The following is a 44115-nucleotide window of genomic DNA, read 5'->3' as shown; positions in this document are numbered from 1 at the left end:
CCGCCACGCCAGCGCCGCCTGGATCAAGGCCGGCCAGCAGGCCGCCCGTCCCGGCGAGATGCCACGCGGGCGCAAGCTGGTGGTGCAGATGGTGGAAACCTTCCGCGAACACATGGCACCGGCCTTCGTCGATCGCCTGGATGCCTGGGACCTGGCCGAGCGCGCCGGCATGCCGCTGCCGCCGGTGATGATCTACGGCGACGATGTCAGCCACGTGCTGACCGAGGAAGGCATCGCCAACCTGCTGCTGTGCCGCACGCCGGAAGAACGCGAACAGGCGATCCGCGGCGTGTCCGGCTATACGGCGGTCGGCCTGGGCCGCGATCGCGCGATGGTCGAGAACCTGCGCGACCGTGGCGTCATCCGCCGCCCGGAAGACCTGGGCATCTCCGTGCGTGATGCCAGCCGCGACCTGCTGGCGGCACGTTCGGTGAAGGATCTGGTGCGCTGGTCCGGCGGTCTGTACGACCCGCCCAAGCGCTTCCGCAACTGGTAAGGGGCTGAGCATGGAAACCCTCGACTATCGATTCGAAGGACGCACCCCGGTGCAGTTCCCGCGCGATGCGGTGCTGGTCGGCGTGTTGGCCTCGGGCAACCTGGAAATCCTGCTGGAGCCGGCAGCACTGGAGGGCGCGATGACGGTGCGCATCGTCACCGCCGCGCAGGGCTTCGGCCGCGTATGGGAGGCGGTGATCGGCGATTTCGCACAGCGCCATCCGCTGCGCGATGTGCGCATCTCGATCAACGATGCCGGCGCCACCCCGGCGGTGGTCAGCCTGCGCCTGGACCAGGCGGTGGAAACCCTGCTGGCCGGAGGCACGCCATGAGCCACGTCCAGCGCCACAGCTACTACGAAGCCGATGCGCGCGAACGCATTGCCGGGCTGGTCGATGCGGGTTCGTTCCGCGAGTTCCTGGGCCCGGCGCGACGGATGATGAGCCCCCATCTGGCACAGCTCGACCAGCCAGCCGCATTCGACGATGGCATCGTCGTCGGCGAAGCCATGCTTCGCGGCAAGCGCGTGCTGCTGGCCGCGCAGCAGGGGGAATTCATGGGGGGCGGCGTGGGCGAAGTGCACGGCGCCAAGCTGACCGGCCTGCTGCGCCGCGCAGCAGCGACCCGTCCCGATGGGGTGTTGCTGCTGCTTGATACCGGCGGCGTACGCCTGCACGAAGCCAATGCCGGCCTGATTGCCATCTCCGAGATCATGCGCGCCACCCTGGATGCACGCGCTGCGGGCGTCCCGGTGGTCGCGCTGATCGGCAGTGGCAACGGCGCGTTCGGTGGCATGGGCATCGTTGCCCGTTGCTGCAGCACGGTGATCATGTCCGAGGAAGGCCGGCTGTCGCTGTCCGGGCCGGAGGTGATCGAAACCGTTCGCGGCGTGGAAGAGTTCGATTCCCGCGACCGCGCGCTGGTCTGGCGGGTGACTGGCGGCAAGCACCGCTACCTGATCGACCAGGCCCAGGTGCTGGTGCCCGATGCCATCGGGGCGTTCGCGCAGGCGGCATTCGATGCGCTGCTGGCGGACACCGCCAGCACCGATGCCGATGCCGCACTGAATGCCCTGCAGGCACGTCATGCCGCATTGAAAGCACGCGTGCAGGCCTGGGGCGGATGCCGCGATGGTCTTGAGATCTGGTCGCTGCTGGGCATCACCGAACCCGAGCGGCTGCCGCTGCTGGACACCGACGACTTCCTCGTCGCCACCGCCGATCGGAGCCTGCCATGAGCCTGCCCCTGCACGCGCTGCTCGATGCCCTGTTTCCGCGTGGCCACGCCGTTGCCGTGGAGGACTCGGTGCTGACCGGAACCGCCAGCACCGACGACGGCGACGTGACCGTGATCGGCACCGCCGACAAGCTCGAGGTGGGCGTGGACCACGCACTGGCACTGGCCGGAACCGTGCTGGCCAGCACCGCCGCGCATCCCCACCGACCGATCGTGATGCTGGTCGACACCGCCGGCCAGCGCCTGGCGCGCCGCGACGAACTGCTCGGCATCAACGGCTGTTTCGCGCACCTGGCGCAGACGTTGGATCTGGCCCGCCGCCGTGGCGCCCGCCTGGTCACCCTGGTCTACGGTGAATCGGTGAGCGGTGGGTTCCTGTCCTTCGGGCTGATGGCCGACCACATCCATGCCCTGCCCGATGCGCAGGTGCGGGTGATGGACCTGCGCGCGATGGCGCGGGTGACCAAGCAGCCGCTGGAGAAACTGCAGGCACTCAGCCAGAGCTCGCCGGTATTCGCGCCGGGCGTGGAGAACTACGTGGCGATGGGCGCGGTGGATTCGATCTGGCGCGGCGACCTGGCCGCACACCTGCTGCAGGCGCTGCGCACGCCCACCGATGGCGACCGCCGCGCCGTGCGGGGGGCCGAACGTGGCGGGCGTCGCCTGGCCGCAGCGGTGGCCACTGCGGTGAGCCAGGGCGATGCCTGAGCGCTTGCCCCGGCATACGCTGGTCTGGCTGTCGGCACACGCAGCCTGGCAGGCGGACATCGCCGCGCATGAGGCGCGCTTGGCCGACTGGCTCGCGCAGGGCCTGCCGGCCATCGTCGCGCGACGTGCCGCCGACGATGCCGATCGCCGGCTGCGCCTGGGCGTGCCGCTGCCGCCGGCCGAGGGCAAACTGCGCCTCGCCCTGCGCGTGCCGGCACGCGATGTACTGCGCACCGCACCGCCACCATCACTTCATACGGTGCTGGAAGGCAGCGTTGCGCGGGACTGGCAACGCCCCCTGCAGGCACTGCACGGCATCGCTGCCGCGCATGTATTCGGTGCCTTCGCGTGGCAGCACCTGACCGGCCTGCACTATGTGCACGCGCGTTCGGACATCGATCTGCTGTGGCGGATCGACACCATCGCACAGGCCGATGCCCTGGTTGCACGGCTGCTGGCCTGGGAAACCCAACACGGCCGCCGGGTCGATGGCGAACTGTGCCTGTCCGGCGATGCCGCCGTGAACTGGCGGGAGTACGCGGGACGCAGCCGCGAAGTACTGGTCAAGCGCCACGACGGCGCCGCCCTGGAATTGCGCGAGTCCGTGTTCGCCCCCGCCGGGGTGACCGCATGAGCGCCGTCGCGCAGCCGAATATCCGAGCGGCAGCTGCCGCGGACAGCGCGCGCCTGGGGCGCCTGGCCGTCACCAGCCTGCACGCGGAGCTGGCGCTGGCGCCCAAGCCCGGGCTGGTCACGCCATTCGACACCGGCAGCCATCACGACATGGACGCCGGCACATTCCTGCGCAGCCTGTTCGCGCTGCGCCACTATTTCGCTGCCGTGGCCCACCTCGGTGCAGCCGGGGCGGACTTCGATGCCCTGCGCCGGTGTGGCATCGCCGCCGAAGCGGCGATGCTGCGCGCGACCGCCGGCATCAATACCCATCGTGGCGCGATCTTCAGCCTCGGCCTGCTGGTCGCGGCCGCCGCTGCCTGCCGTTCCCGCCTGGGCCATGCCACCAGCGGTGAGCGGGTCTGCCTGGAGGTACGTCGCTGGGCGGGGCACTTCGCACATGCCCCGCTGGATGCAGGCAGCCCAGGCCAACGTGCGCGCGCCCGGCACAGCGTGCCCGGTGTGCGCGAACACGCCGCCGCAGGCTATCCGCTGCTGCGCGAGGTGGCGTTGCCCACCCTGCGCCACGCGCTGGCCAATGGCCTGGCACGCGAAGCCGCGATGTGCCACACGCTGATGCAGCTGGTCGCACACACCGAAGACCTCAACCTGCTGCATCGCGGAGGCGCTGAAGGCCTGCGCTGGGCACGGCAGCAGGCCCACCGTTTCCTGGCCGACGGCGGGGCCTTCGCGCACGATTGGCGGCCGCGCCTGCAACAGATCGCCGATGCCTTCGTCGTGCGCCGCCTGAGTCCCGGCGGCAGCGCCGACCTGCTCGCCTGCAGCGTGTTCCTGTTGCAGCAGGAGGCCGCATGAGCCTGGCGCTGCTCTGTCCCGGACAAGGCGCACAGCATCCGGCGATGTTCGATCGCGTGCGCGGCCTGGCCGCCGCGCGACCGCTGCTCGATGCCACCGGCGAACTGCTGGGCCGCGATGTGTTCGCTGCTGCGGCGGCCGACGACCGTTTCGACAATATGCAGGCGCAGCCCCTGCTGTGCGCAGCCAGCCTGGCGCACTGGCAGGGCCTGCGCGAGGTGTTGCCGACGCCGACGTTGATCGCCGGCTACAGCATCGGCGAGCTCGCCGCGCACGCCATCGCCGGCAGCTTCGACACCACCACCTGCCTGGCACTGTCCGCGCAGCGCGCGCGCCTGATGGACGCCGCCAGCCCTCGCGATGCTGGGCTGCAGGCAGTGCTGGGGCTGGACCGCGATGCCACGCAGCGGTTGTGCGACACGCATGGCGCCTTCATCGCCATCGCCAATGGCCATGACCACTTCATCGTGGGCGGTGCACAGCGCTCGCTGCACGCGCTGGCCGCAGACGCGCAGGCACATGGCGCGGAGATCCGTCCGCTGCCGGTCCATGTGCCCGCACACACCCCGCTGTTGGCCGGTGCGCAGGTACCGTTTGCCGCAGCGCTGCGGGCCGCGCAGGTGCGTGCGCCGCGGCTGCCCCTGCTGGCCGGCGTCGATGCCCGCCCGGTGCGTGATGGCGCCGCCGTGGTGCACACGCTGTCGGCGCAGCTGGCACAGACCATCGAGTGGGCGCAGGTGATGCGCCAGGCCTTCGAGCGCGGCGCACGGGTGTTCCTGCAGCTGGGCCCGGGCAACGCGCTGGCACGCATGGTCGCGCCGTCCTATCCGTGCTGCCAGGTACGCGCGGTGGAAGAGTTCCAGAGCCTTGAAGGCGCCGCGGCGTGGGTCCGCAGTGCGCTGGAGCGGCTGCAGTAACGGGTTCGAGCAGTACGTATCACGCAACACGCCGTACGTCGCCTTACCCCGGGATGGCGGGTCTCCATCCGCGCTGTACGTGAGTCACGTGTCTGGGAGGGCGCATGAGTCCACAAATCGCAACGATCATCGGCCTGGTGATCATGTTCATCGTCGCCACGGCAATGCCGATCAACATGGGCGCCGTCGCTTTCGCGCTGGCTTTCATCATCGGCGGGCTGTGGGTCGACATGGGAGGCAAGGAAGTCCTGGCCGGCTTTCCAGGCGATCTGTTCCTGACCCTGGTCGGCATCACCTATCTGTTCGCCATCGCGCAGAAGAACGGCACCATCGACCTGCTGGTGCACTGGGCAGTGAAAGCGGTGCGCGGCCATATCGTGGCCATTCCGTGGGTGATGTTCGTGATCACCGCGGTGCTCACCGCGTTCGGTGCGCTGGGCCCCGCCGCGGTCGCCATCATCGGCCCGGTCGCCCTGCGCTTTGCCAAGCAGTACAACATCAATCCGCTGATGATGGGCCTGCTGGTCATTCATGGTGCGCAGGCGGGCGGCTTCTCGCCGATCAGCGTGTACGGCAGCATCACCAATGGCGTGGTGCAGAAGGCCGGGCTGGAAGTAACCGAGATGGCGGTGTTCCTGACCAGCCTGGGCTTCAACCTGATGATGGCGACGATCTGCTTCTTCGCCTTCGGTGGCATCGCCCTGCTGCGACGCGGCTCGATCACCGCAGCGGGAACGGTCGGCAATGCCGAGCTGGCGATGGCAGGTGGCCCGCAGGCATCGTCGCGCCAGTTCGCGATCGAAGGCCATGGCGCGCTGGTTGCCGCCGGCGGTGGCACCCTGTCCAATGATCCGGTGGCACTGGATGCGGTGAACCTGACCCGCGAGCGGCTGTTCACCCTGATCGGCCTGCTGGGCCTGGGCGTGGCCGCGCTGATCTACAACCTCAACGTCGGCCTGGTCTCGATCACCGTGGCGGTGGCGTTGGCGCTGCTGTCGCCGCAGAGCCAGAAAGGGGCGGTCGATGGCATCAGCTGGTCCACCGTGCTGCTGATCTGTGGCGTGGTGACCTATATCGGCGTACTGGAACATGCGGGTGCAGTGGACTTCATCGGCAATGGTGTATCCGATATCGGCATCCCGCTGCTCGGAGCACTGCTGGTCTGCTACGTCGGTGGCATCGTCTCCGCATTTGCCTCGTCGGCCGCCGTGCTGGGCGCCACCATTCCGCTGGCGGTGCCGTTCCTGATGCAGGGCCACCTCAGCGCGGCCGGCGTGATCTGTGCGCTGGCGGTGTCATCGACCATCGTCGATGTCAGCCCGTTCTCGACCAACGGCGCACTGGTGGTGGCGTCGGCCGCCAAGGAAGAACGCGAGACCCTGTTCCGCCGCTTCCTGGTCTACAGCGGCCTGGTGGTGGCACTGGGGCCGCTGCTGGCCTGGCTGGTGTTCGTGGTGCCGGGCTGGATGTAACCACCCAACGGTAGTGCCGGCCGCTGGCCGGCAATCTCATGAAGCCATCCCGCAATCATGGGTTGCCGGCCAGCGGCCGGCACTACCTGGCGGTACACTTCCACCATGGCCATTGCCCCTGCTCCACGGTCCCCGAAGAAGCGCGCCCCTCTGTATGAAGAGGTGGCCGAGCATGTGCGCGAGCGTATCTACGATTACCGGCTGCCGCCGGGTGAGTGGATCGACGAGCCCGCGCTGTGCGAGGAACTGGGCATCAGCCGCACGCCGCTGCGCGAAGCGCTGAAGCTGCTGGCCGCCGAAGGCCTGGTGCAGATCGATGCCGGGCGTGGCGCGCGGGTCACCCGGCTCACCCTGGAAGACCTCAACCAGCTGTTCCCGGTGATGGCGATGCTGGAAGGCCGCTGCGCGCATGAGGCGGTCAGGCATATCGACGATGCCGGCGTGCAGCAGCTGGAGGACCTGCATGCAGCGATGGAAGCGGCGGCGGCCGAAGGCAACATCGCCGAGTACTACCGCAACAACTACCTGATCCACGAAACCGTACAGCACTACGCCGGCAACCCGTGGCTGATCCGCATCACCCATGACCTGCACCGCATCCTGAAGATGCATCGCGGCCGCCAGCTGCTGACCCCGGGCCGTACCGCGCAGTCGCTGGCCGAACACCGCGAACTGATGGAGTGCTTCCGCCGCCGCGACGCGCAGGCCGCCGAACGCACCATGGAGCGCCATCTGCTGAGCCAGGGCCAGGCATTGGCCGCCTATGTGGCAGCGGGTGGGCTGCTGAACGTGCCGGCGCCGTTGCCGACCGCAGGCGGCGGCTGAGCTGCTGAGGTTGCCGGCCAGCGGCCGGCACTACCAGGGCTGGGTAGTGCCGGCCGCTGGCCGGCCCCCCTTGACGTCTCATCAATCGCCGCCACCGCAGCTGCCGCCGTCACTGCCACCACCATCACCGCTGCAGTCGGAGCTGCTGTGGCCGTGATGGCTGTGGCTGTCACTGGAATGGCCTCCCGAGTAGTCGTAGGCGCCGCCGAGGCCGTTATCGCCCCGGCTGCCCGAGCCATCGGTGGTGGCCACCGCCATGCACAGGATCGCGCCGACCAGCGGCAGCAGCCAGACCAGCAGCAGCTGCACCGTGCGACCGCCTGCCGACAGGCCGTCGCGCCGGACAATGAGCACCGTGGCGACCAGATTCAGGCCCAGCACCAGCAGGACCAGCAGAAGGGCGAGGATCAGCATGCGGCGGTTCCGTGCCTGGACTGGCCGCATTATGCCGCCCCGCCCCGGCATTGGCCCTGCCTGTCATGAAGATGGGACAATGTAGGGCGCGCCGGCCTGCCCCGTGGCCGCCGGCGCCCCCCGCACCACACGGAAGAAGAAGAACAACAACATGCTGAAAGTCATTTTCGATACCGACCCGGGCGTCGACGACGCCCTGGCCCTGCTGTACCTGCACAAGCACCCGCAGATCGACCTGATCGGCGTCACCACCACCTTCGGCAACGCCTCGGTTGAATCGACCACGCACAATGCGCTGTACCTGAAGCAGGCCTGGGGCTTTGCCGCCCCGGTCGCGCGCGGCGCGGCAGGCCCGCTGCAGCCGGAAGCCACTCCGGAAGCGTGGCCGGTGCACATCCACGGCCACAACGGCCTGGGCAACCACCCGGTGCCGGCGCAACTGGACGTAGCCGCCGACGCGCGCCCGGCCGCGCAGCTGATCATCGACCTGGTCCGCGCCCACCCGGGCGAAGTGACCCTGGTTGCCGTGGGCCGCATGACCAACCTGGCGCTGGCCCTGCAGCAGGCCCCGGACATCGCCGGCCTGGTGCGCGGCGTGGTGATCATGGGCGGCGCCTTCCACGTCAACGGCAACATCACCCCGGCCGCCGAGGCCAACATCTGGGGCGATGCCGAAGCGGCCGACGTGGTGTTCACCACCAATTGGCCGGTCACCGCGATCGGCCTGGACGTGACCACCCGCGTGGAGATGGACCGTGACGGCCTGGACACGCTGGCCGGGATCGGCGGTGCCGACGCCGAGCTGGTGCGCGCGCTGTCGCAGGACTACGTGGACTTCTACCTGCAGGCCGGCCACAAGGGCATGGTCGTGCACGACTGCTGCGCCTGCATCGCGCTGACCCGCCCGGAACTGTTCCAGTTCGAGCGCGCCAGCGTGCGCGTGGCCACCGACGGCGTCGCCCGCGGCATGACCATTCCCAAGCCGGAAGGCATGGGTTTCGGCCCCAGCGTGTGGGATGGGCATGTGCTGCAGTCTGTCGCCATCGGCGTGGATGCGGCCGCCGTACTGGCCGACATCGAGCAGACCCTGAAGGTCTGATCGGCTAGCGCCTGGACCTGCCCGGGACCGTCTCGGGCAGGGTCCACAGCACCGGCAGCACCAGCACCGCCACCAGCGCGATCATCGCACCTGGCGCTGCCGCCCAGCCGCTGTGTTGCACCCACCATTGCGCCAGCCATGGCGTTGCGCCACCGAACACCGCCGTCGCCATGGTCACCCCCAGTGCCAGCCCGCTGACCCGGCCTTCGCCGGGGAACTGCTCGGCCGTGGCCGGTGCCGCCACCGCACTGACCCCACCGGCCACGCAGGCCAGCAGGACCGCCGCCAGCGCGATGCCCCATGCCGTTGCCTGCGCCATCCACGCGAACAGCGACAGCGGCAGCAGCGCCGCCAGCACGGTCAGGCCCAACAGCATCGGCCGCCGTCCAATGCGATCGGACAACGCCCCACACAATGGCGTGATCGCGATCACCGCCACCGCCGCAATCGTCGACAACCACAGCGCATCGCCTTCGTCGTGGCCCTGCGCATGCAGGAACGCCGGCACATAGGTGATGCCCACGTAGTAGGTGATCGAGCCCAGTGCTGAGATCGCGAAGGTGCGCGCCACCGCCCGCGGATGATGGCGCAGCACGTGCCTCAGCGGCGTGGCCGGAATGCTGCCCTCGCGGCGCTGGCGCTCGAACTCGGGCGACTCGTGCATTCCCGAGCGTGCGACGAGGATCACCAGCGCCAGCGCCGCGCCGACGAAGAACGGAATGCGCCAACCCCAGCTGTCCAGTTGCACGGTGGGCAGCAACGCCACCGTCGCTGCCGAGATCGCCACCGCCAGCAGCGCACCGACTTCACTGGCGGCAGAGGCCAGCGAGGTCACCAGGCCGCGTCGCCGTTCCGGCGCGCTTTCCAGCAGATACGCGACCACGCCGGTGTATTCACCGCCCACCGAGAACGCCATCACGCAGCGCAGCACCAGCAGCAGCACGCCGGCGGTGGTGCCCGCCGTTGCAGCAGTCGGCAGCAGGGCGGTGGCCAGCATCGCCGCCGCCATCAACGCCATCGAGGCCAGCAGCATCCAGCGCCGGCCCAGCCGGTCACCCAGGTGGCCAAAGCACAGCGCGCCGAGCGGGCGCATCAGGTAGGACACCGCGAAGCCGGCCAGGGTGACCAGCATCGCCTGCTCGCCACCGCCAAAGAACACCCGCGACAGTACCGTGGCGAAGTACAGGTACAGGGTGAAGTCGTACCACTCCACCACCGTGGACAGGCCGGCCACCCACATCGAGCGCTGCCGCGCCACGGTCATTGCGTATTCGCCTTCAACAGCCTCGATCCCGGTTGCACAGGTTCGAAGCAGGATGTCATGGCCGGGGTGAAATACCGGTCATCGGCTGTCCGTCGCCTGCATGTACTGGGTTTCATGGCCGGTGAAACGCTCGCCGTCAAAGCCGAAGCAGAAGCGCCCCTCCTCGAACACGCGGTAGACCAGCAATGCGCCATCGAGGCAGAACTGCTGCTGGTCCACGCCCGTCTCCAGAGTCCCGTAGCCGGTAGCCTCTCCGCCCTTCCCCGCTGCTCCGGTGAAGGCGTCGATCGGCAGCGGTGTCGCCTCGCCGGTGCGGGTATCGACCAGCACCACCGTGCGCTGGAAGTACTCAGGGCGATCATCGGTCTGCACCAGCAGATAGTGCTGGTTGAAATTGGGCTTCTGGTTCTGCAGCGCATCCTCGATGCGCGCGCGATGCCGCGCATCGCAGAAGTCGACCGGGCTGTAGCGGTAGCTGCAACCGTCGTGGTCGTAGGGCAGGTTCATGCCGGCATAGCGGACGCTTCCCTCACTGTCCACGTCGTGCCCCAGTTCCGGGGTGCTGCACAGCAGCCACGAACGCTGCGCATCCTCGGGGTCGGCCATCAGTTTCGGCTCGCGCCCCTCTTCGTAGGCGGCACCGCCCGGAAAATCCTGCCCGAAGTGCTTGCGGATGATCGGGCGCGCTTTCTCCAGCGGCAGGCCGATCTTCGCCCCACGGAACGACACGAACGTCATCGTCGGCAGAATCACTTCGTCCACGGGCAGCCCCTTCCACTGGCCCTGTACGCAGAACGTGGCGATCTCGTTCTCCGCGTCCTCCCGGCAGGGCGTTGGTGCATTCGCGGCCAACCAGGGGTGGGCCGGGCGATCGGTTTGTTGATCGATGTACCAGCCCTCCAGCGCACACGTCGGCATGGCATCGAGCAGCGGGGAGAGGTCGGTGCTGGCCACTGGCGCGGCAACCGGCGTGTCTGCCGCGGGTGCCTCGCCAGGCACCTCCGGTGTGCGCTGGCAACCGGCCAGCAGCAGTGCACCGACCAGCAGTGCGACGAAGCGCGAACGCCCGCGTGAGTGATGTGCTTCCTGCATGGTGTCTTTCCCTATTTGAGAACCCCGTGCAGATGATCTCTGATCCGGAGCCCGTTTGAATGCTGGATGCAGGGCGATCTTGCTGGATGGCCTGGAGCTAACGGGAGTGCAGGCGTGCCACCCGGTAAGCGCCGTAGGCATCGAAGATTCTCTGCATCCGCGCCTGCTGCTTCACGCCCATCGGCACCCGCTGCACGCGCTTCAACAATGTCTTCCACATGTAGCCGGACCGGAAGTAGTAGGGCCGCACTTCGAGGAAGGTAAGCACTACATCCAGCGCGCCCGGGTCATGCTCGGCCAGCAGTTTCAACGCCTGGTCATAGCCGCCCGGAAAGGCAAGCTGATCGTAGCGCAGTTGATACTCGGCGCAGGCCGCAGCGTGCAGCGCCCGCTGCTCCGGCCCACGCCAACGCGTACCTGCGGTATCGCGGATCACCTGGCGAAGCCGGTTGATCTCATCGGCATTGGCGCGGATCAGGCGTTCCATCGGAGCGCGGGAATGCGCCATCGCCTCTTCCTCCATGAAGGCGTGTGCAGCATCACGGCGCGCGGCGCAAGGTCAGCAGGGTGATCTCGGACGGAACACCGATGCGCGCAGGGAACCCGGCCCACAGGCCTGCACCGTTGCTCACGTACAGGGTCATGCCATCCACCTCGTAGCGGCCGGAGACATAGCCGCCGTTGGCGCGTTTCACCAGCTGGTCCATACCGATGATCTGGCCGCCGTGGGTATGCCCTGACAGCTGCAGCTTGACGCCGCGCGCGGCGGCCTCGCGCGCATTGCGCGGACGATGATCGAGCAGGATCACCGGAGCGGACGGATCGGCACCGGCCAGCGCCGCGTCCAGATCCGGCAGCGGCAGTCCATAGCGTGCCGCCACCGGATCGGTGACACCGGCGATGGTCAACGCCGCCTCACCACGACGCACCTGCAGATGGCTGTTCTCCAGCACCTGCATGTGCAGCGCGCGGAACGCCTGCATCCAGTCCTGGTACTGCGCGTAGTACTCGTGGTTGCCGGTGATCGCGATGACGCCATCCGGCGCATGCAGGTCGGCCAGCGGGCGCGCGTCATCGCGACGGGCCTCGACGCTGCCATCGATCAGGTCGCCGGTGATCACGATCAGGTCCGGCTTCAGCGTATTGCTCTGCTCCACCACCCTGCGCACCCAGTCACCGGTCAGCAGGCGGCTGGCATGGATGTCGGTCAGCTGCAGCACGCGGTAGCCGTCGAAGGCGGCCGGCAGATCCTTGATCGCCACGTCGATCTGCCGGGGCTTGGGCACCGCCATGCCCTGGCTGACACCATAACCGCTGACCAGCAGCGCCAGCACAGCGGCCACGGGACGCAGCCAGGGGGCGCGCAATGCCGATACCGCGCGCGGCCGGCGGAGCAGGCGCGACAGCAGCAGTCCTGCGTCCAGCACCAGCATCACCAGCGCAAGCAGCAGCACCGCCGTCGAGCCGGTGGCCAGCGTGGCGATCGCCAGCTTCGGTATCTCCGGCGAGGCCATCGTGCCCCAGAAGGTGGCGACGATGCGCAGCTGCACGGCCACAGCCACCAGCAGCAGCGACAGCACGACCTTCAATGCGGTGGGCAGGCGCAGCGGCCAGAACAGGCGCCAGGCCACGTACAGGCCCATCAACAAACCGATCGTACTCAGCACTGCAACCATCCAGGAAGAAAAGCGGGCCCGCCATGGTGACGGGCCCGCGTGTCATTGGGTAGAGGCAGCATCACGCCCCGGGCAGGCGCTCCACCCGCAGGCGGGCGATGCGGCGCTTCTCCATCGCCAGCACGGTGATGCGCACGTCGGCGATCTCCACCGCGTCGCCGATGTCCGGCAGGCGGCCCAACCGCTCCAGCACCAGCCCGGAGATGGTCATGTAGTCCGCGCTGCGCGGCAGCGAGACACCGGCCAGGCGCTGCAGGTCATCCAGGGTCAGCGCACCGTCGGCCTCCCACTGGCCTTCGCCCTGCGCGACCACGCCATAGCGTTCGTCCTGGGTATCCACCAGGTCACCGGCAATCGCGGCCAGCAGGTCGTTGGCCGTCACCAGGCCTTCCACGCTGCCGTACTCGTCCACTGCCACCGCCAGCGGCACCGGGTGCTGGCGGATCAGCTCCAGCGCCTGCAGTGCACTGGCACTGGACAGCACGTACTGCGGCTCGCGCAGGTTGCCTTCCAGCTGCAGCGGCCTGCCCTGCAGCAGGTCGGCCAGCAGGTCGCGGCTCTGCACCACGCCGCGCAGGCTGTCCAGATCGCCGTCGCCGACCAGCAGGCGGGTGTGCGGCGATGCCACCAGGCGCGCCACCACATCATCCTGCCCGCGTGCCAGGTCGATCCACTGCACGTCGGCACGCACGGTCATCACGCTCGACACCGGTCGATCGGCCAGCCCCAGCACGCTGCGGATCATCTCGTGCTCGGCCGGCTGCAGCCGCTCTTCGGCATCGGCGTGTGCGTCCTCGCTTTCGTCGTCGTGTCCGTTGGCCGGACGCGCCCCCAGCATGCGCAGCACGGCGTCGGCGGTGCGCTGTCGGAACGGCTGGCGCCGCTCGTTGCGCTCGCGGTTGAAACGCACCCACTGGTTGAACGCTTCGACCAGGATCGAGAAGGCAATGGCCGCGTACAGGTAGCCCTTCGGGATCTTGTAGCCCAGGCCCTCGGCCACCAGGCTGAAGCCGATCATCAGCAGGAAGCCCAGGCACAGCACCACCACCGTGGGATGCTTGTTGACGAAACGGGTCAGCGGCTTGCTGGCCACCAGCATCAGCGCCATCGCGATGGTCACCGCGGCATACATCACGCCGAGGTTGTCGACCATGCCGACCGCGGTGATCACCGAGTCCAGCGAGAACACTGCGTCGAGCACCACGATCTGCGCCACCACCATCGCGAAGCTGGCATAGACCTTCTTGCCATCCTCATGGTGCTCGCGGCCTTCCAGCCGTTCGTGCAGTTCCATCGTGCCCTTGAACAGCAGGAACAGGCCACCGCCCAGCAGGATCAGGTCACGCCCGGAGAAGCTGTGATCGAACAGCGTAAGCAGCGGCTCGGTCAGCTTCATGATCCAGGCCAGCGCCGCCAGCAGCACCAGCCGCATCAACAGGGCCAGGGTGAGGCCGATCACCCGTGCGCGGTCGCGCTGGTGCGGCGGCAGCTTGTCAGCCAGGATCGCGATGAACACCAGGTTGTCGATGCCGAGAACGATCTCCAGCACGACCAGGGTTGCAAGGCCCATCCATATCGAGGGGTCAGCCAACCATTCCATTTCAGGTCCGTTTCGTCAGTAGGTAAGGGAGAAAAGCAGTCATTCAATCGGCATCCTGCGCCTGCGCCGGGTCATGACCGAGCAGGTCGCCGGGCGTGCACTGCAGCTCGCGGCAGATCGCATCGAGGGTGGAAAAGCGGATTGCGCGTGCCTTGCCGGTCTTCAGGATCGACAGGTTCGCCAGGGTGATGTCGATGCGCCCGGCCAGCTCGGACAGGGTCATGCCCCGTTCCTGCAGCATGCGGTCGAGGGTGATGACGATCGCCATCAGCGCGTGCCCATCAGACCAGACCGTCCAGGTCATCGCGCATCGCCGCGCCTACGGCAAACACGCGTGCCAGTACGAACAGCATCAGCACCGCGACCAGGCCGGTGATCGACATGCCACCGCCGACTTCCATCCAGGTGAAGTCCGGGCCCATCCAGGCCGCGTAGGCACCGATCAGGATCGACAGCAGCTCCATCGCCAGCATCAACCACGCCATGCGCTGCAGGCGCTGTGCATTGGTGTGGGTGAACGGCTGCTCGCGCGCCGCCGAGTCCAGCAGCCGCAGCAGATGACGCAGGAACACCAGGCACAGCACCAGCAGCACGACGATGGCGCCCAGCCCCAGGCAGAAATGCAGGAACAGATCGTTGCCATGCGCGGCCGCAGCAGCGGCATCGTGGACGCTGTCCAACAGCCAGCGGCGGTCGTGGCCAACCAGGGGAATGGCCAGCAGTGCGGCCAGGATGCCCAGCCAGCACATCGCGCGCACGGCCTGCACGGCGGCCTGGGCCAGGGTGAACAAGCCTCGCGCGGGTCTGGCGCGGGCGGGTCGAGCGGTCAAGCGGCCTCCGGCATTGGGGTGGCATGCCACCCCGGGATGAATTTATCGATAAACGATATATCACAACCCGCGTGAAAGGGTGAATCGCGAGCGAAGCAGTCAACGCGGCGCTTGACAGCCGCCCTGCACAGGAAGACCATTAATTAACGAATTAGTTAATTAGCTCGCCATGGACCGTATCTTCGAAGCGCTCGCCTCCACCGCCCGCCGGCAGATCCTGGCCTACCTCAGCGCTGGTGAGCTCAGTGCGGGCGAGCTGGCCGGGCGCTTCGATTTCAGCAAGCCGGCGCTGTCCAGCCACCTGCGCATCCTCGAGGAGGCAGGGCTGATAGAACGCGAGAAGCGCGGTCAGTTCGTGTACTTCCGGCAGGTGCCCGACCGCCTGGCCAATACGCTGTTTTCCTGGGCGGCTGAAGTCTGCCCGGTGGGCGGTCCGCTCAAGCGCGAGGCCCGTGCCCGCCGCAAGTCCCCTGCCCGCTGAGCATCCCTGCCAAGGAGCGCGACCATGCCTGGCTCGACCCGCGACCGCCGTTCGTTTCCAGCCGTCCAGCTTCCCGGCCAGGAAGGAGCCAGTCCCACCGAAGTCACGCTGATCGCACAATTGGGGATCGGTGCCGGTGATGCCCTGATCACCGACGCCAGCCAGCGCCAACGCCACCACCCGGCCTTCATCGATGCGCTGGATGAGCCCTCCGCACGGCTGGGCAGCATGCATCTGCAGCAAGGCGACCCATCCTCGCTGTACAGCTTCGCTGTCGGAGCTGGCGGCCATCCATTCCATCGCCATGCCGGTCCGCGCATGTTCACGGCCATCGCCGGAAGCGGTGGCACCGAGCTGCGCTTTGCCAGCGCTTCCGACGCGCAGCTGGCGCGGGACCCCGGCTGCATCCCACGCACGCTGCGGCGCATCCGCATCCCACCGGACTGCCTGTTCACGGTGCGCTTCGGTGGCGGGACCTGGCACCAGTTCGCGTCGACCCACCCCCAGCACCCGGCGCTGTTTGCGCTGTCGTGCCACAGCAATGAACTGGCCGGTGCGATGAGCGAGCACACCCGTGCGCAGGTACTGCTCAATGCCGCCGACATTCCCAGCCTGACCGATGTGCTGCCGGAAGCATGCTGGCCCACCGCCGCCGCGCTGGCGGCCACACCACTGGTACAGCTGTCACTGCAGGCCGCGCCACCCAGCCTCCGCGCACGGCTGTGCACGCGCACCCGAGCGGTGTTCGGCCCGCTGCGGCGGATCGCATTGCAGCGACATCGCGGGTTCGTCGAACGCGCTACGCCCGCCTATCCCCTCCATTCGCAGGTGCCACCCAGCGATGGCCTGCTGGCCGCAGCATTGCCGCTCAGCCATTACCAGGACCTGGCCACAGTGCGGCTGGACAGCATGCAGGCAGTCCACCGTTCCGCGTCGGCACTGCTGGCCGACGTACTGGAAGGCTTCCTCCGCAATCGCCCCAGCGGCGTGGGCCGGTTGATGGCGCTGCGCAACCGCCTGGTTGCACCGATGCGGCTGCGCACCTCCCCGCTGGGCTGCCCGGTATCGTCGCTGCTGTCCAATGACCGCAGCCGGCTCTTCGCCGGCCGCTATCCGGTGCTGGATTCACGGGTCGATGCAGATGACCAGTGCGCGGAAGTACTGCTCGGTGCCGATGATCGCCACCTGCGTTTCCGCAGCAGCGTGCGCGTGCAGCTGCGTGCCGGCGGCCACATCGAGATCAGCCTTGGTTCGCGCGTGCAGACCCACAATGCGTTCGGCCGCGTCTACATGGCGTTGATCGATAGCACGCACCGCCACTATGTCGCGCCGGCGCTGCTGCGCCGTGCGGTCGAGCATGCGCTGGCGCCGGAACTGGCCGACCTCGATGAGTGCGCGGCGGGCGCAGTGCATTGAGGAAACCCGCCCGCGGCCGGCACTACCCGGCGTTGTAGCGGTACACCAGATCCTCCGCATCGCTGCGCACGGCATGCTCATCCAGCACACCGCCGAGGCGCTGCGCAACGGCCTGTGATGCGAGGTTGTCCGGCGCCATGTAGCTGACCAGGGTCGGCAGCTGTGCCACCACGAAGGCCCAGTCGCGCAGTGCCCCGGCCGCTTCAGTGGCGAAGCCCTGCCCTTCGTGGCCGTCATACAGCAGCCAACCCAGTTCCTTCTCCGGAAACAGCGGGCCATGGTTGATACCCACCTGGCCGATGCAGGCACCGGTGTCGGCCCGTTCGATCATCAACGCACCATGGCCGAACAGATGCCAGCTCGCCAGGTCATGGCAGAACTGGCCCCACGCGGCAACCTCATCGAATGGACCGCCCATGCCGCGCGCGCGTGGCGACGCCAGGAACGCGGCATAGATGCCGAAGTCATCCAGCTGTTGAGGACGCAGCCGCAGGCGCGCGGTGTGCAGGGTGGGAATATCGAGCATGCTGCCGGTCGGCTCAGTACACCGCGAGGTGGCCGCAACCGCGTCGCTGCGGTTGCCCTTCCATCGTCACCTGCACGCTGGCCAGGGTGTCGACACCATCGGCATTGCGGCACGACTCGCGCTTGATCTCGACAATGGCGGGCTGCCTGTCCAGCTCACCATTGAGCACGATCAGCGAACTGGGCGCATCGGCCGGCTGCCCGAGATAGCGCAACGTACCCTTGTGGGTACGGCCATCGGCGCTGAGGCTGGCATCGTGGTTGCCGTTGCCGGTGGACGCGATCTCGATGCTCCACCCTGCCCCGCCACCGGTGAACGCAGGCACCGGGCTCATGCCGGCCGCGATCGAGGGAGGGCGCGGCTCATCGGCCGTGGTCTTCGATGCGGGGCTGGCGCAGCCGGCCAGCAGGCCCGCAAGCAGTGCGGCGAAGGCAAGGGGATGCACGGTCATGGTGGGCTCCTGCAGCGATCGGGCCGCCAGTGTAGGGCGCGCCACGTGCGCCGGCGATGAACATGACCGGTCAACGTGAGGTGCGTCCCCCACCGGCAACCCGCACGCGGTCGCGGCCTTGTGCCTTGGCCTGGTACATCGCCGCATCGGCCGCGCGCAGCAGGGTGCGCCAGCCCAGTGCGTCGGTACCGCCCTCGGCCACGCCGAAGCTGGCGGTCACGCGCAGCGTGCTATCGCCGCCCACCACGATATCCAGCTGCTGCAGCGCCAACCGCAGCGATTCGGCCAGCCGGCGACCGGCATCCAGATCGCCATCGGCCAGCAGCACCAGGAACTCTTCGCCACCGTAGCGGGCGATGCTGTCGCTGCGGCGCAGGTGGCGCTGCAGCAGCTGCGCGACCTGCACCAGCACCTCGTCGCCGGCATCATGCCCATGGCCGTCATTGATCGACTTGAAGCGGTCCACGTCCAGCAGGATCACCACCGCCGCCGCAGCGCCCTCGGCATGGCGCTGCTGCACCCGCTGGTCCAGCGCGCGGCGGTTCAACAGCCCGGTCAGTTCATCGGTACCCGCCAGCTGCCGCAGCTCACTGGTCAGCGCCGAGCGTTCGCGCGAGGTTTCGCGCAGGACTTCGATCGCATCGAACAGGCGCTGCATTTCCGCCAGCGGATGGGTGACGTGCTGCTCCGGCCCCGGTGCGTCGGAGGCGATCTGGATCACCTGCCGCTGTGCCTGCAACAGCGGGCGCAGGATCTGCACATGGGCAATGCGCAGGGCCACGCCCAGCACCAGCAGCGTACCCACGACCGTCGCTACCAGCACTGCCAGGCGCATGGCCGCGCGGTTGCGGGTATGTTCGAAGCGGGCAATGGACACACTCAGGTAGCCATCGCGCAGCGCCTCCAGCGACTGCAGCGTCGGCACATAGCGCCGGGTGAACTCGGCAGCGGTCCACGGCGGAGGTACACCACGACGACCGCCTTCGATCAACTGCTCGACCATCGGCAGCGATTCACCGAAAAACTGCCGCCGCGCCATGTCCCAGTGCCAGGACAACGCCGGGTCACTGCGGAACACTGCCTCGTGGCTGCCGGCCAGCCGCCACAGCTCCAGCAGGCGGCCCTCGGTCTGCAGCGCCGCGCGCACCTGCTCGTTGCGCCACGCACCCGGCACCGCCACCGGCGCCATCACGTTGGACGCCAAACGCCCGCCGTGCTCGCGCAGGTCGATCAGCACCTGGCCCTGCATCGCCGGAATCGCTGCCTCGCGGTCGGCGCGGACCAGTACGTTGATCTGTGCGGACGTCAGCAGGTGCAGGCGGTCGACCACCGCGAACATGCTGCTGATCGCGCGCTCCACGTCTTCGACCCGGCGTGCGTCCTGCGGCTGCGCCGCCACCCGGTCCACGCTGGCACGTGCCGACTTCAGGCGGCGTTGCGCATCGGCCAGCATCGCATGCGCATCAACCTCGCCCGGATCGGCCTTGAACGCGGTGTCCAGCTGCAGCATGGCGGCGTCGACCCGCCGCCGCACCACGGCCAGCTGCATGGCCAGCCGCGCCTGCTCGGCGCCTTCGTCCGCGCGCGCGCCCAGCAGGCTGTTGGCCGGGCCGCGTTCGGAGGAAACCAGGTTGGCCAGATCAAACGTCTGCCGCAGCTGGCGCAGGCTGACCAGATTGTCCTCGGCGGCGGCATAGCGCATCGTGCCCTGGACCAGGGCGATGACCATCAGCGGCAGGGTGCAGACCACGAACAGTCCCGCCAGGATCCAGACCCAGGTCCGCAACCCGATGGGCGATACCTTGCCGGCCATTCAACTTTCCCCTGACGTGCGGATCACTGTACTGAGCGGCCCCGGCAGTGCCAAGCCAGCACTACGCGGCCCCTGCCACTGCGTATACCCCAGTCATCGCGAACGTGCCGCCAAGAGGCGGCACCCGGCTCACCGAAACAGATCCGTCACGTCAGCGGGGTCAGATCCAGCGTTGATCCACCAGTTCCCGCTTCACATAGGCATAGAACACCGGCGCGGCCACCAGCCCCGGCAGGCCGAACGCCGCCTCCATCACCAGCATGGCCAGCAGCAGTTCCCAGGCGCGTGCCTGGATCTCGCCACCGACGATGCGCGCGTTGAGGAAATATTCCAGCTTGTGGATGACGATCAGGTACAGCAGCGCCGCCACCGCCACGTAGAACGACACCGACAACGCGACGATGGTGATGATGGTGTTGGAGATGATGTTGCCCACCACCGGCAGCAGCCCGGCGACGAAGGTGATCAGCACCAGCGTCTTCGACAACGGCAGGTGCACCCCGAACAAGGGCAGCACACCCAGCAGGAAAATGGCGGTGAACACGGTGTTGAGCAGCGAGATCTTCACCTGCGCGAACACCACCTGGCGGAACGCAGTGGCCAGGCGGCTGGTGCGGCCGATCAGTTCCTGCGCCAGCGGCCCCATTTTCGGCAGCGGCAACTCGTCATACAGCGCGATCATCGCGCCCAGCACCATGCCGATCAGTACGCGCACGCCTACCTGCACCACCGAGGTACCGGCCACGCCCAGCTGGCGCTGGTGCTCGGCGGCCCAGTCGTTCAGCGCTGCGCGCAGCGCCGGCATGTCTTCGGGAATGTAGGGCTGCAACAGCGCCGGCACCTGGTGCCGCGACGAATTGAGGATCTCCATCAGCCGCGCCAGCAGCGCGTCCGGCCCGCCGGTCTCGTTGCGGAAGAACGAGGCCACGCCGATCCCGGCCAGTACCAGCGCGCTGATGATGACCGCCGACAGCACGATCACCGCGATCGCCCGCGCCCGACCCGGTGGCAGCCGGCCTTCCACGGTGGAAGCCAGCAGGTGGGTCAGCTGGAACACCAGCAGGCCCGACAGCAGCGTCACCACCAGGCCCAGCTTCAGCGCCAGCCACATGCCCAGCAGCATCATCAGCCAGGCCGCGATCCTCGGAACGGGGGGCTTGGGCTGCACAACAGGGGCGTCTTGCATGGGGGCACGTCCGGGCGGGGTGGCCCATGGTAGAGGATTGGCCGTGCGATTCCGTGTGCAGGATGAACGGCCGTTACGCCGTCATTGGGCGGCGCCGTGTTCGCCGTAGCTGGCGTTGTTCTTGCCCTGCCGCTTGGCGTGGTACAGCGCCCGGTCGGCCTGCGCCAGCCAGTCCTCCACGCTACCGCCGCGTGGCGTGGCAGCAATGCCGATGCTGACGCTGAACTCCACGCCCGGGGTGGCCTGGCGGGCGGCCTCGAGCAGGTGCAGGCGCACCCGCTCGGCCACATGCATCGCATCCACCGGCGCGCAGTCGTGCAGCAGCACGACGAACTCGTCGCCACCGAGGCGCGCCGGGGTGTCACCGGGCCGGGCAAACGCGCGCAGGGTCGAAGCGATGTGCCGCAGGACTTCATCACCGGCACGATGGCCATGCGAGTCATTGATGCGCTTGAAATCATCCACGTCCAGCATCAGCAGGCAGGCAAAACCGCCCTGGCGCTGCGCCTTGTCCAGCGCCTGTTGCGCGCGCAGGATCAGGAAGCCGCGGTTGGCCAGCTCGACCAGCGGGTCCATCCGGCTCAAGCGCTGCAGCTGCCGGTTCTGCGATTTCACCCGACGCGCCAGCTGCCAGCTGAGGATGCTCAGACCGATGCCGTAGACGAACAGGAACGGCACGCTGAGCACGATCGTGCGCTGCGAGGTCACCGGTTGGTAGGGAAACCCGAGGGCCCACCAGGTGATCGCAAAACCCAGCACCAGTGCCAGCGTGGCGCGCATTGCCAGGCGCACGCCGCCGGCCGCGATCTTGTCCGCAACCAGCAGCGCCGCGAACAGTGCACTGGGCACCGCGCTCAACCCCATGAAGGCGATCCAGCCACCGCCGAACAACGAATCGGCCACCATGCAGCGGAACTGGACCACGGCAGGCTGCCGGGAACGGTGGGTCAGCAGCAGCGCGAGCGCGGGCCAGGCCAGTGCATTGAGCAGCAGCAGGACCCAGGCCAGCGCACCGTCATGGCGTTCCAGGATGATCGAGGCGATCGGGATCGCGCCCAGGCCATTGCCCACGAAGCGCATCCAGCCGATGCGCCGCGCCGCGCCGATACCTTCGACCGCGACCTCGGTCGAGTCAGTCAAGAACGGCATTGCCGACCCCCTTGCGCGATCGCACGTTCCATCTCAGCACTCCAGCCCGGCACTCCACCTCGACGCGTGCCGGGCTGCCTGGCGTGAGTCTGACAGCTTCGCGTCAATTCGGGATCAAGGGATCAAGGTCGCGACCTGGCCCGGGCGCCGCCGTCGAGCCCCGCAGCATCAGGCTGAAATCCAGCGTCTGCTGAAGCGGCACATCGGCATGCTCGATGATCGCCAGCAGCAGTTTGACTGCGCGCTCGCCGATCTCGCGCATCGGCTGCCGGATGGTCGTCAACGGCGGCGTGAGGTAACGCGAGGACGCCAGGTCGTCGAACCCGACGATGGACAGGTCATCCGGCACGCGGACACCCCGCTCACGGCAGGCCGCCAGGGCGCCCAGCGCCATCTGGTCGCTGAAGCAGAAGATCGCGGTCGGTGCCGGTGCCACGTCCAGCAACGCCATCGCCGCCGCATGGCCGGATTCCACGGAAAAGTCGCCTGGCACGATCCGCTGCTGGCGCAGGCGTCCGCGCGCCTTGCCCGCGGCCCGGACGCCCTGCAGCCGCTGCTGGTGCAGGGGGTTGTCGGGCGGCCCGCCGACCACGGCGATCTGCTCGTGACCCAGTCCGTAAAGGTGTTCCATCACCGCGCGTGCAGCCGCCGCGTTGTCGATGTGGACGCTGGGAATGCCGAGCGCAGGGTCGAACTCGCATCCGTTGACCACCGGCGCGGCGACGCCGCGTTGCTGCACGATCTCACGCGCCGTTGGCGGCAATCGATGCCCCAGCACGATCATGCCGTCGGCCTCGTTGCGCCGGAGCATCTGCGCATAGCGCTCCTCGCGGTCGGGTTGATGCTGGGTATCGCCCAGCAGCACCGCGTAGCCGACCGCCTGTGCAGCCTCCTCTGCGCCTTGCAGGATCTGGGCGAAAAATGGATTGGCGATATCCGGCACGGTGACCAGGATCTTGCCGCTGCGCTGGGTCTTGAGTGTCCTGGCCACCGTATTGGGCACGTAGCCGAGCGCGGCAGCCGCCTGCTCGATGCGCGCGCGCGTGGCGGGCAGCACCTTGTCCGGCCGGGAAAGTGCCCGCGACACCGTACCGGCAGAGACGCCCACGTGCTTGGCGATGTCGTAGATGGTTGCCATGGTTTCAGCTCTTGTTTCCGCTGTGCACTGCACAACGGGTCTGCGGAAGGCCCATGCTAGGGTAATGCAATCGATTGCATCGAGGGCGAATCATCTTGAAGACGCTCAAGGGTCCGGCGCTGTTCCTGGCGCAGTTCATCGGCGACAAAGCTCCTTTTGATCGGCTGGACACGTTGGCCGGATGGGCCGCGGGGCTGGGCTATTCTGGCGTACAAGTACCCACCACGGCGCCCCACCTGTTCGATCTGGCCCAAGCGGCGCGCAGTCAGAGCTACTGCGACGATGTGTCCGGCATGCTGGCCGGGCACGGTGTGCAGATCACCGAACTGTCGACCCATCTGCAGGGACAGCTGGTCGCCGTCCACCCCGCCTATGACAGCCTGTTTGACGGCTTCGCACCGCCTGCGGTGCACGGCAACCCCGCCACCCGCCAGGCCTGGGCAGTCGATCAGCTGATGCTGGCGGCCAAGGCCAGCCAGCATCTGGGACTGACCGCGCACGCCACCTTCTCCGGCGCGCTGGCCTGGCCGTACTTCTATCCCTGGCCGCAGCGCCCGCCCGGTCTGGTGGACGAAGCCTTCGCCGAACTGGGCCGCCGCTGGCGCCCGATCCTGGATGCGTTCGACGCCTGCGGCGTGGACCTGTGCTTCGAGATCCACCCCGGCGAGGACCTGCACGACGGCGCCACCTTCGAGCGCTTCCTCGACGTGGTGGATCATCACCCGCGGGCGAAGATCCTGTACGACCCCAGCCACCTGCTGCTGCAGCAGATGGACTACCTGGGCTTCATCGACCGCTACCACGACCGCATCGGCATCTTCCACGTCAAGGACGCCGAGTACCGTGCGAGCGCCAGCAGCGGCGTGTATGGCGGCTACCAGGACTGGATCGATCGTCCGGGCCGGTTCCGCTCGCTCGGCGACGGCCAGATCGACTTCAAGGCGATCTTCTCGAAGATGGCGCAGTACGACTTTCCGGGCTGGGCGGTGCTGGAGTGGGAGTGCTGCCTGAAACACCCGGAGGACGGCGCGCGCGAAGGCGCTGCCTTCATCCGCGACCACATCATCCACGTGACCGAACGCGCCTTCGATGATTTCGCCGACAGCGGCACCGACGCCGCTTCACTGCACCGCATGCTGGGAATCTGAGTCATTACCGCCCCGGGAGGGCAAGCCATGACGCACGCCATGTCGCGCTTGGGCGCGATGATGTTTCTGCAGTTCTTCATCTGGGGAGCGTGGTTCGTCACCCTGGGCACGTACCTGGTGCAGGGCCCGCTGCAGGCCAGTGCAAGCCAGGTCGCGACCGCCTTCCTCAGCCAGTCGATCGGTGCCATCGTCGCGCCCTTCCTGGTCGGCCTGATCGCCGATCGCTACTTCGCGGCGCAGCGCATCCTCGCGGTCCTGCACCTGGCCGGTGCGGTGCTGCTGTGGCTGGCGTCCACCGCGACGGACTTCACCACATTCTCCGCCTGCGTGATGGGCTACATGCTGCTGTTCATGCCGACCCTGGCACTGGCCAACAGCGTGGCGATGCGGCACATGCAATCGCCTGAAAAACAGTTCCCGCTGGTGCGCGTAGCCGGCAGCATCGGCTGGATCATCGCCGGCGTGCTGATCGGCTTGATGGGCTGGGAGCAGGCACACCGGCTCGAGCTGACCTTCCAGATGGCCGCGCTGGCGTCGCTGCTGCTCGGCCTGTATGCCTTCACCCTGCCGCACACGCCGCCGCTGGCCCGGCAGCGCGACGCCGGGCTGGGGCAGATCCTCGGGCTGGATTCACTGCGGCTGCTGAAGTCGCGCTCCTATCTGGTGTTCTTCCTGGCCTCCATCGCCATCTGCATCCCGCTCTCGTTCTACTACAACTTCACCAACCCCTATCTCAACGATCTGGGCGTGCGCGGCGCCGCGGGCCTGCAGTCGCTGGGCCAGGTTTCGGAAGTGCTGCTGATGCTGGCCATGCCGTTCCTGTTCGTGCGGCTGGGGGTCAAGACGATGCTGGCGGTGGGCATGGCGGCGTGGGTCGTGCGCTACGGCATGTTCGCCTTTGGCGATGCCGGCAGTGGCTTCTCGCTGCTGGTGATCGGCATCGTGCTGCATGGCATCTGCTACGACTTCTTCTTCGTCACCGGCCAGATCTACACCGATGCCCATGCCGGCCCCGACGCGCGCAGCAGTGCGCAGGGCTTCATCACCCTGGCCACCTATGGCGTGGGCATGCTGATCGGCACCTTCCTGTCCGGCGCGGTGGTGGAGCACTACACCACCGCCGCAGGGCCCGACTGGCAGCAGATCTGGCTGTTCCCGGCCGGCGTCGCGCTCATCGTGCTGATCGCCTTCCTGCTGCTGTTCCGCGACCGGCCGGTGGTTGCGGCCGCAGCGTCCACGCCCTGAGGACCGCAGCCGATGCCCAAGCCTGGAATCGCCATCATCGGTACCGGCATGATCGCAGCCGTGCATCGTCGCGCGGCCTTGCTGGCCGGTGCCGATATCCGTGGCGTGGCCGCCTCTTCCGCGCAACGCGCCGCCGATGTGGCGCAGGCGTGGGGTGTCCCGCGCGGCTACCGGGATATCGAGGAGGTGGTGGCCGACCCGCAGGTGCAGGTCGTGCACGTCTGCACGCCCAACCACCTGCACCGGTCCATGGCCGAAGCTGCACTGCGGGCCGGCAAGCACGTGGTCTGCGAGAAGCCGCTGGCAACCACGCTGGAAGACGCGCGGGCGCTGGCCGCGCTGGCCAGCTCGAGCGGGCTGGTCGCCACGGTTCCCTTCGTCTACCGCTACCACCCGGTGGTGCGGGAAGCCCGCGCGCGCATCGCCACAGGCGACATCGGGCCACTGCACCTCATCCATGGCAGTTACCTGCAGGACTGGCTGCTGGACCCGGCCAGCAACAACTGGCGCGTGGATCCGGCGCTGGGCGGCGCTTCGCGTGTGTTCGCCGACATCGGCTCGCACTGGTGTGACCTGGTGGAATGGGTCAGCGGCGAGCGTTTCACCGAGGTCAGCGCGGCGTTTGACACGGTGATCGCCGAGCGCGGCACCGCGGGTGGGCAGAGTTTCAGCACCCCGGCAGCCGGCGGCGCGATGCAGCCGGTCGCCAGCGAAGACGTGGCGGCGGCGATGTTCCGCACCGGCAACGGCACGCTGGCATCACTGACGGTCAGCCAGGTCTCTGCCGGACGCCGCAATCGTCTCTGGTTCGAGATCGATGGTGCCAGGGCCAGCGTGGCGTTCAACCAGGAAGACGCCGAGCGGCTGTGGATCGGGCGGCCCGACCAGCGCGAAGAGACCTTCGTGCGCGGGCCGGGCGCCGGCAGTGCCGAACAGCGCCGGTTGTCGGTGTTGCCGGCCGGGCACGCACAGGGTTATGCCCAATGCTTCGAGGCCTTTGTCGCCGACACCTATCACGCCATCGACGGCGAGCGGCCCGAGGGCCTGCCTACCTTCGATGATGGCGTGCGCTCGGCGCTGATCGTCGACCGCGTCATCACATCGGCCAGGACACGCGCCTGGACCGCCATCGGTTGAAACCCGGGAGGATCTCTTGATGAAAGCCCCTGTCCGCAGGACCGCAAGCCTCGTTCTGCTGCTGCTCGCCGCCCTGCCGGCCTTCGCAGGCGAAGCCGCAAGTACGCAGAAGCCGATCGCGGTGCAGATGTATACCCTGCGCAATGCCGGATCGCTCGAGCAGCAGTTGAAGATCGTCCACGACGCGGGCGTGCATGCGGTGGAAACGGTCGGCACGCAGAACGCCAGTGCGGCGGACCTCAAGCAGCTGCTGGACCGCTATTCGATCAGGGCCATTTCGTCGCACGTGCCATTGGCCGAGCTGCGCAACAATCTGGATGGCGTGGTGACCTTCAACCGCGCGATCGGCAACAGCACGCTGGTGGTGCCCTACCTGGACCAGAAGGACCGGCCGGCCGATGCCGCAGGCTGGACCGCATTGGGCCAGGAACTGGGCCGCATCGCCAAACAGGTGCGGGCCAAGGGCATGCGCCTGGCCTACCACAACCACGACTTCGAGCTGGCCGACTTCAACGGCAGGACGGGGCTGGAACTGCTGTTCGCCGCCGCCGGTCCCGACCTGCAGACCGAGCTGGACCTGGCCTGGGTCGCGCGTGCCGGCCTGGACCCTGCGGCGATGCTGGGCAAGTTCCGCGGCCATGTCTTCGCCGTTCACGCCAAGGACAATGCCCCCAAGGGCCAGGCCGAAGACGAGGGCGGATTCGCCGCGGTCGGCCAGGGCGTGCTGGACTGGAACGCGATCCTGCCGGCCGCAGCGGCCGCTGGCGTGCACTGGTACATCGTCGAACATGACCAACCGCGCGATCCGGCCAAGGTCATCCAGACCGGCGCGGACTACCTGCGTGAACACCTGACCGTCGATGCGCCCACCCGTGCGCAGCCCTGACGCATGAAGGAGCCCCACATGAAAATGATCCTGGCAATGGCCGTGGCCCTGGGCGGCCTGGGCTCCGCAACGGCCGCCTGGTGCAAGGACGACCCGGCTGCGGGTGCAAAGCTCTACACCGCGAACTGCGTGGCCTGCCACGGCGCCGATCGTGCGGGCATGCCGGGCGCCTTCCCGGCGCTCACCGACATCGGCAAGCGCATGGCACCGGCGCAGATCAAGGAAAAGATCAGCAAGGGCGGTGGGCTGATGCCGCCCTTCTCCCAGCTCTCGCAGCAGGAAATCAACGACATCGCCAGCTACCTGGCGAAGTAAGCGGCCGGCGACCACGCCGGCCGTATGCCACTACAGTTCGCGCACCCAGATGTTGCGGTAGCTGACCCTGGAATCATGTTCCTGCAGATAGAGCGGTGCGCACGCGTGTGGCGCATAGGAAGGTGCACCGATGTATTCGGTTCTGCCCGCCAGCACGGTGTCGTCCTGCACCAGCACGCCGTTGTGCAGCACCGTGATGCGCGCGGGCGACACCAGCCCTCCGCCCGCCGAGAAGCGCGGTGCCTTCCAGAGGATGTCGTAGGCCTGCCACTGGCCCGGCGCGCGCGAGGCATTCACCAGCGGCATGGCCTGCTTGTAGATCGAGCCCGCCTGGCCGTTGGCATAAGTCGGATTGTTGTAGCTGTCCAGCACCTGCAGCTCATACAGCTCCTGCAGGAAGATGCCGCTGTTGCCGCGGTTCTGTCCATCGAAGCCCTTCGTATCGGTTGGGGTGCGCCACTCGACATGCAGCTGCACGTCGCAGAAGCGTTGCTTCGTGCGAATGCCCTTGCTGCCGGGCACGACAGTCATGGCGCCATCAGCAACCTTCCAGGGCACGCGCCCACCCTGCTCGGACTCCCAGGCCGAGACATCCTTGCCATCGAACAATACGATGGCGTCGGACGGCGCCTTGCCTGGCGGCGTGGCCACGGTTGCAGGCACCGGCGTCCACACCTCGGTCTTCTTCGGATCGCGCGCAGGGTCGGCGCCCTCCTGTGCGAACACGGAACCGGCGGCCAGTACACCGGCCGCAATCAGCAGCGGCTTGATCATCATGCAGCGCTCCATCAGCTGGTCCCCCATGCAGGCGTGCCGGCAACATAGGCCAGGTCGCCATCGTAGCGACCCGGTACCGCAACGTAGTGCAGCACTTCGGTCGCACCGACCTTCGACGTGAAGAAGCCGAAGATGGCCAGCTGCTTGAGCATCGTGAAGTAATGCGGCATCGCCTCCCCCTCTTCCGGAGTGCCCGTCTCGGTCACCTCGGCCGTGCGTGCCTTTGCCTCCGCATCCAGCGTGCGCAGCAGCGTGGTACGGGCGTCTGGCGTGAGCGATGCGAAGCGGCTACCGGAGCGCGCGTCGATATCGGCGAGGCCGGCGCGGAACGTCGCCTGCTGCCGGGCGGTGTAGCAGTCGGTGACGAAGGTCGCCATGAACCGGCCGGCACCGGCATCCTTCGCTCCCGGTGTTTTCGTCCGTGGCAGGATCGTCTCGGCAATCTCGTCCAGCAAGGCGATGTCGGCGTCGGAGAACGCAGGCATCACCCCGGCAGCCGGTGCCTTGCCCTGCACCAGCGCAGGCAGACCGACCATGGCCGCACCCGTGGCAGCGACGATCATCTTCAGCAGTTCGCGGCGATCCATCAGAGGTTCCCCGCTTTCAGTTCGCGCACGGCATGGTCGGCGGCGCGGGCGGTCAGCGCCATGTAGGTCAGCGACGGATTCACGCAGGCGCTGGAGGTCATGCAGGCACCGTCGGTGACATAGACGTTGGGTGCATCCCAGACCTGGTTGTGCTGGTTCAATACCGAGCTCTTCCGATCACGGCCCATGCGCGCGGTTCCCATTTCATGGATTCCCTTGCCCGGCGCGTAGTCGTTGTCGTGCATCTTCACGTCCTTGACCCCGGCTGCCTCCAGCATCTCGGCGGCATCGGCGGCCATGTCCTTGCGCATGGCCAGTTCGTTGGCGCGCATGGCGACGTCCATCGCCAGCACCGGCAGCCCCCACTTGTCCTTGCGCTCGCGGTCCAGGCGGATCGTATTGTCGTGGTGCGGCAGCATTTCACCGAACCCGGTCATGCCGATGCGCCAGTCACCGGGCACGGTCAGCGCGTCCTTCAAATCGGCACCGATGTTCAACTCGGCGATCTCGCGCGACCAGCCTGTGCGGCTGGCGCCGCCCTGGTAGCCGAACCCGCGCAGGTAACCGCGCGTGTCGGCGGCAACGTTGCGGAACCGCGGAATATAGAAACCGCACGGACGACGGCCGAAGTAGTACTTATCTTCGTAACCCTCGACGCGGCCCGAGGCGCCTGCTCCGAAATGATGGTCCATCACGTTGTGGCCCAGTTCGCCGGACGAGGAACCCAGGCCACCCTCCCAGACATCGGTGGCCGAGTTCATCAGCAGCCAGGTGGAGTTGAAGGAGGAGGCGTTGAGGAAGATGACCTTGGCGGTGTACTGGTAGGTCTGGCCGGTCTCGGCATCGATGACCTCCACGCCGCGCGCACGCTTGCGATCCTTGTCGTAGAGCACTTCCTTGACGATCGAGAACGGCCGCAACGTCAGGTTGCCGGTTTTCATCGCCGCCGGCAGCGTCGCCGCCTGGGTCGAGAAATAGGCGCCGAACGGACAACCCAGGATGCACTTGTTGCGGTACTGGCAGTTGACGCGACCCTGCTCGGGCATCGGCTGGGTGATGTTGGCGGTGCGCGAGTGGATCATGTGGCGGGTGCCACCAAACGCCTTCTTGATCCGCGCGGCCACGTCCTTCTCGACGATGTTCAACGGGATCGGCGGCAGGAATTCGCCGTCCGGCAACACGTCCAGGCCTTCGCGCGTGCCGGCGATGCCGGCGAACTTCTCCACATGGTCGTACCACGGCGCGATGTCGGCGTAGCGGATCGGCCAGTCGGTGGCGATGCCGTCCTTCAGGTTCGCCTCGAAATCCAGATCGGAGAAGCGATAGCTCTGCCGCCCCCACAGCAATGAGCGGCCACCGACGTGATAGCCACGAAACCAGTCGAAGCGCTGGGTCTCGATGTAGGGCGAGTCCTGTTCGTTGGCCCACATCCCTTCCAGGTTTTCGGCCAGGCCGTAGTCGCGCATCAGCACAGGAAAGTCGGCCTTCATCGCCTGGGTGGGCCGGTTGCGATGCGGGAAGTCCCACGCTTCCTTCATCGCGTTCACATAGTCCTTGACGTGCTCGATGTTGCGGCCACGTTCCAGCATCAGGACCTTCAGCCCCTTCTCGGTCAGCTCCTTCGCCGCCCAACCGCCACTGATTCCCGAGCCAACAACGATGGCGTCGTAGTGATTATCTGCCATGGGTTTCTCACCTGGGTGGATATCGTTTCAGACGTCGCAGAGGCGGATCGCCTCGCGCAGAGAGTTGATGGGGTCTGGCGCCACAGGGGTGAATTCTTGTGCCAGATAGCCCTTGAAGCCGGTATCGCGGATCGCGCGACAGATGGCCGGATACTGGAGTTCCTGCTGGTCTCCGATCTCGTGCCGGCCGGGCACGCCTGCGGTGTGGTAATGCTTGAAGCAGGCGTGATGCCTGCCGATGGTGGCGATGATGTCGCCCTCCATGATCTGCATGTGATAGATGTCGTACAGCAGGCCGAAGTTGTCCGAGCCCAGCCGCTGGCACAGCTCCACGCCCCAGGCGGAGTGGTCGCACAGGTAGTCGTGATGGTCGACCCTGGAATTCAGCAGCTCCATCACCAGCACCACGCCGCGCTTCTCGGCATGGCCGAGGATGCGCTTGAGGCCGGCCTCGGCATTGGCCATGCCGTCCTGCGGGTCCATGCCGTTGCGGTTGCCGGAGAAGCAGATGAGATTGCGATAGCCGGCATCGGCGACCAGGTCAATGTGCCGCGTGTAGCGCTCCACCAGTTCATCGTGGAACTGGCGGCCGGCAAAACCCTGGGTCAGGCCCAGCTCTGCGCCGTTGCACATCGAGCTGTACACGTCATGGGCCTTCAGCGTGGGCCAGTCCTCCGGACCGACCAGATCGATGGCGGCGAAGCCGATGCCCTTCACCGTGCTGCAGAGCTGGGCCACCGACAGCTGCGGGAAGGTCCAGCGCGCGACGGAATGCTTCAGGTGACCCTTGAGCGGCGCATCGGCTGCGAAGGCAGGGAGCACGCCTGCCGCCCCCAGGCCGATGCCGCCGGCAACCGCAAGGCGCAGCGCGTCGCGCCGCGTGAGCCCCGTCGCCGGGGCCGGTCTGATCGAATGGATGGACATCCACCTTCCGGCCTCCCAACCGGTATCAAACGCAACGATTCACAGCAATGCAATCGATTGCACCATAGGGGAGGAAATTGCCGGTTTGCAAGTTGCGCTGCAAGAAATGCAATGCTGCGAGGCACAACTCCGTAGGAGTCGCGGAAAAAGAAAAGCCCCGCATGAGCGGGGCTTTCGTTCTGCCGGGAAACGAGCGTGGCACCATTCATTGGCTGGATCTAAGGCGCTGGCCGCTTCGCCATTTTCCTCATGGTGGCGTGCAGCTGTGACACCAGCTTCGGATTGCCAGCAGGTGATCTCGCTTCGTAGTCAGCCATCAACGTCTCGGCCCGCCGATCCCCCAGTTCTGCAGCCATCGCCATGGCAGCGGGTATGGGCTCCGGGCTTCCTGTCGCAGCGGAGAAGGCAACTCCGTACTGATAGGCGGTGAAGGGCGTTGGCCCCTCCGAGAAAACATCTGCAGAGCGATTGAGTACCTCCAACCGATCCTTGTCCACGGAGGGTCGCTCTGCCTCTGGCAGAGCTTTCACCACCTCCAGGTAGTTTTCCGCGCCGGCTTGCGCGGTAACTGCGGCCATTTTTGCCAGCAGCCGATCAACAAGAAATATCTCGGCTTTATGGTCTCCGCGATCGCTCATTGCTCTCAGCTCGGCTTCACTCATACCTTTTGCTGCCAGCCACTCCTCAGGAAGTGGGAAGCCCAGCCGGAGCAACGCTTCGCGATCTTCCGCGCCCGAAAAATGCACCGTTCCAAAGTAACGATCTGATATGTCCTCCAAGTACCTTCGGTCATCCTGATGCAAGCTCCGCAGGTACAGGTCCCAACTTGCTGTGCCTGAGTCCTTAGCACCGTCGAACAGCGCGTAGGCTCCGGGTTTCGCGCTCGCCTGTACGTCCATGGGACGTTCGGAGGTCAAAGCGACTGCAGGCGCGGATTCAATTCCCGCTCCATCGTTCTGGCAACCGATCACGGTCACAGGGGTCATTGCGAACAACGCTATGGAGAGAAGCGCATTCTTCATCACTTGGGGGCACCCGTTGATAGTCATGTCATACGTCCAAGCAGCGCATATTTCTCGCGGTTTCACTGCATCCAGATACTGAGAATCCGTTGTCACAGCCTGGATCGTCGCCACATCAGCAGTCGCGATGGTACTCCCAGCCCGTAGGGGTGCAATGAGAAAGCGTGCAGGCGCTATGTTCTTCCGCATATTCCATTCCTTGGATCCGTAGGTAATCTCTGCTTTGCATTTATTTCGCAGCCTATGGAACGCAGCGAGCAATGCGGCCTTTACCGTCTGCCCAAGTGGCTATCGCGTCTTGACCTTCCTGCCGATCCTTGAAGAAGGCCTTGATCGGACTCTTTTTCTCCCCCGGGAAGATACTGCCCGGTCCTGAAGGAAGAGGTACACGCCGGGTGTCCACCTGGCTCCGCCGTTGCCATCGCCGAATCCCCTGTGCATAAAAGAAAGGGCCCGCAACCAGATGGTTACGAGCCCCTTTTACACACGCTTCAATGCGTTGTCTGTCAGAACGGTAGTAAGCTATCGTGAAGAATGTACATAAACGAAACTAAGCTATAGAAACAGCAAATTTCGCGCAAGAATACGGGGGCCTGAGCAAAAATTCAGTGTACATAAATGGCGGGGAGTAGAACCTCCCCCCAGTCTCCATGACAGGTCATCTCCCCGGGAAATGGACCAAGAGGCAGTAGGAGGAGCTCAATCGTTCGACCCACGGACGCATGCTCTCTTTGGACTGGCCCCGAGCCGCCATGAAGCAGCTTGGAAGTGATCGCGCAAGGCGTCGAGCGAGTCGATCAGCAGGACGGCTATCGCTTGACCCAAGGCCAAATATCGGAAGCGGCACGTCGCGCACCTCGGAAAAGCCGGCGCCAGTCATCGGGCCTAGCGCGACGGCTGCGATCGTTCGCTAATGCCTGTCCTTGATCTGATTGCCGCGCACGCTCTGTAGCATCTTCAAGACCTGATCAGAGACCTCGGCGGGAGAGAATCCCAAGGCAGCGGCGATGAGGCAGAACTCCAACACGTCCAGGCGCCGCGCTCCAGACTCAACGGAAGAGATTCTCTGCTGAGGCCACCCCAAGTGTGAGGCTAGCCTAGTTTGACTGATACCCAACGACTCGCGTCGCTCGCGGAGAAGGCCGACCAACCGAAGGTATGCACTTTGGTAGATCGTTTTGGTAGCCATCGGGTCCGCCTAGAGGAGCGGAACGAAATCTATGGCCGAGCCGGGATCTACACGAAAATTGTGTAGACGACCTTCCGGTGGCTTGCTAGCATCAGAGCCGGTTGAACTGCCGGGGATCGAGTGATCTATGGTCGTGACCAACAGACCCTCATCCCTCCGTGGCCAGACCTCGATGCGCTGCTCGCATCGCTTGGGCCGTTCTACGCGTGCGCGTGGTGCGCGCTCGAGCGCTCCACTTCGATTTCCGCACCCGTAGCCGCTGACACAGCGATTGTGCAGCACTTGCTGCTGTTCCTTCAGACCGCAGGGGTTCTAGCTAAGACGGGCTCGTCAAATGGCTCTACAAAGCGATCTCTTTACGACCCCATTAGCTGGAGTTATCGGGAGAGCAGTCAGCTGCCTGGCGATCTGAGTACCGCACTGACCCATGCGCTGAGAGCCTGGCACCCTTCGCTTGGAGCACAGGACCGACAGTGGCTTTGGCGTCAGCTTTCCGACCGCGAAGCTACCGCCTATCTCGTTTCATTGCTACGCAAGCATCGGATCGGCATTCAACACGCCGAGGAGATTCTATGTGTACAGGAAAGAGAGTGGCGTGACCTGAGCTTGGGACGCAAGCGATACGTGATCTGGTCATCAGTCCGAGGAGCTGCCAGTGAGTTCTTAAGCACCGGCGGCGACGAATCCGCAGCATTGACCGTACTGAGCCGCGAGATACGCAGTCGAGCAAACTGGCTCTCTCACAAGCAAGCATCAGGAACACTAAGCAAGTCTGACTACTGCTTCCTACCAGACGCTATGTGGCGGCGACCGCTGATGGTCGATGTCGCATTAGAGAGTCTGCTACCCATTGGCGACAACTACTGGCTCGCCCCTCCCATCTTGGTTGCGCAGCAAGAGGGGCCAGAACTCAGATCGCGTCTTTTGCGACGCACTCAAACGTAGATAGGTCCTATCGCATGCGCCCCAGTATCCTCGCCCTCGATCTTGAGGGAACCCTCATCTCCAATGCAGTCAGCCAGATTCCTCGACCAGGACTTCGGGATTTCCTGAATTATGCTGGAACTTCCTTTGATGAGCTTGTGCTGTTCACGACGGTGCCTCGGCATATAGCGCTGAGAATCGCATTACTTCTGACTGAGGAAGGCCATGTACCTGGATGGTTCACAGAGGTCCGCTACGTCGAATGGACTGGTTCTATCAAGGACCTTCGATTCGTTTCTCCACTACTTGGCCAAGCTCTTCTGCTTGACGACCATCGCCCCTACATCCACCCAGATCAACTTAAGTTCTGGGTTGAAGCCCCCCTATTCGCATCACCGTACCTTGCTAATGACAGTGGTTTGGAGGTCGCTCAGAGACGCATAGGGGAGAGACTGTCGCTGCATTCTGGCTCGCCTGACTAAGCATTGCTCGAAACCATCGCGCGAGAGCCGCAGGCGAAGCAAACTCTAGATACTCTGCATGACAGAGCGCCCCATTCGATAGCCGGAGACAGTGTGACTAGGACCAGTCATTCCCACCCTCTTCAGATAGCGACTCTCCGGGTTGGCCATTGCGGCGGGGCCATCGGGGTGACGTTCGCCCCAGGCAAGCATCAAGACGTAGCTATGACCGGATCGTGGTCACGAGACTTGGATATGGACCTCGAAGCTATAAGCTCATGGGGTGCAAGTCATCTCATCAGTCTAATCGAGCCTTGGGAGTTCGAGGATCTTCGGATCGCCGCTCTGCCGGAGCGTGCAGCAGCCCATGGTCTACGGTGGTACGGACTGCCGATTGTGGATGGCGCTGCACCCGACTTCGGGTTCCTCCAGATATGGAAGGAATTGGAGACGCCCATATGCAACGCGCTACTTGACGGAAAAAGGATTGTCGTCCACTGCAAGGGTGGGCTGGGCAGAGCAGGTACTGTCGCCGGCATGCTTCTCCTTGCTACCAAGACCTCTCTGAGCAGCGAGGATGCGATCAGGCGCGTGAGAGAGGTACGCCCTGGTGCAGTTGAGACATTGGAGCAAGAGGATTTTCTGCACAACTGGGCATCTGCCTCCCCCCCCTTCTAGGGAAACACTGATCAGTTTCCAGTTCTTCTGAGAAGACCAACCGTCGAGCCGGCTCCAAATTGGCGGCGGACATTAGCTATGAGAAGCCACGGGGCCTGTCACCCTTCCCCATCCCCGATAAATTTTCCTAATCCTAGAGTTGGACGGCGGCATCCCTGCCGTTTGCTTGCCAATGTCCTCTATCGGCCAGAAGCAGACGCCTACACACTTGATTCAACTCATCTTTTGCCTTCACACGGCAATGGTCGCAGGCTCCAACCCCACACCGCCAACCAAATTTTCTATGTTAATTCAGTGCGTTACATAAAATTCGAAGTAGTGTCGGCATTTTTCGCGACAGCATGGTGATAGCAAACTAGCTGTCTCGCGTCTGTTGTGCTCTGTTAACCGAGTGTTGAAGGCACTACACTTCAACAAGTGCCCGGGGGGATGGACGATGCAATTAAAGTCATTTCGTGTCAGAAAGTTCCGAAACATAGTCGATTCGGGAGACGTGGCCGTATCGGATTCGGTGACTTGCCTTGTAGGCAAGAACGAAGCCGGAAAGTCGGGGCTGCTGGAAGCGCTTTATCTACTAAGCCCTGCGTACAAAGACACGCCAGATGCTGAAAAGCAGTACCCACGCTGGTTACACGTGAAGGATCGCCGCACATCCAACATCGCGGAATTCGAGTTCATAACAGCGACTTTTGTTCTCGATACAAGTGACGTCCAAGCGGTTGGCGAGAAGTTAGGCGCCGCTGTCTCGGCAGGGCAAGCAATAGAGGTTATGCGGAACTATGGTGGAACTACGCTCTGGAGCATGGAGGTAGATGACCTAGCCATCGCTTTCCATTTCCAGAAACTTCTGCCAACAGAAATCCAAAAACTAATTGGACAAGTCGATTCGATGACAACTTTCGTCACGTCTTTGATCGACCTGGAAGCCACCGAGGAAAACGGTTTAAGCATCGAAGATGTTAAGGAGGCCAAGCAGCTTCTGAAGAAGCACAGCCTAACGGATAACAATGGAATCGACCATGTAATACCTATCCTAGAAAAGAGACTTCCCACTTTCTTTAGGTTCACCGGATATAACACGCTACCTGGTCGAATTGACTTGCGCGAATTGGCGACAGCTGCCGAAGAGCCGGGTAACAGCGCAATGCAGACCGCACGCGCGTTGGTGGCGCTAGCTGGAACCACGCCAAAACAACTTAGCGCTGATGACTATGAGCAAAGACGCAGCGAGATGGAAGCTGTTTCCATTGACTTGACCAATCAAGTTTTCGAATACTGGAAGCAAAATCCTGACCTTGAAGTCAATATTGACGTAGATAAAGAAGAAGTACAGCGGCACGACGGAGTTCACATCGCCGCCAGATATCTTGAAATCCGCCTAAGAGACAAGAGAACTGGTTACTCCAATAACTTCAGTCAGCGTTCATCCGGCTTCCAATGGTTCTTCTCGTTCTTAGCAGCGTTCAGTGAGTTTGAGAACAAGGAGGCCACCATCGTGCTTCTTGATGAACCTGCGTTGGCGTTGCATGGCCGAGCGCAGGCCGACTTCCTACGTTTTATCAACGAGCGACTTGCTATCGTATCCCCGGTCATCTACACGACGCACTCGCCCTTCATGGTCGAAATGGGTCATCTTGATCGGGTAAGAATCATTGAGGATCGTGGACCTCCGAACGGCTCTGTCGTTTCCGAAGATGCTCTGGCGAATGACCCTGACAGCTTGTTCCCATTGCAGGCCGCATTGGGTTATGACATCGCGCAAAGTTTGTTCATCGGCCCCAACAATCTTGTAGTTGAAGGGACTTCTGACTTCATCTATCTAACCGTCATGAGCCAAGTAGCCAGTCAGAAGAAAAAGACGGCACTAGACTCACGCTGGCGCATACTTCCCAGCGGCGGTGCAACTAACATCCCGACCTTTGTGGGCCTTGTCGGACCGCATTTAGACATTACCGTGCTAGCTGATTCTGACACTCAAGGAATGCAACGTGTCACGGGGATGATTGAGAAGAAGCTGATTACCGGCACTAGGCTCATTCTTGCGAACGCGGTAACGGGACAAAAGAACTCCGACATCGAAGACCTATTCTCTGTTGAAGACTACGTAAGCCTTTACAACGACACCTTCAAGGCAAAGTTAAAGCCCGCCGACCTTGGCCCGGGCGATAGGGTCGTCAAGCGCATCGAAGCCAAGATCGGCAAGACATATGATCACGGGGAGGTCGCTGAAACGCTTTTGAGGACTCACCAGGGACGGACCTTTAGCGATGAAACTGTTGACAGTTTTTCTAAGCTAAATGAACTCGTCAATGCAACCATGAAGACATAACGGAGGAATTCAGATGAATGATGTCGAATGGACCGACGTTAATGACCGCATCCCAATGCACGCAACGTCGGTGCTAGTGAAAATTCGTAATGGTGATGTGCTGCGTGGAAAGTACGTAAACCATCCAGACGATCCAAAGCAGGGGTTCGTTGTGCCGGCGCAGCTTGCCTATGACGACATTACGCATTGGCGATATGAGGCGCTAGCCTAGATGAAGGAAGGTCCCGCAATACCTTGGAGCGTTGCGGGGCCGGCCTCCATCTTAGCCGGTGGCCAAACTTGGCATGGTGCAATTTCACGACCCGGCGTAGAAACGGCACCGCAGCTGCTGCCAGTGTTTTGCATGAAGGGGCACGTCGGGCCAATCGAAACAACTGTGCCAAGGATTACCTCACACTGGCGGAAAATTACCGCGCTCTATGCGAGTCAAGCCACCGAGTACGAAGAAAAGCCGCGTTGGGTCGGGGGCTACCCTGCCCCCAATAAACACCCCTAATCCCCTGCCCGCGCCGATGTCCGCTTCCGGCCAAAAGCGACCGTCGACGTTTGAGTTACCCCGACCCACGAGGGGGCTCGACTTGATAGATTCCTACGCCAGCTTTACCGACGCGGTAGCGATAGCCTCAATGTCTAGAATGATCGTGTTAGCCATTTCCAAAATGGCTCTGGTCTGAGCCAGGCCGGGTTCAACATCGTTGTGAGCTATCCGGTTGCGGTAGACGCCGTAGAATCCGCTGATCAAGTTTCGCATTGCCTGCTTTTTCGGCTCGTCAAGCGCCACTGGAATTTTCCCACCCCTGCCAAATACGAGATTGACAAGCTCGTCGCCGTCAATTTCCTCTGCGACGCCGAATGCGCGACGGAGTCTGTCCGTGAGAATGACGAATATCTTGCGCATTGCCGAGTCATAATGCGCGCCATTGATCAGAGGAACCACGCCATCTTTTAGCTTCTGATCATAGTGCTGATACTCGTCAATGACCTCCGCGAGGTTCCGAAGTGCGGTTGGCAGGTCCCAGAACACGATGTCCCGGATGTCGCCTTGGCACGCATCTTTGTCATTCTGGTCCAGGTAGTACTTAAGGAACTTCAAATGCCTGCCGAGATTTCCGCATTGATTCCAGTCCAGCCCCGTCACGTCTAGGAGCTTCAGGCACTCATCGCTGAGACTCTTCTGGAGTGCAAGAAGCTCTGGCGCTTCGGCGTCAGGGTAGACATTGAACATCTCTACCGCCTTGTCGTATGCCTTCACGTACTGCTGAACACCATTCGCTAGGGACATATGGGCTCCAAAGGCTCAACGGCTGAATTATGCCGAGCCGAGAAGCGGCTGCGGCTTGAATGAACTGTTAGGCCGCACCGGCCTTTCTCATCAGGTCCTTGTAGTCGTCTTTCATATGCTGATTCCGAGGCAGAACAGGAGTAGGGGCTCGAAATACCTCCTCTGCAGTTCCGGCAGGAGCTGAGTCCAGATCACGGGCAGGAGTCTGCCGATCAAAAGCGTCTTGTATAACGCTCGGGCAAAGGATCGCATTCCGGCAACGCAGCGAGGTACGCTTCAAGAGCATCAATAGACTGCGAGTAATGAATCGCCATATCGATCATCTCAAGCCCATGAAATGATCCTGTATTCCAGATCTTGTCGCTTTCCATGCTGGTGAGCTTCCGGCCCAACTTCGCCTCCATTGCCGATTGCGTTGCCGCAGACCAAAGCCGATTCTGTTCCGATGGAGTGGTCACTACGAAGTCCCAAGTTTCCGACGTGGCGAAACAACTATGCCCTTGCTACCACTCCTGAGCAAGCCGCGAGCCCTGGAGGGAAGATTAAAACTGAATTGGGTGACTGGTGCATCGGCAATGTCCGCTTCCGGCCAGGAGCGGACATTCAACTCTGGAACTAAGCCGACCCGCGCAGCGGGGGCGGCTTGAATGAACTGCTAGGCTTCTTCTTCGTTTGGGTGAGGCGAAAGGCCCCACCCAGCGAACTTGATGACGCGTTTGGTAACGCGACGTCCTTCGCCTGAAGCTCCAAGGGTGATTCCAGAATCATCGCCCTTAACGCCAAGGGATCCCTTTCCTTGCCCATCATAGAACTCTTCTATCTCGACTGATTCTGAGAAGTAGATTCGTTGGGATATGGCGAGCTCTTGCGCGACCCGGGCCTGATGGGCTTGGAATTCCATATTAATCCTTTGTTTCTTTGCCTCGTCTTCGAGGGACGTGATTCCTTTGTTCTCGGCCTCCTTCAAGTCCTCCTGAGATTTTCCGAGCGCAGCCACTATGCCAGCAATAGTAAGGCCGGCCGCACCCGCCATACCCAGGGGCGTGAACGCAACAGCTCCCGCTGCGATTGCTGCGGCAGCTGATCCGGCTGCTGCATACGAATTCTTAGTCATTACTTCCCCATTTGATGTCGACAAACATGCCCCAAAAGCCTAACTACCTAATAGACAGACTCGTGGGTCCGGCTATACGGCTTATCCACAAAGCACCGTATGGTGGCTTTCCCCTTGATACAGTTCGATCTTAGGACGGCGAGGCCCGGCTAACAAGCCAGCGTATAGCCGGACCCAGCGGTAGGCTCGGCGGCGGCCCCCATGGCCGCTTTGGGTCGCATGACGCCATGCGGCCAGAAGTCGCGAACTGCACGAAGACAGCTGCGGTACGTTGGGGGCTGGTCGCATGCGCGAAGACCTGGCTGAAGAGGGCAAAAGTGCCAACCTGAACCGGGTTGCGCGCCTGATGGCGACCGACGGCCTGCAGGCTTGGCCCCGGCGCAAGCGTCGCGGGCAGCGTGCTGGTGCGGCCGTGACGCCACCGGGGGTGACTAACCTGCTTGAGCGCGATTTTGTCGCGCGGGAGCCGGAAACCAAGTTGGTCACCGACATCGCCGAGATCAAGACCCAGCAGGGCAAACTGTATCTGTGCGTCGTGTTGGATCTGTACGACCAGCGCATTGTGGGCTGGTCAACGCATGATTGGCAGGATCGTCAGATGGTGCTACGGGCTGTACAAATGGCGGTTTGGCAGCGGCAACGAAGCGATGAGGTGATCCTGCATTCGGATCGTGGCAGCCAGTTTCGCATCTGTGACTACCAAGGCTACCTGTCGGCCAATGGCCTGATCTGCTCAATGAGCGCAGTGGGGCCTTGCGGTGACAACGCGGCCTGCGAAGGCTTCTTTGGCCTGCTCAAACGCGAGCGGATCTATCGAACGAGCTAGCCGACACTGGATGCAGCACGAGCGGATGTGTTTGACTACATCGAGCGACGCCACAATCCAAGGATGCGGCGAAGGGTCGCCAGGCAGGATCAGAAGGTTGCAGCTCTTTTAGAACCGTCCGTGATATCGGGGTAGAACCCTTACCTCACCGCCTCGATATGCCAGCCCTTGTTCAAGAGCGCTGTTCGCAATCCCGGCGGAACTCGGCCTTCGTTTGCCGCTAGGCACAGCAACGTTGTTGGACGGGACATCGCAACGTAGAGATTCCGCATTTGGGCCTGCTGTGTCTTTGGGAGCTTGTCGAGCCTCTTCAAGGCAATCCCGGCAATGTATTCAAGCCCTAGCGCGACGTCAAATTTTTTGCTGGTGCCTCCGTAGGACTCCATCACCAGAGATGCGGAGTGCGTCTCGCCCTTCATTCCGGCTGTCGTGCCCAGTCCAAATTCAAGACTCCGTCCCAAGTGGGAGACCTGACACCTCGTCGAGACGATCGGGCTCGTCGTTCCTTGCGGCCCTGGCTCATCAAATACGCTCAGGGCTGAGAACTCATCAAACACGAGTCCATCCGGGAGGTACGACTTGAGTCCCTCATACACAAACTGGATGGCCGAATCGCGCTGGCCCACAATACAGAGTTGCTCGCCAGAAATCGCCAGTTGGCGGGTAAGACGTTCAATCGGCATTGATGCACCGAACTCTCTTGCGGCCCGCGGCAGCGCACGTGCATCTCGAACGCCCTCCACCAGAGGCGCACCTGCCGCGCGGAGCACCAGCAGCAGAGCCCTCCGGACGTCGGAAACACGCGAGTTGAGCGATGCTTCCAGCAGGGTCTTCTTTGCATCCCCGACGAGCCCCCAGAAGCGCTCAGAACGCATGCTGGTGATTTTCTGGCCTTCACCATAGGCCGGCCAATAATCCACAAGGTGACGTCCAGCCGCAACCCTGCCTTCTCCCGACTTTCGAGTGCACATTGCCTTCACCTCCCGTGTCGCAGCGTCTTCGTCGCTCAAGCGGTCGATGACTAGGCGGCCATAGTGCGGAACCACCTTGGCTACATCTGCCGTGCAGTACAGGAGTAAGACCGGCGCGTGGGAGCCAGTTCCCTCTCCAACAACGGCATTGCCGCTAAGGCGCACGCTACCCACCGCACTTGCGATGGCCGGACCAAACCGCTTACTGGTGCTGATGCAACCGTAACCGCCCCGCGGGAACGTGAGAAGGTCAGCGTTCTCCTCGTCTGAAAGAATCTTCTGGTCTACATCTCCGAACCTTTGCATCACCGACTTTCCATCGAAGATGCGATTTAGGAAAGACTCCTGGTCCCAGGACGTGTCCTGCATCTCGTCTATAAACACCATCGGGAACCGCCGATGAACGACGTCCACGAGATGGGGACAGGTCTTGAGCGCGCGGTCGGCATACGCGAACATGTCCCGATGCCGAAAGATGCCGTCCTTAGTCAGCATCTTCTTTAGCGCCATTAGCGACTTGTATGATGCCGTGTGCGTGCCGGGCAGTGTTCCGTTCTCAACTTGCACCTGCAGATCCGCCGTCCGATAGAACAAGGAATTGACGATGCCGTCGCCATTGTTCTGGTTCTCCAGATACACGCGCAGGCCCGAGAACATGCCGAGTTGAAGAAGCGACTTAGCCTTATCGGCGAAGACGACGTCGTCGATGACATCGACCTTCTGGCCCAGGCTTCGCAACATAGGCATCGCGAAGAATTGGTTGACAAAGGCATGGATGGTGCCAACGAAATGAGGGTAGCTTAGGAGCTGCGCGCCCTCAGTGCTCCCCGCCAGGCGCTGCGCAATCTCGTCCCGAGCCACGTTGGTGTGGCTGAGAACACAGATGCCGCGTCGCGCATGTGGCCACTTTTTGGCCAATAAAAGCAGCTTGGCCGCGAGCAATGAAGTCTTCCCGCTGCCCGGAACCGCATTGAAGTCACGCGAACCGTTCTCTAGTAGTGCGCTCCGGCGTTCTACGTCATCGAAGTTCAGGTCCTTGGCTAAGGTCGCGAGGTCAGCTAGGTCTACCGATTCAAGGCTGACCGCGCTCACGCTCCATTCCCCTGCGTGCTACCAGGCGACGCGCATGGCGGATCGACTGGGGACACCACAATCGGGATGGCCGATGGAACTGAAGGGAATGCTGCGGGCACCGGGGGCAGTGTGGAGCTCGGGACTGCCGCTGCAGCTCCAGGCACGGTGGGCGCGGTTGGTACTGCCGCTCCCGGGCCGGCCGTCGCCGCAGGCTTCGCGGCTGGAGCGATAGTCAAGTGGGAGAGTGCTGCCTGCAGATAAGGAG

45 protein-coding genes and 1 pseudogene (1 of these 46 only partly in view) are annotated in these 44115 nt (G+C 64.4%); 21 read left to right on the top strand and 25 right to left on the bottom strand.

Translation table 11 applies throughout. The annotated features are described in order from the left end of the window. The 9 genes from AC5P7U_RS19155 to AC5P7U_RS19115 all read left to right on the top strand — a co-directional run. On the top strand, positions 1-496 hold a 496-nt coding region (locus tag AC5P7U_RS19155; RefSeq protein WP_495221359.1), incomplete at its 5' end, for a malonate decarboxylase subunit alpha. Between the two features lie 10 nt (positions 497-506). After that, positions 507-827: a malonate decarboxylase acyl carrier protein gene (gene mdcC / locus AC5P7U_RS19150; RefSeq protein ID WP_049458935.1), complete on the top strand. Its 321-nt coding sequence runs from the start codon at positions 507-509 to the stop codon at positions 825-827. Beyond that, on the top strand, positions 824-1732 hold the full coding sequence (locus AC5P7U_RS19145) for a biotin-independent malonate decarboxylase subunit beta (RefSeq protein ID WP_006424033.1): 909 nt from the start codon (positions 824-826) through the stop codon (positions 1730-1732). Before mdcC ends, AC5P7U_RS19145 begins: the two co-directional genes overlap by 4 nt. Before the next feature lie 2 nt (positions 1733-1734). Further along, positions 1735-2439 (top strand): biotin-independent malonate decarboxylase subunit gamma, encoded by a 705-nt coding sequence (gene mdcE, locus AC5P7U_RS19140; protein ID WP_197563494.1) that lies wholly within the window; start codon positions 1735-1737, stop codon positions 2437-2439. After that, the gene (gene mdcG / locus AC5P7U_RS19135) at positions 2432-3073 is read left to right on the top strand and encodes a malonate decarboxylase holo-[acyl-carrier-protein] synthase (protein WP_197563464.1); all 642 of its coding nucleotides are present in this window, start codon (positions 2432-2434) and stop codon (positions 3071-3073) included. Before mdcE ends, mdcG begins: the two co-directional genes overlap by 8 nt. Next, on the top strand, positions 3070-3927 hold the full coding sequence (gene mdcB, locus AC5P7U_RS19130) for a triphosphoribosyl-dephospho-CoA synthase MdcB (protein ID WP_006424030.1): 858 nt from the start codon (positions 3070-3072) through the stop codon (positions 3925-3927). The genes mdcG and mdcB overlap by 4 nt, the downstream gene beginning before the upstream one ends. After that, a complete protein-coding gene (gene mdcH / locus AC5P7U_RS19125) occupies positions 3924-4844 on the top strand; it encodes a malonate decarboxylase subunit epsilon (protein WP_006424029.1) in 921 nt (306 codons plus the stop codon). Before mdcB ends, mdcH begins: the two co-directional genes overlap by 4 nt. Before the next feature lie 104 nt (positions 4845-4948). Next, positions 4949-6316, top strand: coding sequence for an SLC13 family permease (locus AC5P7U_RS19120; protein ID WP_006424027.1), 1368 nt, complete (start codon positions 4949-4951; stop codon positions 6314-6316). A gap of 105 nt (positions 6317-6421) precedes the next feature. Beyond that, on the top strand, positions 6422-7141 hold the full coding sequence (locus tag AC5P7U_RS19115; protein ID WP_049458928.1) for a GntR family transcriptional regulator: 720 nt from the start codon (positions 6422-6424) through the stop codon (positions 7139-7141). 81 nt (positions 7142-7222) lie between these two features. On the opposite strand, the gene AC5P7U_RS19110 is transcribed toward AC5P7U_RS19115, so the two are convergent. Continuing rightward, positions 7223-7555, bottom strand: a complete 333-nt coding sequence (locus AC5P7U_RS19110; protein ID WP_495221357.1) for a hypothetical protein — start codon at positions 7553-7555, stop codon at positions 7223-7225. 151 nt (positions 7556-7706) lie between these two features. Here AC5P7U_RS19110 and AC5P7U_RS19105 point away from each other — a divergent pair, with 151 nt between their 5' ends. Further along, a complete protein-coding gene (locus AC5P7U_RS19105) occupies positions 7707-8654 on the top strand; it encodes a nucleoside hydrolase (protein ID WP_049458919.1) in 948 nt (315 codons plus the stop codon). A gap of 4 nt (positions 8655-8658) precedes the next feature. Here AC5P7U_RS19105 and AC5P7U_RS19100 read toward each other — a convergent pair whose 3' ends face one another. The 7 genes from AC5P7U_RS19100 to AC5P7U_RS19070 all read right to left on the bottom strand — a co-directional run bounded on the left by AC5P7U_RS19100 (position 8659) and on the right by AC5P7U_RS19070 (position 15035). Then, positions 8659-9918, bottom strand: a complete 1260-nt coding sequence (locus AC5P7U_RS19100; protein WP_006423946.1) for an MFS transporter — start codon at positions 9916-9918, stop codon at positions 8659-8661. A gap of 78 nt (positions 9919-9996) precedes the next feature. Next, on the bottom strand, positions 9997-11010 hold the full coding sequence (locus tag AC5P7U_RS19095; RefSeq protein WP_006423945.1) for a hypothetical protein: 1014 nt from the start codon (positions 11008-11010) through the stop codon (positions 9997-9999). A gap of 97 nt (positions 11011-11107) precedes the next feature. After that, positions 11108-11518 (bottom strand): hypothetical protein, encoded by a 411-nt coding sequence (locus AC5P7U_RS19090; RefSeq protein ID WP_495221356.1) that lies wholly within the window; start codon positions 11516-11518, stop codon positions 11108-11110. Positions 11519-11549: 31 nt separating this feature from the next. After that, positions 11550-12686 (bottom strand): metallophosphoesterase, encoded by a 1137-nt coding sequence (locus AC5P7U_RS19085; protein WP_197563851.1) that lies wholly within the window; start codon positions 12684-12686, stop codon positions 11550-11552. A gap of 61 nt (positions 12687-12747) precedes the next feature. Further along, the gene (locus tag AC5P7U_RS19080) at positions 12748-14286 is read right to left on the bottom strand and encodes a TerC family protein (protein WP_006423923.1); all 1539 of its coding nucleotides are present in this window, start codon (positions 14284-14286) and stop codon (positions 12748-12750) included. Positions 14287-14329: 43 nt separating this feature from the next. Then, positions 14330-14554 carry a helix-turn-helix domain-containing protein gene (locus tag AC5P7U_RS19075; protein ID WP_005408494.1) on the bottom strand — a complete coding sequence of 75 codons (225 nt, stop codon included), beginning with the start codon at positions 14552-14554 and terminating at the stop codon, positions 14330-14332. Between the two features lie 13 nt (positions 14555-14567). Then, on the bottom strand, positions 14568-15035 hold the full coding sequence (locus tag AC5P7U_RS19070; RefSeq protein ID WP_197563856.1) for a DUF2975 domain-containing protein: 468 nt from the start codon (positions 15033-15035) through the stop codon (positions 14568-14570). Between the two features lie 250 nt (positions 15036-15285). Between AC5P7U_RS19070 and AC5P7U_RS19065 the strand changes: the two genes are divergently transcribed. Both AC5P7U_RS19065 and AC5P7U_RS19060 read left to right on the top strand, forming a co-directional pair. After that, positions 15286-15597 carry a metalloregulator ArsR/SmtB family transcription factor gene (locus AC5P7U_RS19065; RefSeq protein WP_006423919.1) on the top strand — a complete coding sequence of 104 codons (312 nt, stop codon included), beginning with the start codon at positions 15286-15288 and terminating at the stop codon, positions 15595-15597. 24 nt (positions 15598-15621) lie between these two features. After that, on the top strand, positions 15622-17013 hold the full coding sequence (locus tag AC5P7U_RS19060; protein WP_006423918.1) for a DUF2867 domain-containing protein: 1392 nt from the start codon (positions 15622-15624) through the stop codon (positions 17011-17013). Between the two features lie 22 nt (positions 17014-17035). Here AC5P7U_RS19060 and AC5P7U_RS19055 read toward each other — a convergent pair whose 3' ends face one another. The 6 genes from AC5P7U_RS19055 to AC5P7U_RS19030 all read right to left on the bottom strand — a co-directional run bounded on the left by AC5P7U_RS19055 (position 17036) and on the right by AC5P7U_RS19030 (position 23276). Next, complete coding sequence (locus tag AC5P7U_RS19055; protein ID WP_006423917.1) at positions 17036-17539, bottom strand: GNAT family N-acetyltransferase; 504 nt, start codon at positions 17537-17539, stop codon at positions 17036-17038. 13 nt (positions 17540-17552) lie between these two features. Next, positions 17553-17990, bottom strand: coding sequence for a hypothetical protein (locus AC5P7U_RS19050; RefSeq protein ID WP_197563850.1), 438 nt, complete (start codon positions 17988-17990; stop codon positions 17553-17555). 70 nt (positions 17991-18060) lie between these two features. Next, the gene (locus AC5P7U_RS19045) at positions 18061-19803 is read right to left on the bottom strand and encodes a GGDEF domain-containing protein (RefSeq protein ID WP_495221354.1); all 1743 of its coding nucleotides are present in this window, start codon (positions 19801-19803) and stop codon (positions 18061-18063) included. A gap of 160 nt (positions 19804-19963) precedes the next feature. Then, positions 19964-20989, bottom strand: a complete 1026-nt coding sequence (locus AC5P7U_RS19040; protein ID WP_006423859.1) for an AI-2E family transporter — start codon at positions 20987-20989, stop codon at positions 19964-19966. 81 nt (positions 20990-21070) lie between these two features. After that, positions 21071-22138: a sensor domain-containing diguanylate cyclase gene (locus AC5P7U_RS19035; protein WP_006423857.1), complete on the bottom strand. Its 1068-nt coding sequence runs from the start codon at positions 22136-22138 to the stop codon at positions 21071-21073. Between the two features lie 103 nt (positions 22139-22241). Further along, positions 22242-23276: a LacI family DNA-binding transcriptional regulator gene (locus AC5P7U_RS19030; protein WP_006423855.1), complete on the bottom strand. Its 1035-nt coding sequence runs from the start codon at positions 23274-23276 to the stop codon at positions 22242-22244. A gap of 95 nt (positions 23277-23371) precedes the next feature. Here AC5P7U_RS19030 and AC5P7U_RS19025 point away from each other — a divergent pair, with 95 nt between their 5' ends. The 5 genes from AC5P7U_RS19025 to AC5P7U_RS19005 are packed head-to-tail and all read left to right on the top strand — an operon-like array spanning position 23372 to position 28007. After that, positions 23372-24424 carry a TIM barrel protein gene (locus tag AC5P7U_RS19025; RefSeq protein WP_197563848.1) on the top strand — a complete coding sequence of 351 codons (1053 nt, stop codon included), beginning with the start codon at positions 23372-23374 and terminating at the stop codon, positions 24422-24424. A 27-nt stretch (positions 24425-24451) separates the two neighbouring features. Next, entirely contained in the window at positions 24452-25669 is a 1218-nt protein-coding gene (locus AC5P7U_RS19020) for a nucleoside permease (RefSeq protein WP_006423851.1), read from the top strand. A 12-nt stretch (positions 25670-25681) separates the two neighbouring features. Continuing rightward, positions 25682-26806 (top strand): Gfo/Idh/MocA family protein, encoded by a 1125-nt coding sequence (locus AC5P7U_RS19015; RefSeq protein ID WP_495221353.1) that lies wholly within the window; start codon positions 25682-25684, stop codon positions 26804-26806. A 19-nt stretch (positions 26807-26825) separates the two neighbouring features. Then, positions 26826-27692, top strand: coding sequence for a sugar phosphate isomerase/epimerase family protein (locus tag AC5P7U_RS19010; RefSeq protein ID WP_197563846.1), 867 nt, complete (start codon positions 26826-26828; stop codon positions 27690-27692). A gap of 18 nt (positions 27693-27710) precedes the next feature. Beyond that, complete coding sequence (locus AC5P7U_RS19005; RefSeq protein WP_040008546.1) at positions 27711-28007, top strand: c-type cytochrome; 297 nt, start codon at positions 27711-27713, stop codon at positions 28005-28007. A 30-nt stretch (positions 28008-28037) separates the two neighbouring features. Here the strand turns inward: AC5P7U_RS19005 and AC5P7U_RS19000 are convergent, their stop codons facing one another. The 6 genes from AC5P7U_RS19000 to AC5P7U_RS18975 form a co-directional block, all read right to left on the bottom strand. Beyond that, the gene (locus AC5P7U_RS19000) at positions 28038-28781 is read right to left on the bottom strand and encodes a 3-keto-disaccharide hydrolase (RefSeq protein ID WP_414554722.1); all 744 of its coding nucleotides are present in this window, start codon (positions 28779-28781) and stop codon (positions 28038-28040) included. A 14-nt stretch (positions 28782-28795) separates the two neighbouring features. Beyond that, on the bottom strand, positions 28796-29371 hold the full coding sequence (locus tag AC5P7U_RS18995) for a gluconate 2-dehydrogenase subunit 3 family protein (RefSeq protein ID WP_197563844.1): 576 nt from the start codon (positions 29369-29371) through the stop codon (positions 28796-28798). Further along, complete coding sequence (locus AC5P7U_RS18990) at positions 29371-31056, bottom strand: GMC oxidoreductase (protein ID WP_197563843.1); 1686 nt, start codon at positions 31054-31056, stop codon at positions 29371-29373. Before AC5P7U_RS18990 ends, AC5P7U_RS18995 begins: the two co-directional genes overlap by 1 nt. A 27-nt stretch (positions 31057-31083) precedes the next feature. Further along, the gene (locus tag AC5P7U_RS18985; RefSeq protein WP_197563842.1) at positions 31084-31980 is read right to left on the bottom strand and encodes a hydroxypyruvate isomerase family protein; all 897 of its coding nucleotides are present in this window, start codon (positions 31978-31980) and stop codon (positions 31084-31086) included. Positions 31981-32198: 218 nt separating this feature from the next. After that, entirely contained in the window at positions 32199-33029 is an 831-nt protein-coding gene (locus tag AC5P7U_RS18980; RefSeq protein WP_481458244.1) for a hypothetical protein, read from the bottom strand. An 883-nt stretch (positions 33030-33912) separates the two neighbouring features. After that, positions 33913-34191 carry a helix-turn-helix domain-containing protein gene (locus tag AC5P7U_RS18975; protein WP_111108445.1) on the bottom strand — a complete coding sequence of 93 codons (279 nt, stop codon included), beginning with the start codon at positions 34189-34191 and terminating at the stop codon, positions 33913-33915. A 1499-nt stretch (positions 34192-35690) separates the two neighbouring features. Between AC5P7U_RS18975 and AC5P7U_RS18970 the strand changes: the two genes are divergently transcribed. The 3 genes from AC5P7U_RS18970 (at position 35691) to AC5P7U_RS18960 (ending at position 38794) form a co-directional block, all read left to right on the top strand. Next, complete coding sequence (locus AC5P7U_RS18970; protein WP_495221351.1) at positions 35691-36254, top strand: cyclin-dependent kinase inhibitor 3 family protein; 564 nt, start codon at positions 35691-35693, stop codon at positions 36252-36254. Between the two features lie 436 nt (positions 36255-36690). Further along, the gene (locus AC5P7U_RS18965; RefSeq protein WP_495221350.1) at positions 36691-38583 is read left to right on the top strand and encodes an AAA family ATPase; all 1893 of its coding nucleotides are present in this window, start codon (positions 36691-36693) and stop codon (positions 38581-38583) included. Between the two features lie 13 nt (positions 38584-38596). Then, a complete protein-coding gene (locus tag AC5P7U_RS18960; RefSeq protein WP_495221349.1) occupies positions 38597-38794 on the top strand; it encodes a hypothetical protein in 198 nt (65 codons plus the stop codon). 378 nt (positions 38795-39172) lie between these two features. Here AC5P7U_RS18960 and AC5P7U_RS18955 read toward each other — a convergent pair whose 3' ends face one another. From AC5P7U_RS18955 to AC5P7U_RS18945, 3 genes are all read right to left on the bottom strand, one after another. After that, positions 39173-39865, bottom strand: coding sequence for a TIGR02391 family protein (locus AC5P7U_RS18955; protein WP_495221348.1), 693 nt, complete (start codon positions 39863-39865; stop codon positions 39173-39175). 212 nt (positions 39866-40077) lie between these two features. Continuing rightward, positions 40078-40236: a hypothetical protein gene (locus AC5P7U_RS18950; protein ID WP_208081717.1), complete on the bottom strand. Its 159-nt coding sequence runs from the start codon at positions 40234-40236 to the stop codon at positions 40078-40080. Positions 40237-40520: 284 nt separating this feature from the next. Beyond that, positions 40521-40979 carry a hypothetical protein gene (locus AC5P7U_RS18945; RefSeq protein ID WP_495221347.1) on the bottom strand — a complete coding sequence of 153 codons (459 nt, stop codon included), beginning with the start codon at positions 40977-40979 and terminating at the stop codon, positions 40521-40523. A 223-nt stretch (positions 40980-41202) separates the two neighbouring features. On the opposite strand from AC5P7U_RS18945, the pseudogene AC5P7U_RS18940 reads away from it, so the two are divergent. Further along, positions 41203-41940: pseudogene (locus AC5P7U_RS18940) on the top strand (IS3 family transposase); the annotation flags it as partial. A 5-nt stretch (positions 41941-41945) separates the two neighbouring features. Here AC5P7U_RS18940 and AC5P7U_RS18935 read toward each other — a convergent pair. Then, positions 41946-43868: a UvrD-helicase domain-containing protein gene (locus tag AC5P7U_RS18935; protein ID WP_495221346.1), complete on the bottom strand. Its 1923-nt coding sequence runs from the start codon at positions 43866-43868 to the stop codon at positions 41946-41948. Then, on the bottom strand, positions 43865-44115 hold the end of the coding sequence (locus AC5P7U_RS18930; RefSeq protein WP_495221345.1) for an ATP-dependent nuclease. Its footprint extends 1870 nt past the window's final position; the window shows 251 of its 2121 coding nt (coding positions 1871-2121); the start codon falls outside the window, past its right edge — the gene reads right to left on this strand; the stop codon is at positions 43865-43867. The genes AC5P7U_RS18935 and AC5P7U_RS18930 overlap by 4 nt, the downstream gene beginning before the upstream one ends.

This window comes from Stenotrophomonas sp. YJH_SMC_57 (assembly GCF_059369755.1).
This window is presented reverse-complemented; position numbering and strand designations above follow the sequence as displayed.

Coding starts and splice junctions, on each gene's coding strand:
- mdcC (WP_049458935.1), top strand. CDS start 507: ATGGAAACCCTCGACTATCGATTCGAAGGACGCACCCCGGTGCAGTTC.
- AC5P7U_RS19145 (WP_006424033.1), top strand. CDS start 824: ATGAGCCACGTCCAGCGCCACAGCTACTACGAAGCCGATGCGCGCGAA.
- mdcG (WP_197563464.1), top strand. CDS start 2,432: ATGCCTGAGCGCTTGCCCCGGCATACGCTGGTCTGGCTGTCGGCACAC.
- mdcB (WP_006424030.1), top strand. CDS start 3,070: ATGAGCGCCGTCGCGCAGCCGAATATCCGAGCGGCAGCTGCCGCGGAC.
- mdcH (WP_006424029.1), top strand. CDS start 3,924: ATGAGCCTGGCGCTGCTCTGTCCCGGACAAGGCGCACAGCATCCGGCG.
- AC5P7U_RS19120 (WP_006424027.1), top strand. CDS start 4,949: ATGAGTCCACAAATCGCAACGATCATCGGCCTGGTGATCATGTTCATC.
- AC5P7U_RS19115 (WP_049458928.1), top strand. CDS start 6,422: ATGGCCATTGCCCCTGCTCCACGGTCCCCGAAGAAGCGCGCCCCTCTG.
- AC5P7U_RS19110 (WP_495221357.1), bottom strand. CDS start 7,555: ATGCTGATCCTCGCCCTTCTGCTGGTCCTGCTGGTGCTGGGCCTGAAT.
- AC5P7U_RS19105 (WP_049458919.1), top strand. CDS start 7,707: ATGCTGAAAGTCATTTTCGATACCGACCCGGGCGTCGACGACGCCCTG.
- AC5P7U_RS19100 (WP_006423946.1), bottom strand. CDS start 9,918: ATGACCGTGGCGCGGCAGCGCTCGATGTGGGTGGCCGGCCTGTCCACG.
- AC5P7U_RS19095 (WP_006423945.1), bottom strand. CDS start 11,010: ATGCAGGAAGCACATCACTCACGCGGGCGTTCGCGCTTCGTCGCACTG.
- AC5P7U_RS19090 (WP_495221356.1), bottom strand. CDS start 11,518: ATGGCGCATTCCCGCGCTCCGATGGAACGCCTGATCCGCGCCAATGCC.
- AC5P7U_RS19085 (WP_197563851.1), bottom strand. CDS start 12,686: ATGGTTGCAGTGCTGAGTACGATCGGTTTGTTGATGGGCCTGTACGTG.
- AC5P7U_RS19080 (WP_006423923.1), bottom strand. CDS start 14,286: ATGGAATGGTTGGCTGACCCCTCGATATGGATGGGCCTTGCAACCCTG.
- AC5P7U_RS19075 (WP_005408494.1), bottom strand. CDS start 14,554: ATGGCGATCGTCATCACCCTCGACCGCATGCTGCAGGAACGGGGCATG.
- AC5P7U_RS19070 (WP_197563856.1), bottom strand. CDS start 15,035: ATGTGCTGGCTGGGCATCCTGGCCGCACTGCTGGCCATTCCCCTGGTT.
- AC5P7U_RS19065 (WP_006423919.1), top strand. CDS start 15,286: ATGGACCGTATCTTCGAAGCGCTCGCCTCCACCGCCCGCCGGCAGATC.
- AC5P7U_RS19060 (WP_006423918.1), top strand. CDS start 15,622: ATGCCTGGCTCGACCCGCGACCGCCGTTCGTTTCCAGCCGTCCAGCTT.
- AC5P7U_RS19055 (WP_006423917.1), bottom strand. CDS start 17,539: ATGCTCGATATTCCCACCCTGCACACCGCGCGCCTGCGGCTGCGTCCT.
- AC5P7U_RS19050 (WP_197563850.1), bottom strand. CDS start 17,990: ATGACCGTGCATCCCCTTGCCTTCGCCGCACTGCTTGCGGGCCTGCTG.
- AC5P7U_RS19045 (WP_495221354.1), bottom strand. CDS start 19,803: ATGGCCGGCAAGGTATCGCCCATCGGGTTGCGGACCTGGGTCTGGATC.
- AC5P7U_RS19040 (WP_006423859.1), bottom strand. CDS start 20,989: ATGCAAGACGCCCCTGTTGTGCAGCCCAAGCCCCCCGTTCCGAGGATC.
- AC5P7U_RS19035 (WP_006423857.1), bottom strand. CDS start 22,138: ATGCCGTTCTTGACTGACTCGACCGAGGTCGCGGTCGAAGGTATCGGC.
- AC5P7U_RS19030 (WP_006423855.1), bottom strand. CDS start 23,276: ATGGCAACCATCTACGACATCGCCAAGCACGTGGGCGTCTCTGCCGGT.
- AC5P7U_RS19020 (WP_006423851.1), top strand. CDS start 24,452: ATGACGCACGCCATGTCGCGCTTGGGCGCGATGATGTTTCTGCAGTTC.
- AC5P7U_RS19015 (WP_495221353.1), top strand. CDS start 25,682: ATGCCCAAGCCTGGAATCGCCATCATCGGTACCGGCATGATCGCAGCC.
- AC5P7U_RS19010 (WP_197563846.1), top strand. CDS start 26,826: ATGAAAGCCCCTGTCCGCAGGACCGCAAGCCTCGTTCTGCTGCTGCTC.
- AC5P7U_RS19005 (WP_040008546.1), top strand. CDS start 27,711: ATGAAAATGATCCTGGCAATGGCCGTGGCCCTGGGCGGCCTGGGCTCC.
- AC5P7U_RS19000 (WP_414554722.1), bottom strand. CDS start 28,781: ATGATCAAGCCGCTGCTGATTGCGGCCGGTGTACTGGCCGCCGGTTCC.
- AC5P7U_RS18995 (WP_197563844.1), bottom strand. CDS start 29,371: ATGGATCGCCGCGAACTGCTGAAGATGATCGTCGCTGCCACGGGTGCG.
- AC5P7U_RS18990 (WP_197563843.1), bottom strand. CDS start 31,056: ATGGCAGATAATCACTACGACGCCATCGTTGTTGGCTCGGGAATCAGT.
- AC5P7U_RS18985 (WP_197563842.1), bottom strand. CDS start 31,980: ATGTCCATCCATTCGATCAGACCGGCCCCGGCGACGGGGCTCACGCGG.
- AC5P7U_RS18980 (WP_481458244.1), bottom strand. CDS start 33,029: ATGACTATCAACGGGTGCCCCCAAGTGATGAAGAATGCGCTTCTCTCC.
- AC5P7U_RS18975 (WP_111108445.1), bottom strand. CDS start 34,191: ATGGCTACCAAAACGATCTACCAAAGTGCATACCTTCGGTTGGTCGGC.
- AC5P7U_RS18965 (WP_495221350.1), top strand. CDS start 36,691: ATGCAATTAAAGTCATTTCGTGTCAGAAAGTTCCGAAACATAGTCGAT.
- AC5P7U_RS18960 (WP_495221349.1), top strand. CDS start 38,597: ATGAATGATGTCGAATGGACCGACGTTAATGACCGCATCCCAATGCAC.
- AC5P7U_RS18955 (WP_495221348.1), bottom strand. CDS start 39,865: ATGTCCCTAGCGAATGGTGTTCAGCAGTACGTGAAGGCATACGACAAG.
- AC5P7U_RS18950 (WP_208081717.1), bottom strand. CDS start 40,236: ATGGAAAGCGACAAGATCTGGAATACAGGATCATTTCATGGGCTTGAG.
- AC5P7U_RS18945 (WP_495221347.1), bottom strand. CDS start 40,979: ATGACTAAGAATTCGTATGCAGCAGCCGGATCAGCTGCCGCAGCAATC.